Annotated in this window: 48 protein-coding genes (1 of these 48 running past the window's edge); 25 read left to right on the forward strand and 23 right to left on the reverse strand. The window is 43.2% G+C overall.

What is annotated here, in order from left to right; genetic code table 11:
* The coding region (locus tag R7O13_RS18290; protein WP_318304405.1) for a tandem-95 repeat protein at window positions 1-2,456 on the reverse strand (2,456 nt) is incomplete at its 3' end.
* 400 nt (window positions 2,457-2,856) lie between these two features.
* Here R7O13_RS18290 and R7O13_RS18295 point away from each other — a divergent pair.
* The 6 genes from R7O13_RS18295 (at window position 2,857) to R7O13_RS18320 (ending at window position 9,056) form a co-directional block, all read left to right on the forward strand.
* On the forward strand, window positions 2,857-4,167 hold the full coding sequence (locus R7O13_RS18295) for a TolC family outer membrane protein (RefSeq protein WP_017635971.1): 1,311 nt from the start codon (window positions 2,857-2,859) through the stop codon (window positions 4,165-4,167).
* A 2-nt stretch (window positions 4,168-4,169) separates the two neighbouring features.
* Window positions 4,170-4,784 carry an OmpA family protein gene (locus R7O13_RS18300; RefSeq protein WP_005377354.1) on the forward strand — a complete coding sequence of 205 codons (615 nt, stop codon included), beginning with the start codon at window positions 4,170-4,172 and terminating at the stop codon, window positions 4,782-4,784.
* 175 nt (window positions 4,785-4,959) lie between these two features.
* Entirely contained in the window at window positions 4,960-5,313 is a 354-nt protein-coding gene (locus R7O13_RS18305; RefSeq protein ID WP_005377352.1) for a DUF2750 domain-containing protein, read from the forward strand.
* 187 nt (window positions 5,314-5,500) lie between these two features.
* A complete protein-coding gene (locus R7O13_RS18310) occupies window positions 5,501-7,471 on the forward strand; it encodes a tetratricopeptide repeat-containing diguanylate cyclase (RefSeq protein ID WP_318304407.1) in 1,971 nt (656 codons plus the stop codon).
* An 87-nt stretch (window positions 7,472-7,558) separates the two neighbouring features.
* On the forward strand, window positions 7,559-8,257 hold the full coding sequence (locus R7O13_RS18315; protein WP_318304408.1) for an IclR family transcriptional regulator: 699 nt from the start codon (window positions 7,559-7,561) through the stop codon (window positions 8,255-8,257).
* 106 nt (window positions 8,258-8,363) lie between these two features.
* Complete coding sequence (locus R7O13_RS18320; protein ID WP_158173910.1) at window positions 8,364-9,056, forward strand: SDR family oxidoreductase; 693 nt, start codon at window positions 8,364-8,366, stop codon at window positions 9,054-9,056.
* Between the two features lie 198 nt (window positions 9,057-9,254).
* Here the strand turns inward: R7O13_RS18320 and dkgB are convergent, their stop codons facing one another.
* Entirely contained in the window at window positions 9,255-10,055 is an 801-nt protein-coding gene (dkgB, locus tag R7O13_RS18325; protein ID WP_318304410.1) for a 2,5-didehydrogluconate reductase DkgB, read from the reverse strand.
* 112 nt (window positions 10,056-10,167) lie between these two features.
* Between dkgB and R7O13_RS18330 the strand changes: the two genes are divergently transcribed.
* Both R7O13_RS18330 and R7O13_RS18335 read left to right on the forward strand, forming a co-directional pair.
* Window positions 10,168-11,073, forward strand: coding sequence for a LysR family transcriptional regulator (locus R7O13_RS18330; protein WP_318304412.1), 906 nt, complete (start codon window positions 10,168-10,170; stop codon window positions 11,071-11,073).
* A gap of 132 nt (window positions 11,074-11,205) precedes the next feature.
* Window positions 11,206-12,111: a TIGR03571 family LLM class oxidoreductase gene (locus R7O13_RS18335; RefSeq protein ID WP_033906134.1), complete on the forward strand. Its 906-nt coding sequence runs from the start codon at window positions 11,206-11,208 to the stop codon at window positions 12,109-12,111.
* 115 nt (window positions 12,112-12,226) lie between these two features.
* Here the strand turns inward: R7O13_RS18335 and R7O13_RS18340 are convergent, their stop codons facing one another.
* Window positions 12,227-13,111: a LysR family transcriptional regulator gene (locus tag R7O13_RS18340; protein WP_017635964.1), complete on the reverse strand. Its 885-nt coding sequence runs from the start codon at window positions 13,109-13,111 to the stop codon at window positions 12,227-12,229.
* A gap of 159 nt (window positions 13,112-13,270) precedes the next feature.
* On the opposite strand from R7O13_RS18340, the gene R7O13_RS18345 reads away from it, so the two are divergent.
* The 3 genes from R7O13_RS18345 to R7O13_RS18355 all read left to right on the forward strand — a co-directional run bounded on the left by R7O13_RS18345 (window position 13,271) and on the right by R7O13_RS18355 (window position 16,163).
* Window positions 13,271-14,452 (forward strand): MFS transporter, encoded by a 1,182-nt coding sequence (locus tag R7O13_RS18345; RefSeq protein ID WP_176310984.1) that lies wholly within the window; start codon window positions 13,271-13,273, stop codon window positions 14,450-14,452.
* Between the two features lie 143 nt (window positions 14,453-14,595).
* Entirely contained in the window at window positions 14,596-15,117 is a 522-nt protein-coding gene (locus tag R7O13_RS18350; RefSeq protein WP_170897349.1) for a TetR/AcrR family transcriptional regulator, read from the forward strand.
* On the forward strand, window positions 15,114-16,163 hold the full coding sequence (locus tag R7O13_RS18355) for an alcohol dehydrogenase family protein (RefSeq protein WP_318304414.1): 1,050 nt from the start codon (window positions 15,114-15,116) through the stop codon (window positions 16,161-16,163). The genes R7O13_RS18350 and R7O13_RS18355 overlap by 4 nt, the downstream gene beginning before the upstream one ends.
* A 204-nt stretch (window positions 16,164-16,367) precedes the next feature.
* On the opposite strand, the gene R7O13_RS18360 is transcribed toward R7O13_RS18355, so the two are convergent.
* Complete coding sequence (locus R7O13_RS18360) at window positions 16,368-17,279, reverse strand: GlxA family transcriptional regulator (protein ID WP_170890258.1); 912 nt, start codon at window positions 17,277-17,279, stop codon at window positions 16,368-16,370.
* Between the two features lie 120 nt (window positions 17,280-17,399).
* Between R7O13_RS18360 and R7O13_RS18365 the strand changes: the two genes are divergently transcribed.
* Both R7O13_RS18365 and R7O13_RS18370 read left to right on the forward strand, forming a co-directional pair.
* Window positions 17,400-17,918 carry a cysteine hydrolase family protein gene (locus R7O13_RS18365; RefSeq protein ID WP_005377333.1) on the forward strand — a complete coding sequence of 173 codons (519 nt, stop codon included), beginning with the start codon at window positions 17,400-17,402 and terminating at the stop codon, window positions 17,916-17,918.
* 120 nt (window positions 17,919-18,038) lie between these two features.
* Window positions 18,039-18,800, forward strand: a complete 762-nt coding sequence (locus tag R7O13_RS18370; protein ID WP_005388903.1) for a transporter substrate-binding domain-containing protein — start codon at window positions 18,039-18,041, stop codon at window positions 18,798-18,800.
* A gap of 98 nt (window positions 18,801-18,898) precedes the next feature.
* Here the strand turns inward: R7O13_RS18370 and R7O13_RS18375 are convergent, their stop codons facing one another.
* On the reverse strand, window positions 18,899-19,972 hold the full coding sequence (locus tag R7O13_RS18375) for a permease (protein ID WP_412125720.1): 1,074 nt from the start codon (window positions 19,970-19,972) through the stop codon (window positions 18,899-18,901).
* A 346-nt stretch (window positions 19,973-20,318) separates the two neighbouring features.
* Here R7O13_RS18375 and R7O13_RS18380 point away from each other — a divergent pair, with 346 nt between their 5' ends.
* On the forward strand, window positions 20,319-21,311 hold the full coding sequence (locus R7O13_RS18380; protein WP_170890260.1) for a zinc-binding dehydrogenase: 993 nt from the start codon (window positions 20,319-20,321) through the stop codon (window positions 21,309-21,311).
* Window positions 21,312-21,462: 151 nt separating this feature from the next.
* Here R7O13_RS18380 and R7O13_RS18385 read toward each other — a convergent pair whose 3' ends face one another.
* From R7O13_RS18385 to R7O13_RS18400, 4 genes are all read right to left on the reverse strand, one after another.
* Complete coding sequence (locus R7O13_RS18385) at window positions 21,463-22,365, reverse strand: homocysteine S-methyltransferase family protein (RefSeq protein WP_017635219.1); 903 nt, start codon at window positions 22,363-22,365, stop codon at window positions 21,463-21,465.
* A 275-nt stretch (window positions 22,366-22,640) separates the two neighbouring features.
* Entirely contained in the window at window positions 22,641-23,375 is a 735-nt protein-coding gene (locus tag R7O13_RS18390) for an amino acid ABC transporter ATP-binding protein (RefSeq protein ID WP_412125719.1), read from the reverse strand.
* A 14-nt stretch (window positions 23,376-23,389) separates the two neighbouring features.
* Window positions 23,390-24,337, reverse strand: a complete 948-nt coding sequence (locus tag R7O13_RS18395; protein WP_005377325.1) for an amino acid ABC transporter permease — start codon at window positions 24,335-24,337, stop codon at window positions 23,390-23,392.
* Window positions 24,338-24,472: 135 nt separating this feature from the next.
* On the reverse strand, window positions 24,473-25,261 hold the full coding sequence (locus tag R7O13_RS18400; RefSeq protein WP_005377324.1) for a transporter substrate-binding domain-containing protein: 789 nt from the start codon (window positions 25,259-25,261) through the stop codon (window positions 24,473-24,475).
* Window positions 25,262-25,722: 461 nt separating this feature from the next.
* Between R7O13_RS18400 and R7O13_RS18405 the strand changes: the two genes are divergently transcribed.
* The gene (locus R7O13_RS18405; RefSeq protein ID WP_005377323.1) at window positions 25,723-26,067 is read left to right on the forward strand and encodes a DUF3316 domain-containing protein; all 345 of its coding nucleotides are present in this window, start codon (window positions 25,723-25,725) and stop codon (window positions 26,065-26,067) included.
* Between the two features lie 610 nt (window positions 26,068-26,677).
* Here R7O13_RS18405 and R7O13_RS18410 read toward each other — a convergent pair.
* Both R7O13_RS18410 and R7O13_RS18415 read right to left on the reverse strand, forming a co-directional pair.
* Window positions 26,678-27,652: a porin gene (locus R7O13_RS18410; RefSeq protein WP_318304417.1), complete on the reverse strand. Its 975-nt coding sequence runs from the start codon at window positions 27,650-27,652 to the stop codon at window positions 26,678-26,680.
* A gap of 140 nt (window positions 27,653-27,792) precedes the next feature.
* A complete protein-coding gene (locus tag R7O13_RS18415) occupies window positions 27,793-28,716 on the reverse strand; it encodes a LysR family transcriptional regulator (RefSeq protein ID WP_005377321.1) in 924 nt (307 codons plus the stop codon).
* Between the two features lie 378 nt (window positions 28,717-29,094).
* Here R7O13_RS18415 and R7O13_RS18420 point away from each other — a divergent pair, with 378 nt between their 5' ends.
* From R7O13_RS18420 to R7O13_RS18430, 3 genes are all read left to right on the forward strand, one after another.
* Window positions 29,095-30,264 carry an efflux RND transporter periplasmic adaptor subunit gene (locus tag R7O13_RS18420; RefSeq protein WP_318304419.1) on the forward strand — a complete coding sequence of 390 codons (1,170 nt, stop codon included), beginning with the start codon at window positions 29,095-29,097 and terminating at the stop codon, window positions 30,262-30,264.
* A gap of 12 nt (window positions 30,265-30,276) precedes the next feature.
* The gene (locus R7O13_RS18425) at window positions 30,277-33,417 is read left to right on the forward strand and encodes a multidrug efflux RND transporter permease subunit (RefSeq protein ID WP_318304421.1); all 3,141 of its coding nucleotides are present in this window, start codon (window positions 30,277-30,279) and stop codon (window positions 33,415-33,417) included.
* A gap of 145 nt (window positions 33,418-33,562) precedes the next feature.
* Window positions 33,563-34,492 carry a LysR family transcriptional regulator gene (locus R7O13_RS18430; protein WP_064353962.1) on the forward strand — a complete coding sequence of 310 codons (930 nt, stop codon included), beginning with the start codon at window positions 33,563-33,565 and terminating at the stop codon, window positions 34,490-34,492.
* A 1,235-nt stretch (window positions 34,493-35,727) separates the two neighbouring features.
* Here R7O13_RS18430 and R7O13_RS18435 read toward each other — a convergent pair.
* Window positions 35,728-36,627: a LysR family transcriptional regulator gene (locus R7O13_RS18435; RefSeq protein ID WP_005377302.1), complete on the reverse strand. Its 900-nt coding sequence runs from the start codon at window positions 36,625-36,627 to the stop codon at window positions 35,728-35,730.
* A 112-nt stretch (window positions 36,628-36,739) separates the two neighbouring features.
* On the opposite strand from R7O13_RS18435, the gene eamB reads away from it, so the two are divergent.
* From eamB to queC, 3 genes are all read left to right on the forward strand, one after another.
* Complete coding sequence (gene eamB, locus R7O13_RS18440) at window positions 36,740-37,324, forward strand: cysteine/O-acetylserine transporter (protein ID WP_005388201.1); 585 nt, start codon at window positions 36,740-36,742, stop codon at window positions 37,322-37,324.
* Between the two features lie 308 nt (window positions 37,325-37,632).
* Complete coding sequence (locus tag R7O13_RS18445; RefSeq protein WP_025768136.1) at window positions 37,633-37,974, forward strand: helix-turn-helix domain-containing protein; 342 nt, start codon at window positions 37,633-37,635, stop codon at window positions 37,972-37,974.
* Window positions 37,975-38,041: 67 nt separating this feature from the next.
* On the forward strand, window positions 38,042-38,698 hold the full coding sequence (gene queC / locus R7O13_RS18450) for a 7-cyano-7-deazaguanine synthase QueC (RefSeq protein ID WP_005377298.1): 657 nt from the start codon (window positions 38,042-38,044) through the stop codon (window positions 38,696-38,698).
* A 310-nt stretch (window positions 38,699-39,008) separates the two neighbouring features.
* On the opposite strand, the gene queE is transcribed toward queC, so the two are convergent.
* On the reverse strand, window positions 39,009-39,659 hold the full coding sequence (gene queE / locus R7O13_RS18455; protein ID WP_005377296.1) for a 7-carboxy-7-deazaguanine synthase QueE: 651 nt from the start codon (window positions 39,657-39,659) through the stop codon (window positions 39,009-39,011).
* A gap of 216 nt (window positions 39,660-39,875) precedes the next feature.
* On the opposite strand from queE, the gene R7O13_RS18460 reads away from it, so the two are divergent.
* Window positions 39,876-40,685 (forward strand): Cof-type HAD-IIB family hydrolase, encoded by an 810-nt coding sequence (locus R7O13_RS18460; protein ID WP_017821691.1) that lies wholly within the window; start codon window positions 39,876-39,878, stop codon window positions 40,683-40,685.
* 160 nt (window positions 40,686-40,845) lie between these two features.
* Here R7O13_RS18460 and R7O13_RS18465 read toward each other — a convergent pair whose 3' ends face one another.
* From R7O13_RS18465 to R7O13_RS18510, 10 genes are all read right to left on the reverse strand, one after another.
* The gene (locus tag R7O13_RS18465; RefSeq protein ID WP_318304423.1) at window positions 40,846-42,291 is read right to left on the reverse strand and encodes a bifunctional NUDIX hydrolase/phosphatase PAP2 family protein; all 1,446 of its coding nucleotides are present in this window, start codon (window positions 42,289-42,291) and stop codon (window positions 40,846-40,848) included.
* 385 nt (window positions 42,292-42,676) lie between these two features.
* On the reverse strand, window positions 42,677-44,008 hold the full coding sequence (locus tag R7O13_RS18470) for a trypsin-like serine protease (protein WP_182039218.1): 1,332 nt from the start codon (window positions 44,006-44,008) through the stop codon (window positions 42,677-42,679).
* A gap of 191 nt (window positions 44,009-44,199) precedes the next feature.
* Window positions 44,200-44,679 (reverse strand): GNAT family N-acetyltransferase, encoded by a 480-nt coding sequence (locus R7O13_RS18475; protein WP_005377290.1) that lies wholly within the window; start codon window positions 44,677-44,679, stop codon window positions 44,200-44,202.
* A gap of 189 nt (window positions 44,680-44,868) precedes the next feature.
* Window positions 44,869-46,746, reverse strand: coding sequence for a propionyl-CoA synthetase (locus tag R7O13_RS18480; RefSeq protein ID WP_318304425.1), 1,878 nt, complete (start codon window positions 46,744-46,746; stop codon window positions 44,869-44,871).
* 77 nt (window positions 46,747-46,823) lie between these two features.
* On the reverse strand, window positions 46,824-48,020 hold the full coding sequence (gene prpF / locus R7O13_RS18485; protein ID WP_054575019.1) for a 2-methylaconitate cis-trans isomerase PrpF: 1,197 nt from the start codon (window positions 48,018-48,020) through the stop codon (window positions 46,824-46,826).
* Between the two features lie 9 nt (window positions 48,021-48,029).
* Entirely contained in the window at window positions 48,030-50,621 is a 2,592-nt protein-coding gene (gene acnD, locus R7O13_RS18490; RefSeq protein WP_213908114.1) for a Fe/S-dependent 2-methylisocitrate dehydratase AcnD, read from the reverse strand.
* Between the two features lie 156 nt (window positions 50,622-50,777).
* Window positions 50,778-51,920 carry a 2-methylcitrate synthase gene (gene prpC / locus R7O13_RS18495; protein WP_005377283.1) on the reverse strand — a complete coding sequence of 381 codons (1,143 nt, stop codon included), beginning with the start codon at window positions 51,918-51,920 and terminating at the stop codon, window positions 50,778-50,780.
* Between the two features lie 132 nt (window positions 51,921-52,052).
* Window positions 52,053-52,949 (reverse strand): methylisocitrate lyase, encoded by an 897-nt coding sequence (prpB, locus tag R7O13_RS18500; RefSeq protein ID WP_005388185.1) that lies wholly within the window; start codon window positions 52,947-52,949, stop codon window positions 52,053-52,055.
* Window positions 52,950-52,961: 12 nt separating this feature from the next.
* The gene (locus R7O13_RS18505; RefSeq protein WP_005377279.1) at window positions 52,962-53,675 is read right to left on the reverse strand and encodes a GntR family transcriptional regulator; all 714 of its coding nucleotides are present in this window, start codon (window positions 53,673-53,675) and stop codon (window positions 52,962-52,964) included.
* 264 nt (window positions 53,676-53,939) lie between these two features.
* Window positions 53,940-54,338: a GFA family protein gene (locus R7O13_RS18510; RefSeq protein WP_017633774.1), complete on the reverse strand. Its 399-nt coding sequence runs from the start codon at window positions 54,336-54,338 to the stop codon at window positions 53,940-53,942.
* Window positions 54,339-54,604: 266 nt separating this feature from the next.
* Here R7O13_RS18510 and R7O13_RS18515 point away from each other — a divergent pair, with 266 nt between their 5' ends.
* The 3 genes from R7O13_RS18515 to R7O13_RS18525 all read left to right on the forward strand — a co-directional run.
* Entirely contained in the window at window positions 54,605-55,576 is a 972-nt protein-coding gene (locus tag R7O13_RS18515; RefSeq protein ID WP_005388181.1) for a tripartite tricarboxylate transporter substrate binding protein, read from the forward strand.
* 238 nt (window positions 55,577-55,814) lie between these two features.
* Window positions 55,815-56,309, forward strand: coding sequence for a tripartite tricarboxylate transporter TctB family protein (locus R7O13_RS18520; RefSeq protein ID WP_065274568.1), 495 nt, complete (start codon window positions 55,815-55,817; stop codon window positions 56,307-56,309).
* 19 nt (window positions 56,310-56,328) lie between these two features.
* Window positions 56,329-57,671 carry the 5' portion of a tripartite tricarboxylate transporter permease gene (locus tag R7O13_RS18525; protein WP_005388177.1) on the forward strand. 184 nt of this gene lie beyond the right edge of the window, so only the first 1,343 of its 1,527 coding nucleotides appear in the window; the start codon lies at window positions 56,329-56,331; its stop codon lies beyond the right edge, outside the window.

Raw genomic sequence — 57,671 nt, forward strand, 5'->3', positions numbered from 1 at the left:
TCTTCCACAACCGTCGCGTTGTCTGCCACGATGTCCGCCACAGGCGCTACCGTGAAGTTCACCGTTTGGCTAACGCTTTCACCGCTTGGATCGGTGGCGGTAAAGGTTAGGGTTTCTGAGCCATTCCAGTCTGCGGTTGGAGTGAACGTAGCAATGCCATTGACGATCGCCACTTGAATGTTGCTGTTGCCGGAGACGCTGAAGGTCAGATCGCCATCCACGTTATCTACATCGCTGAAAGCCGTATTTAGATCGATGCTGTATGGCGTAAAGTCTTCTGCCAAGGTTTGGTCTGCAATGCTGCTTTCAACCACAGGCGTGTCGTTCACCGCATTCACGGTGACGTTAACCGTCGCTTGGTCAGTCAGTGCACCATCGGTCACGGTGTAAGTGATTTCAGCGTCACCATGGAAGTTCTCAGCCGGTGTGAAGACCAGTTTGCCATCAACGATCTCAACTGTACCTTGTGTTTCAGGTACGGAAGCCGATTCAATCGACAGCTTATCGCCATCGATGTCAGTGTCGTTTGGCAGGACATCAATCGTCACTGACGTGTCTTCGTCAGTAATCGCCGTGTCATTGGTCGCCACTGGCGCATCGTTGACTGGCGTGACATCGACGTTCACTGTGGTGGACTCTGATACCCCACCGGACGTAACGATGTAGGTAAAGCTGTCTGTACCGTGGTAGTTGTCATTCGGCGTGTAAGTGACGCTGCCGTCCGAGTTGACCGAGACCGTGCCGTTAGCTGGGCCGTTATTGGTATCCAGCGACACCACTTTGTCGTTGCCTTCGAACGTGTCGTTACCTAAGACCTTGATGATGGTCGGCGTGTCTTCCACAACCGTCGCTTTATCTGCCACGATGTCCGCCACAGGCGCTACTGTGAAGTTCACCGTTTGGCTGACGCTTTCACCGCTTGGATCGGTGGCAGTAAAGGTTAACGCTTCTGAGCCGTTCCAGTCTGCGGTTGGAGTGAACGTAGCAATACCGTTGACGATCGCCACTTGAATGTTGCTATTACCAGAGACGCTAAACGTTAACTCGCCATCCACATTATCCACATCACTGAAAGCGGTGTTTAGATCGATGCTGTATGGCGTAAAGTCTTCTGCCAAGGTTTGGTCTGCGAGGTTGCTTTCAACCACAGGTGTGCCGTTCACCGCATTCACCGTGACGTTAACCGTCGCTTGGTCGGTCAGTGCACCATCGGTCACGGTGTAAGTAATTTCAGCATCGCCATGGAAGTTCTCAGCCGGTGTGAAGACCAGTTTGCCATCAACAATCTCGACTGTGCCTTGCGCTTCAGGTACGGACGCCGATTCAATCGACAGCGTATCGCCATCAATATCGGTGTCGTTTGGCAGGACATCAATCGTTACTGAGCTATCTTCCTCTGTAATTGTTGTATCATTAGAGGCAATAGGCGCATCGTTAACTGAGTTTACTGTTACCGAAACTTGAGCTTCATCCTCTAACTCACCATCTGAGATGGTGTAGCTAATCGTTGCATTACCATTGAAATTTTCAGCCGGAGTGAAAACAAGCTTACCATCGATAATCTCAACGATACCTTGCTCTTCTGGTACAGAAGCAGAGGTAATGATTAAATCATCACCTTCAATATCACTGTCGTTAGCGAGCACATCAATTACAACCTGGGAATCCTCGTCAGTTTGAATCGCATCATTAGTTGCTATTGGCGCGTCATTAACAGGCGTAATATCTAAGTTAGCAGTGCCATTAATAACACCGCCATCGTTATCAATAATGTCATAGGAGAATGACACTTCAGTGTCATCGTCAGCCTCTGGAATGTAAGTCCAAGATCCATCGCTGTTATCAATTAAGGTGCCATTCCCACTCTCAATAGTGACGTTTGTAATGACAAGAGTATCGGCATCATCAATATTGACGTTCGATAGTAATTCTTCAGTAGTTATCGTGATTGGATCGCTATCTTCCTCAACAGCGCTTAATGTCACTGGAGAATTAGTAAGTGGCTTACTTGAGCCATCCCCACTTGTCTCGATACCTGTTGTGAAGAAATCATTTAAGGTCAACGCTTGAGTTTCAGATAAGCCGAGGGATTCTAAGCCAATAGTTTCAAAGTTTGTTGAGGCTAGCACTTCAGTACCATCTCGTACAATCGTGGCACTATTTTGCAAACTGGAGCCACTATTTTCACCCGCTGCAGGTGCGAGTTCTTCATCAATAGCAGAAGGGTCTTGACCTTGCTCAATAGCACTAATAATCTGTGCTACATCGTCTGAAATATCTTTTAAACCTTGCTCTTGAGCAAGCTGAATTTTCAGGTCTTGAGGCGCAGCATCTGTCATTGCCACTATCACTTCACCTGGTAGAGGCTGCTGTCCTTCTGCAAGGACTCTCAGCTGCCCATCCAAACCTATTACGACGACTTGATTACCGAGTGGCACTAATGCTGTACGATCCATATAAACCTTAACCCTAAATAACTGTCAAGTTTTTGACTAACAATACTAATTTGCTATATATTGCCCGAATATATAGTGCAATAACAGCAATTTGATGCTCAATAAAGTAATTATGTGTCATACATCAATAAGAATCCAGATGCATAAGTGTTTTATTTTATTAAAATCTGGACACACGTTCCTAGCTATTACCTTCATCTTTAATTTGAGATCTTAATTCAAGTTTCAGGCAGATTTAGTAGGTTGATTTATCAAAATTGAAACAAATGAACAGCGAATCAACAGGTTACTTCATCGCATATTAATGTTATTGTGCGCTAAATTATTGACGCCCTTATAAGTATTCCACTTATAAGCCCTATCACCTCGAGAATTTTTACCATTATCTAGGAGAATCACAGTGAAGTGGACTCGTGCCAACGCCTTTTGTATTGGTATGTTCACCGCTAGTCATGCTTTTGGGCAAACGCTAGAGCAAGCGGTTGAAAACACATTAAAAACCAATCCTGACATCAAAAGTGCGTTCAATGAATTCGTTAGCAAGCAGTATGTGAATGAAGCATCTGGTGGTGCTTACCTCCCATCCGTAGACTTAGATGCCGGTATCGGTTACGAAGGAATCAAACCCGCAGAGTCAGGGCGAGATTCAACCGATCTGACAAGAAAAGAAGCCACCGTGACACTAACCCAGCTAATATGGGATGGCTCAGCGACACTTAATGATATGGATCGAACAGCAGCTGATGCTGAATCGGTCCGTTATCAACTTCTAGCTGATGCCCAAGACACCGCTCTAGAGGTCGCGAAAGTTTATTTAGACTCAGTAAAAGCTTATGAAATTCTTACACTTTCCGAGAATAACTTGAAAGTGCATAAGAAGATCTATGAAGACATTAAAAAGCGAGTTAACTCAGGTATCGGTTCTACAGCAGACCTAACCCAGGTAGAGGCTCGTTTAGCAAAGGCTCACGGTAACTTGGTGGCAGCTCAGAACAACTTATATGACAGCCACACCACCTTTACACGCCTTGTCGGACAGTCACCACAAGGATTGATTTTCCCAAGAGCGGACCAAAACTTTATTCCCTACACCATCGATGAAGCGATTGACTTGGCATTCGAGTCACATCCAGTAATCAAAATTTCGGTAGCTGATGTGGACTCTGCAAAGTTCCAATACAAGCAATCTAAGGGAACTTACTACCCAACGATATCGGTAGAAGCGGCTCAAACATGGCGTGATGATGCAAGCGGTATCGAAGGAAGCAGCGAAGAGACAACAGCAATGTTACGTATGCGTTACAACCTCTTTAACGGTGGTAGTGACGTAGCCAACGCTGAAAGTTTTGCCTACCAACTAAATAAAGCAAAAGACCTAAGAGAACGTGCATACCGCCAAGTAGAAGAAGGTCTTCGTCTATCTTGGAGTGCGTTAGATTTAACACTTCAACAAAAAGAGTTCCTAGCGGATCACGTAGATTCGGCCTCTGAAACTGTCATCGCCTACGAAAAGCAGTATCGCATTGGAAAACGCACTCTGCTGGACTTGTTAAATACTGAAAACGAACTTTTCGAAGCGAGAAAGAACTACTTGGATGCTCGATACTCAGAGCAGTACGCCAAGTACCGCGTTATGAACGCGACTGGCCAATTGTTAAATGCCTTGCGTGTCGATGTACCTACAGAATGGAATGAAAAGGTGGAGTACTGATCATGAAACCAGTGAAGATTCTATTTGCATTGGGTATGCTCGCCATCACTCAACACGTTGTTGCTGAAGACGAATATGAGTATCGTCCTGTACCAAATGCAGAACAAATAGCAGATTTGCAAGATGACGACAACGATGGTGTCATCAATGCTCGAGATATGTGTCCAGGTACACCTGAAGGCTCAGAGGTCGACAACGACGGTTGTGGAGAATACATTAAAGCATCAGATAACATGCAAGTGCGGATACTTTTTGCTAACGACTCTGATGAGATCAATCCAGTCTTCAGAAGACAAGTTCGAGAGCTTTCCGACTTTTTAAAAGAGTACCCTACTACTTCGATAGAGCTGCACGGCTATGCTAGTAAAGTTGGTGGTTCAAAGCATAACCAAGATCTTTCTGAAAGACGAGCACGCAATGTCCGTGAAGCCCTACTAAGCTACGACATCGAACCGAGTAGAGTCCGCATTGTTGGTTTTGGTGACACTCACTTAGCACAGCAAGGGACCGATGAAGTCAGTCATGCTTTAAATCGTCGAGTAACCGCATCAGTCGTTGGTTACAAAGGCGAGATAAAAAGAGAGTGGACAATATTCACAACTCTTCCAGAAAGGTAAAGTACCTGTTTTTGTTTGCTCTGTGAGCATAAAGCAAACAAAAACAAGTGAATACTTAACCTCAGAAAAGGAGCTTCGGCTCCTTTATTTTTACTCATTTCGACAACCGTATTATGCTTTAGGAATCGGCACTTTAGTGTTACTCTAGCCACGTCATAACAACGAGAGTTTTGAAATGAGCAAACTTACATCAGATATCCAAGCGAACCTTGACCTTTTTGTTGCAGAAACGAAAGAAAACCAATTGGTTTGGGGTTTACGCAATGAAGAAGGTTGGCTATCTTGCGATTCAACTGAATTCGAAAACAGCGAAGTCATGCCTTTCTGGTCTTCTAAAGAAGATGCAGAAGCACATAATGTTGAAGAATGGGCAGATTTTACTGTACTAGAAATCCCATTAGATATCTTTGTTGAAGATTGGCTTTTGACTCTTGCTGAAGATGGTGTTCTTGTTGGAACTAACTGGAACGATCAGTTAGAAGGCAAAGAAATGGAGCCTCAAGATCTAGCAAAGCTTTACATTGATTAAAGATTTCTGACCTCAACTTTATGTTGAGGTCTTTCTTTTTTATGCCTCTTCTTTCAATATCTCGACCAAGTGCATAGTTTTACTACTCTTTTTCTTAGTACACCCAACTTAATCACAACGCTGATGCGTTAAAAGCGCTATGATAACTCAACTTTAAAGGCACCTTAAATTAAAGGCTCGTTTAAACATGCGCGTGCTCTATCCCTTGCTTGCGTCACTTTTGCTCACTCCAGTATATGCAAGCGACACTCAAGATATTGAACCAAACCAAAATATCACACAGTGGCACTCTGTCTACCAAACCACACTACGAAGCAACCCTGAGTCGGCATTGAGCATGCTTCAAGATCGCTACCATACAGCGAAATCGGACAGCGAAAAGCTCTACGTAAGTGGATTGATTTATGAATATATGTCAAACATAAATCAGCCTTACTATGGCAGCAGTCAAGTCTTAGACAACCCTTTTTCTCAATTAGAATCAGAATATATTCTTGCGTTAAATGAACGTAAGCATGGTAGTTACGAGGCCTCAGTAGATAGCTTTTCTTCTTTGCGACAGACAATGAAGAAAATATCTGATTCCGAAGGCAAGGCTCTGATGAACTATCAACTTTGTTATACGCTGAATCAACAAGGTCGTTATCACAAAGCAAACTTTTATTGCTCATCCTTAGAGAGCCACTTAAATCATAAGCATCAAGAAAACTTCCCTGTTGATCTTGCTTTGCGCGTGGTAGCAAATAACTACAATTACCGCGGTGACTATGAAAAAGCCTTAAGTTTGTATCGACAGTTGATGGCCAACATGTCGACGCAAAGCGATCCTTCAGGGATTTACAATGACGTCGGCAATTTACTTGCAGAGCTGGGGCAATTTGAACAATCAGAGCAATATCTCATTCAAGCCTTACTGGTTCGCCAAGATGAAGGGACACCTCTTGAAGTTGCGCAAGTCGAACATAGTCTAGGAGCGATGTACAGAAAATCCAAAGAACTCGATAAGTCCATCAGCCACTACAAAAATGCATTAACGATTCTCGAACAACTTCATTATCCATACGGGCAAGGGTTGACCTATTTAGGGTTATCTGCTGCTTTGGCCGATTCTGGGCAATTGGATACCTCGGTAGATTACATTGGAAGAGCATTAAACATTGCCCAAACTTATGAGAATACGCACCTTGAAACAGAGGGTCATTTGGCTGCTGGATTGGCATATTTAAAGAACCATACACCCGAAAAATCGATTGAACACGGTACAATTGCGTTAAGATTAGCGGTAAAAAACGCTAGGCCCTTATTGCAAGCGCAAGCCCAATTACTCCTCTCAAAAGCATACCAAGCTCAAAATGATTACAAAAAGGCACTGGAGCATCACAAGGCCTACTCGACGATTGAACTAACGAACCGAGACGCGAGTAATATCAAGGCGTTAGAGGCACTAGATCTCACTAAAAAAGAGTATGAATATGATCTACAAGTCGCGCAGTTGAACAACGAAACTCTTCTAAGTCAGTACCAGTTTGAAAAACTCACAGACCAACAACGCACTTATAATTTTGTTGTTTTCTGTTTATTGATTCTCCTCGCTCTGGCATTGATGGTTCAGCGACAAACACGCTTAAAAGCCAAAATAGACAGCTTAACGTGTGCATTAAACAGAGCGGCAATTATAGAGACGATTAAAAGCCAAACCTCCAAAGCGGAAGGAGACTTCCGCTACGTTCTAGCATTAATCGATCTAGATGACTTTAAGGCGATTAATGATCAGTATGGTCATCCAACTGGCGACTTAGTACTACAACAGGTGTGCAAAGCGCTTAAAGCTAAACTTAATAAGGGAGAGTACTTGGGTCGTTTAGGTGGAGAAGAGTTTATCTTGCTATTGAAAAACGTCGATGAGATTGACGTTCCCTTTAGAATACAAAGTCTGCATAAAACAATTTCAGAAAAGAGTGTACATTCGCTTAATAACCATCAATTGAATATATCTGCGAGTCTGGCCTATCTATCAACCTCAATGCCACTCACCAACTTTGATGAGCTCTATTCGATATTAGACCAAGCGTTATACAATGCTAAGAAGCAAGGAAAAAACTCCCTTGTGGACGCATACAACGAGCCGATCAGTTTAAGTGCTGAGTATATTCTCTAATAAAGCCAAACCACCAGCGTAGTGGTTTGTTATAGGTGGAAGCATCAGTAAGCCATTCAGATGCAACACCATCATCAAGGAGTCTTTGTGCCCAAGGCAAGAAAAAACATTCAGTCTCTAGAGCGAGGTTTTCTAATCCTCGAGTTGCTCTCGATGAGTGAGTCTCCCCTATCATTACAGACGATCAGTAATGCGATCCAGTTAAATAAGACGACTGTTCACGGGTTACTTGCGACTCTACACTCTCTTGGATATGTATCCAAACACAACCATAGCTACAGCCTAGGGTTTAGATGCTATGAACTGTCTAAGCCGATTGAACAAAAAAACGAAGCTATCCGACAACATTTTGTTCCATTGCTGAAAAAAATGGCCCAAATGACTAACAACACTGCTTACCTCGCTGTACAAAGTGGCGCTAAAGAGTACTTGTATATCGATGCTATAGAGCAGGATAACCCTCTTACTATCCGTAGCCCGAGAGGGAAACGAGAAGGACTCACAACATCTGCGATCGGCAAGGTTTTTCTTAGTTTTGATGATGAGCTTCGCCGAACATTGCGCCTTGAAAGCCAATTATCCCCGACGTTAGAAACTGAACTTAATCAGGTTGTATTATCAGGTTACGCACTCGATTTAGAAGAGGCAGAGCCAAACCTCAATTGCTTAGCGATCCCCCTTTACTTGGATGGTAAGGTCGTTGCTGTTGCAGGTGTCAGCGGTGCTGCCTCCGAACTGACGGTCACTAGGCTAAAACACTTTGCCAGCATCTTTCTCAAACTTTAAGATTTGACAATGTCGAATCCTAGGCCATTTTTATACTGTTTTGATTACATGCTTATACGTCGCCTCTAATATGGTCGTTGTTCAACTCAACAACGTAGGAGAAGCGATGTCTACTGTATTAATCACTGGCGCTAACCGTGGCTTAGGCTTGCAATTTGTCCGCCACTACCTTGGAAAAGGTTGGCAAGTTATCGCAACTTGTCGTTCACCAGAAAATGCTAAGCAGCTCAATGAACTAGTAACCCAATCTAATCAACTTCAACTGATGGCTCTAGACGTCACTAACCAACAAGATATCGATCAGTTAGCCACTCGATTAGCGGATCGCCCGCTCGATCATTTAATTCTGAATGCAGGTGTATTAGGCGAACAGTGTGCAACGCTTGGCGAAATGACCCAGAAAAAATGGCTAGAAGTACTAAACATAAATACCGTCGCACCTGCCCTGCTAATTCAAGCACTACAAGACAACGTTGCGAAAAGTCAGCACAAAACCATCGTGGGAATCTCAACCCGAGTTGCGAGTTTAAGCGATAACAGTTCAGGTAACATGTACAGTTATCGAGCATCTAAAGCAGCGCTTAATCAGGTTCTAGTATCAGCAGCACGCAATCTCGAATCGCGAGGAGTAAAAACTGTCGCAGTTCATCCCGGCTGGGTAAAAACCGATATGGGCGGTGAGGACGCAACCTTTTCTGCCGAGGAAAGTGTTGCAGGCATTGTTTCGGTCGCAGAACAGCTAACACTTGAGCAATCCGGAAGCTTCCGCGTATTTGATGGCTCTACAATCGAATGGTAATTGATCTCTAAATGACGTCTCCCGGCCAAATTGAAGGCCGGGAGAATACAGTAAACTAATAGGCCAAAAAGATAAAAGCTCGCACTATCGTCAGACAAGCGAGCCGTTATCGTCTATGGTGTTGTACTACCGTCAAACGCTGAGGAAGTCAGCGATTGCAGAGGTGCCATTTAGACAATGATTTCCCGTGAAACTCACTCAATCATCCCACTCAGGCGCTAGCCCTTCAGGGTTTACTTCGCGGCCATTTCTTTCCAACGCATCTATCTTTGCAATCGCCTCTTCACTGAGATTAAGTTCAAGTGCTTTCAGGTTACTTGCTAAATTCTCTCGTTTAGTTGAAGACGGGATCACCGCGTAACCTTTTGACAAAGCCCAAGCAAGCGCGACTTGAGCTGGCGTGGCCTGATAGTCCTCAGCAATACCTGCAATAGTTGGGTCCCTAAGTACTTTCCCATATGCCAAGGTCATGTAAGACGTTACCTGAATATCGTTTTCCTGCATGAAGCTGACCAACTTACGATTTTGCAAATAAGGGCTAAGCTCGATTTGGTTAGTAACAATATTCTCTTTACCGACCACTTCTATCGCTTGTTGCAACAAGTCAATATTAAAGTTGGAGACGCCAATATTACGGGTTAACCCTTGCGATTTAGCTTCAAGTAATGAAGCCATGTATTCGTTCAAGTTATTGTTATTGCCAGGCCAATGGATCAAGGTCAAATCCACATAATCTGTATTTAGCTTTCCTAAGCTCTCTTTTAGACTTGGAATGAGTTGTTCCGTGTTCATGTTATCAACCCAGCTCTTGGTCGTAATGAATAGCTCATCACGTGCAATACCGGACTGTGTCAATACTTCACCGATTTCTGCCTCATTACCGTAAATCTGTGCAGTATCAATTACGCGGTAACCCACTTCTAACGCATTACGGACTGAATCCTTAACTACTTCACCCTCTAAACGAAACGTGCCGACGCCAAATGATGGTACTTTCATCTAAATCTCCTGAATTATCGATTTTATAGTTGATTCGAAGCAAAACTTTACGCCGCAAGAAACTTTCCGTAAAGTTAACAATACTCAAATCTAATTTGAAATATATTCAACAATGAAACCTACTCTAGATGAAATGCGCACCTTTATGGCCGTGGTCGATACGGGTTCAATCAGCTCTGCGGCTGAACTGTTATCGATGACCGTCTCTGCGGTGAGTCGATCGGTATCTCGGCTAGAAGCCAAACTCGAAACGACCTTGTTAAATCGCACAACCCGTAAGTTAGATGTTACTAATGAAGGAACGATATACCTCGATAAAGTCAGACATATTGTAGAAGCAGTAGAGAATGCCGAAGCACAACTGAAAAGCCAGAAATATAAGCCTTCTGGCCTCCTACGAATAAACGCAGCTACCCCCTTCTTACTGCACGTACTAACGCCGCACATTGCTAAATATCAGAGCTTGTATCCAGAAGTCGAAATCGATCTCAATTCCAATGAGGAAAATATTAGCCTTTTGGGAACAAAAACCGATATTGCTTTTCGTATCGGTGAGCTACAAAACTCAACCATGCGCGCGATATTTCTTGGTAAAAGTCGGATTCGAATCGTCGCGAGTCCAGAGTATTTAAGACAACATGGTACTCCAACCTCAATAGATCAGTTACTCAATCACAAGCTACTTGGATTCAACAAGCCGGAGTATCTTAAGGAATGGCCGATCATGGATGATAAGAACAAACTTCTGCGTATTATGAGTAGCCTAAGATCTGATAATGGCGAGACGCTAAGATGTTTAGCCTTACATGGTGCGGGGATAGCTTGCCTGTCTGACTTTATGACCTACTCTGACCGACAAGCTGGTCGCTTAGTGGGCGTGCTTAGTGAACACACGCATAATGTCGAACAGCCCGTTCATGCGGTGTATTACAAAAATGCCAGTACCTCACGCCGGATCAGCTCTTTTATTGACTTCATCAAGCAAGAAATCAAGGTAGAGAACCACCAGTTCCTTTAAAGACCACCGCTGTTTGTGGCAAAACACTTTTGTCTTTTTGCCGCTTTTTCTCACAACAAAAATCTCATAGTGTCCTGAATATCAGGGAGGCACCTTGCCTCCTAGTACTCACAGTAATAGTCAGGCTTCATAATGCATAAAGATTTAAGTAACAGATTCACCATCGGGGTTGAGCTCCCCCTAGATAATGACTGGACCCAAGAAGGCCAGAAAAAACGCCTGCTCCAACGAAAACCGTTCGGCGTACCAGACATGAGTGCACATAAACAGCGTATTATGTTAGCCGATAAGTTAGGCTTTAACGTAGCGTGGGTGAGAGATGTCCCGTTGTACGACCCTAACTTTGGAGACGCGGCACAAATTTATGAACCGTTCAGTTATCTTGGCTATCTCTCTGCGTGCACCGACAACATTCTACTAGGGACAGCAGCGATAGTATTACCGTTAAGACAACCTTGGCTAGTGAAAAAAGCCGCTGCGACCATCAACGAGTTAAGTGGTGACCGCCTGATACTCGGTGTGGCTAGTGGAGACCGCCCTAGTGAATATCCCGTTTTTAATGCCAACTTTGACAGCCGTGGCTCAGCTTTTCGAGAAAGTGTAGAGATTTTGAAAGATACGCAAAATGATAAACTGGGTAACGATCTACAGTTATTACCCGAGTTTGCTGATATTCCTATCTATGTCGCAGGGTTAGCGCAGCAAAGTCCACAATGGATAGGAGAAAACCTAGACGGCTGGCTCGCCTACCCAGGCACACCTGATGATCATGAACACCGCGTTGCACTTTGGCGCTCCGTAGCGGGAAACAAACCCTACGCCAGCTTTATTCATCTTGATTTAGTCGATAACCCAAATGCACCAGTCGTTCGGCATCATTTTGGTATCCGGGCCGGAGTCAATGGCTTGAGCGATGAGCTAGAAAAAATGCAAGAAGCAGGAGTCAATCACATCGGGTTGCATTTCCGTCGTAATAGCCAACCAATTGATAAATCAATGGAACAGATCGCTCAGTACGTGTTGCCACGCTTTAACTAAGATCAAATAAAAATATGTGCCACCTTACTAAGGGGTGGCACGCTAGGCTTGGCAGTTGGAAAAACAAAAGCTGCAATAACGACAAAATTCTTTTGTTAAAACAACAATAATAGTGTTATTTTAAAGTAAGTCTTGGTTGAATAAAGTCGATGAACGCGGAAATACGCTTAGAGACTGAAGAAGATTTGTAGAACACAGCATTGACCTGTTCTCGTCCAGTATTTGTGATTTTTTCCGATTCAAACAATGCCACTAACCGTCCAGAATCAAGATCATCTTTCACCATAAAGCCAGATAAACATGCAATGCCGTTCCCTGCCAGCACTAACTGTCTAACCGTTTCACCACTGCTGGATAGGATATCAGGCTCTATCATCTCAAACCCTCGTAATGGCCACTGATTTAACACTTTAGCGCCAGAAAAACCGATCAAGTTATGACTGCGCAAATCGCCCACCGCTTCAGGGAAACCTCGTTTAGATAAATAACCAGGCGTGGCAACGATAAATAGTGGGCTTGTTCCTAAAGGTTTAGCATGCAGTGTTGAATCCGATAATCGTCCAATACGTATCGCCACATCGGTTCTTTTTTCCAATAGATCCACAAAACCCTCATTAGAGGTAAGATCGAGTTGAATATCAGGATAAGCCTCTTTAAATGGCTTAATTAACGGCACGAGTTGATGTAAAACAAATGGGCTAGCGGCATCAACTCTTAAGCGCCCCTTGGGTAATTCACCTCGTGTGATGATCTCTTCTTCAGCTTGCTGTATTTGTAGTAAACCTAAGCGAACCGCTTCAACAAACTGATGCCCTTCCTCAGTAACTTCCACTCTGCGTGTCGTGCGATTCAGCAAGGTTACCCCCAACTGTGATTCAACTTTACTAACCGCACGAGATACCCTAGCGACTTGAATACCTAGTGCATCAGCAGCGGAAGAAAATCCACCACTATCCACAACTGCCATAAGAATCTCTAATTCATCTGATCGGGTTAACATTTCATCCCCTTTCTTAACTGCGCACTTTCATCATTTATAACAAAAGTATTTTGTAATAAACACCATTTTTCGCAACGAATAACTCTTTAATAATACACGACATGGAAACGGGCTATTCGTTTATCCATTCATATTCAATGATTATAAGAGAGAGTTGTTATGCCTTTAGCTTTACTTGCATTGACGCTTAGCGCCTTTGCTATTGGAACCACGGAGTTTGTAATTGTCGGTCTGATACCGACTATGGCCTCCGACCTCAACGTATCATTACCTTCAGCGGGTCTTTTAGTTAGCCTGTACGCACTTGGTGTTGCGGTTGGTGCTCCCGTTTTAACAGCGCTGACTGGTAACTGGAAAAGAAAGTACGTTCTGCTTTCTGTTATGGCACTGTTTGTTCTTGGCAATCTGTTAGCCTGGCAAGCACCTGGATACAACACACTAGTTACAGCAAGGATACTGACCGGGCTTGCACACGGTGTGTTCTTTTCGATCGGCTCGACTATCGCCACTGGCCTAGTGTCAAAAGAAAAAGCCGCTAGCGCAATTGCTATTATGTTTACCGGTCTGACCGTAGCTCTAGTGACGGGCGTGCCACTTGGCACCTGGATTGGCCAGACATTTGGTTGGCAGGCAACCTTCCTAATCGTCGCGATCCTTGGAATCATCGCACTGATAGGAAGCGCTCTGCTAGTGCCGAGTAATCTGAAACAACCACCAGCAACCAAGCTGTCATCGCAAGTAAAAGTCTTGACTCAACCTCGTCTACTTTTGGTGTACGCAATCACCGCGCTCGGTTACGGTGGTACGTTCACAGCCTTCACTTACTTGGCTCCTATTTTGGAAGAAGTTTCGGGGTTTGGCTCTAGCGCTATCAGCCTAATTATGTTGGTTTATGGTGTATCAGTCGCATTCGGCAACATCTGGGGCGGAAAGATGGCCGACTCTATGGGGCCAATCAAAGCTCTGACAGCGATTTTCTCGGGCCTAATTGTGGTATTGCTCGTGTTTAGTGTCACAGCATTTAATCCAATTTCTGCAGTAGTGACCATTCTTGTCTGGGGTGCCTTTGCCTTTGGTAACGTTCCAGGACTTCAAGTTTATGTTGTCAAACTAGCAGAGAAATATTCACCTGATGCAGTCGACGTCGCTTCTGGTCTCAACATTGCTGCATTTAACGTAGGTATTGCACTGGGTTCTTGGGGCGGTGGCCTTATCGTGGCCAATGCTGGGCTGATGCACACACCTTGGATTGGCGCGATCGTAGTATTAGGTGCTCTACTACTAACCCGTTTCAGCGGAATGCTAGACAAGCGTGGAGAGCAGCCCGCAACGGCACACTGATTCACGTTCCAAATCGATAAAAATCACTTAAGTTAGCCCGGCATTACGTCGGGCTTTCAATACAGAGTTTAAATACACCATTGACTGAGGTAGAAAGTTTATTCTACCCTTAGGTAAAACAAACGTTCTACCTGGTGTATCAAATAGTGAAAGAAAAAATCGCAGCAAGCCTAGAAAAAGCATTCAGTCAGTATGGCTTCGCCGAGCCGAGCGTACCCCAACTCAAAAACGCCTGCGAAGTCAGCCTGAGAACCCTGTACAAATACTACCCCTCCAAGGAAGCGATGATTGTTGCAGCTCTCGAGCATCGCCATCAAAGGTATTTGAGTTTTTTGCTCGAAGACGCCCCTGCCAATGGAACACCGGCTGTATTACACCTATTCACTCGCCTCGAGGATTGGATGAAGGAGTTTGCACCGAATGGCTGTATGTCCATCAATGCATTAGCAGCCTATCCAGAAAATCTATCTATTAATCAAGCAGTAAAACAACACAAATTGGCGGTTCGTCAGCTTATGGTCCAACTAAGTCAGCGAGAAGACCTCGCAACCACACTCTTCTTGTTACATGAAGGTCTATCCAACGCATGGCCGGTTCTCGGTCACGCTGCCTTTGTATCCGCTGAACACACTCTGCTAGAACTAATGAAGGAGAACAATCAATGACCACAATCCCGAAAGTCATGAAAGGCGTCCAACTTATCGGTCATGGTGGGCCAGATATGCTTCGTTACCGCGATGATCTACCTGTGCCAGTCCCCTCACCTGATGATGTATTGATCCAAGTTGCCGCCGCCGGAGTCAATAACACCGACATCAATACCCGAACAGCATGGTATTCTAAAAACGACGCCAATAGCATGGATGCAAGTTGGTCAGGAGACGCGCTATCTCTCCCTCGAATCCAAGGTGCCGATGTATGCGGTACCATCGTCGCTGTTGGTGAGAATATCTGCCCATCACGAGTCGGCCAGCGTGTGCTTATCGAACCATGTATTACGCGCTTCCACAGTCAAGCACTTAGCTCGCCTTGGTACTTCGGTTCAGAATGTGATGGTGGCTTTGCTCAGTTCACTGTTGTTGACAGTAAACATGCATATGCTGTGAATAGTAGTTTATCGGATATCGATTTGGCCTCCTTCCCTTGTTCTTATTCAACTGCCGAGAACATGCTTGTCCGCTCTAATGTCACAGCGAGCGATACCGTACTGATTTCAGGGGCATCCGGCGGTGTTGGCTCTGCCGCAATCCAACTGGCGAAGGCGCGTGGAGCATACGTCATTGCTATCGCCAGCCCAGAAAAGAAAGAACAGATCACGGCATTAGGAGCAAACCAAGTTATCCCTCGCGATGCAAATTTGCCGGCGACTCTCGGAGAAAACAGCGTTGACGTAGTGATTGATCTGGTCGCAGGAGAGCAGTGGCCACAATTTCTTCAGGTACTAAAACCAGGATCAAGATACGCTGTTTCCGGCGCCATAGGCGGCCCAATTGTCGAGCTGGATGTAAGAACTCTTTACCTTAAAGACCTAGCGTTATTTGGTTGTACCGTTTTGGCACCAGAAGTATTCGGTAACTTGGTTCGCTATATCGAACAGAACGCAATTCGTCCCTTAGTCGCGGAGTCATTTCCCTTAAACCAGATAGGTCAAGCGCAAGAAGTATTTTCACGCAAACAACATACTGGGAAACTGGTTTTGGAAATCACATAGCTTTTCGATTAACAGCGGCCTATATAAGTCGTTGTAATTTTAGAATACTTTAAGCGCTCGACAAAATGTTAAGTAATTAGGAGAACGCTACGGTTGGCTTAGCTTGTGACCCCTTTTCATCACGCTAAGCCAGCTTGTAAAAATATGTGGTGTTTGCTTCTGAGTTATAAATGTTTAATACCAACAGTATCTTACTTCTGGCGTTCATGAACAGAACCGAGATCTGAACGACTTCGGTGTTAAACCGACGATCCTATTAAATATTTTCCTGAACGCGCTCACATCTTGGTAACCCACTCTAAATGATATTGCGTCAAATGTTAGGGTTGTCGACTCAAGTAAATCACAAGCTTTTTGTACTCTTAAGCTTTGTATATATTGGTTAACATTGAAACCTGTCACCTTTTTAAAGCGTCGCTGCAATGTCCTTTCTGTTAAACAACTCAACTCTGCAAGCTCTTTATTGCTCAGTTTTCCTTGATAATGATCGTTTATATAGTGCTGTAGTTGAACAATTACCTCATCACCATGTTGGAAGTTTGGGGTAAACTGTTGATAAAAGCGTTGCTCTCTCGGACCAGTATCAATAACCAACATTTTTCCTAACAGGCGCATTACTGCCGGTGACGCAAATAAGGAAACCAACTCCAAACCTAAATCCACCCATGACATCATACCCCCAGCCGTAATGATCGTTCCTTCGTTAATAAGGATGGCTTCTTGTCTTACGTGGATATCGGGAAACTGACTCGCTAATGAAGGAGCCAAGCCCCAGTGTGTCGTACAAGACTTATTGGTCAACAACTGGGTTTGAGCAAGAATAAAAGTACCAGCGCAGGCGGAGGCTAAAATCGCACCTTTACTATATTGGACTTTTAACCAGTCGAGTAGCTCTGGCTCTGGTTCTAAGTAATATTGACCAGTGCCGCTAGGCGGAATCATTACCGCTGTTTTCACATCGAAGTGCGTGTTTGACCAGTGATCCAATATCTCTACTTCAAAGTGTACATCAACGCCCAATTTAGCCGCCGCACGGTTTGCCATCTCGAAGAGTTCGCTTAAACCATATACGGAGGCTTGCGAGCTATCTGGGTAATTAACGAGTGCTATTTTCATTTTCAATTATCTTCAAGTGTCGCTTTTTGACTCTTTTGTGTCATTTTAGACTCTAAAGAAGGTAGCTAAAAGTCTTTATATTATTCTTACCGCAATGATCCTCAATAAAAGGAAAAGAAAATGACTCAAAAAGCCCTACTTGTAATTGATTTGCAAAACGACTATTTCCCAGAAGGAAAGTTTCCTTTATGGAATACAGAATCGACTTTAGACAATGTTAAGAGAGCAATAACTAAAGCCAATGAGCAAAACATTCCTGTGATTCATATTCAGCATATTGCCGACCCTGCCATGGGTATTGCCCCATTCTTCAATGAAGGCAGCGACGGTGCCAATATTCACCCAGAAGTTCTTGCTTTAGCGCCGAATTCCGAAATCGTGGTAAAGCACTTCGCAGATAGCTTTGAAGGAACACGTTTAGAAGAAGTATTGGCAAGCAAAAATGTAACGGAGTTACTTGTATGCGGAATGATGACACAAAACTGCGTGACACATACTGCTATCTCAAAATCTGCGGACAAGTATGATGTTTCGATCTTAATGGATAGCTGTACCACGGTCGATGAAATGATTCACAACATTGCACTTCACGCTGTCTCAACGAGAGTTCCCCTCGTAACTATTGAAGATAAGCTGTAATACACGTAAAACCTTTCGCTCACACAATGCGGGCGAAAGGTCACACATATATGCACTTTCATTGATATTTGCTTACTTTGTGTTAAACATTGGTTTCCAAATAGTTACAAGGAAACGTTTATGAAATGGATAGTCGTATTGTTTATTAGCTTATTTTCAGTTTTCAGCCATGCGAAAGAGTGGAAACAAATTCGCTTCACTGTTGAAGGGGCTTACCCCCCATTTAGCTGGACGACAAAAGAGGGAAAGCTAGAAGGGTTTGAAGTCGACCTCGCTAACGCGTTATGCAAAGAGTTAGAAGTAAAGTGCGTTATCTCAAAAATGGATTGGGATGGCATCATCCCTTCTCTCCTTAGTCGCAAGAACGATGCGATTATTGCTGCAATGACAATCACAGAAGAACGAGAAAAGAAAGTCGATTTCACCGTCCCTTATGCAAAAGTACCGACTCGTTTTGTAATGAAAAATGATAGAGAAATCAACATGGATGACGGCAGCCTAAATCGTTTATCTATTGGAGTTCAAAGAGCCACAATTGGTGATAAGTACCTTTCTGCCTTGTATCCAGATATTGATATTCGTCGTTATGGTACGTTCGATGAGGCATTTACCGATCTACTCAATGGACGGTTAGATGCTGTATTTGGCGGCTCAATCGGTTTAAGTGCTGGTTTTCTTGAAACTGCACAAGGTGAAGGCTATCACTTTACTGGACCAGCGTTTACAGAGGAAAAGTGGTTCGGCCGTGGCATTGGCGTAGCAGTGAGAAAACAAGACAAAGAATTAAAAGCATTACTCGATAGCGGAATACAAAAATTGATCCAGAGCGGTAAGCATAAAACCATCGCCAGCAAATATTTCTCCTATAGTATTTACGAGTAACCTCGCTATTTTTTTATAGCCTGCGCGGTATAGGAAACTTCCCTTTCCCTATATGGCGACAAAAACAGAGCCCTCGAGCAGTCGCCCGAGGGTTATTTTTATAAAAAAACCCACGTATATAAGTAACCCGCTCCCATGGCCATCGTTAAGATAACGATTAGGAAGGCAGCGATCATTTGGTTCTTAAAAATTGATTTCAACAAAATCACTTCTGTAAGACTTGCGCCAGCACTACCAATAATAAGCGCCATAACAGATCCAAGAGCCATACCTTTTTGTACTAGTGCCGCGCTAAGTGGAATGACCGCCTCTGCACGGATGTACAATGGAATACCAATGATTGCTGCGACCGGAATCGCGTACCACTTCGCTTCACCAGCGAACTCCGCAATGAACTCCGTCGGGATGAAGCCATAGATAAATGAACCAATCGCAATGCCCATCATGAGATAAGGGAACACTTGCTTAAAGTCTTTCCAAGTTGATTGCCAAATACGTACCCAGCGGCTAGGCTCTTTCTCTTCCACGACTGTCGCTGTTGCACTACCGTCTGATGAACAGCAGGACACTTCCACTTTAGGTTCAGGTTTTGGTGCATCACCACAGCAAGATGTTTTCGCCGCAACTGGCGTAGGTTCATTGCAGGCGCTGGTACCACAGATTGATGCTGGTCTCACTTCTTCTTTTTTCTTGCTTGAATCGCCACAAGAAGTACCGCACGAAGAAGAACCTACCGCTTGATATGCTTCTGGTTTGACGTAACGTTCAAACCCTAGTTTTTCAAGTACATAGCCTGCTACCACTGATACTGACATCGCGATAGCAAAGTAAAATACCGCAACTTTCCAACCAAAAGTCACCACAAACAAGCCAATAATCACTGGGTTAAGCAACGGGCTTGCAAATAGGAACACCATCATAGGTCCAAAACCTGCTCTTGCACGCAACAAGCCTTTTAAGAAAGGAATGGTCGAACACGAACAGAAAGGCGTAATCGAACCTAGCAACGCAGCAATGAAGTAACCTTTACCCTTTTTCGAGCTGAGAATAGATTGAATTTTTTCTGGCGTTAGAAAATCTTGCAACACACCGACAATGTAGCTAATTGCCAGAAATAAGATGATAAGTTCGGTTGCTAGAAACGCAAACATATCCAGCGCTTCTTTAGCCATAATTATAATTTCTGTATTCACATTTACTCTCCTCGTCATTTTTCGCTAACAAGCTTACCTGATAGATAAGCCTTTATTTTGATATTTCTGGAATTATAGAATCACAAAACAAAAGATCAACAAGATATTTCCATAAAAATGGAATAATAAAACTAGTCATTACTTATCATAAAGTTACATGTCATTAGCTATGCAGACTGGTTGTCGATGATAATTTCAGAGCATCTCGAATCCTTTTTATCAAACATAACCTAAAATTATCAAAATAAGAAAAAACGATAATTATTACAGTACTACCCTCTGAGTTAGTATGACTTTCGACCATTCTTAATAATGAGGAAAACCTATGAGAGCGATAACTTACCAACGAGATAACGATACTTTCTCTTTATCCGAATTACCTACACCAAAACTAGAAACCCAATTTGATGTATTGGTTAAAGTTAACGCTGTTGGTTTGAACCCTGTCGATGCAAAAATTCATTATTGGTCAGACATGGTCACTAACATGGGTAACAATTTTGTTGGCGGGTTAGACGTATCAGGAGAAATAGTCTCTGTAGGCGATGCGGTCGTTGATTGGAAGGTTGGCGATAAAGTGTTGTATCACGGAAACATGAGACGCCATCACGGTGGATTCGCTGAATTTGCTATCCATGATTCAAGAACGCTCATAAAGCACCCTCAGGTTCCGGTTGAAGTGGCAGCATCTACACCTTGCGCAGCCTGGACCGCATATCGCGCTTTGGTAGACAAGCTCGATATTTCAAATCGAAGCAGCATTTTTATCGCCGGAGGTGCTGGCGGCGTTGGAAGCTTTGCTATTCAGTTAGCAAAGACATTTGGTGTTGAACAGATCATTGCTACTAGTTCAGAAGCTAATCACGCATATTTGTCCTCGTTAGGAGCAACCCATATGATTGATTATCATCATGAAGATGTAGTTCAGCGAGTAATGGACATTACCGGAAATCATGGCGTTGAGGTTGCACTCGATTGTGTAGGCGGTGATAACGACCGAATTGCAGCCTCGGTGTTAACCTTTGAGGGAGAAATGGTGGAGCTCGTCAAGACTGTCGATCCTTCTCAATATCCAGATGCCTTCTTAAAAGGCTTGGGCTTCCACCAAATAAGTTTGGGCTCTGGTCATGTCTTTGGCGAGAGAGGGTTTGCAAGTATCGTTAATGCCGGAAAGGAAGTGTCTGAGCTATTAGAAAATGGAGAATTGGAAGTACCGAAACTGAAGATCATCGGCTTAGAAGATGTAGGTAACGCACTCTTGGACATGCGAAATCAGAGAACAGTTGGAAAGATTGTCGTTAATCTGAACCAAAAATAATTAATAAAAATCTCGAGGCAAACTGGCAAGGTAATGAATGAGCAAGTTAAAGCATCTTGTTACTTTGCCAGATATGAAAGGCCTTTATTTTATCTATAACGATGAATAAAAAACAAAATCTCTTGTCATGCTTCCCTGCGCTTCACCAAAATTAGGCGTTTTCGAGAGTGTCTCTCCAAGTCGCTAGCAATTTAATATGACGTGGTTCAATCCCACAGCAACCACCAATAATGCTTGCTCCCTGCACATGCCACTTTTTAGCATACTCAAGATATTCAGTCGGAGAGAAATGACGAACTTCCTGAATGGTCTCGTTGGCTTGGTGCGCTTGCTTTATCGGAGCAAAGCTATTTGCGAAAACACCTATCGTCAATTCTCTACCTGACTCACTCAACACTGCTTGTGTATCAATGATCGCTTGCTCGACAACTTCAGGAATAGAGCAATTGAAAAAGATACCTGAAACATTTGTTTTCAACAGCGTATTGACCGCGGCTTTGAGAGATTCCCCTGAGCGAAGGCGAGGCAAAGAGTTAGGCTCATCCATTAAGGTGAAAGCAAGATAATTGGGCTTATCTGTTTTGGCTAAAATTATTGATAGAACTTCAACTTCAGCGAGGCTAGACACGGTCTCAGCTAACCAAATATCAACATATTGATCTTGAGCTTCAAATAACTCAGAAGCCACTTCCAGTGCCCTTTTCGGCTCGAATAATTCAGGCCTGTAAGACCCCATGACAGGAGGAAGAGACCCCGCAACGAGCACTCTATCGTTAGAGCTGGTGACTACATCTCTGGCAATTTTGGCTGCAGATTTTGCTAACTCAATCCCTCGCTTCGCATAGAGTTCCTCTCCTAAGTGAAATGGAACACATGCATAACTGTTAACAGTGATAATCTCAGCGCCAGCGTCTATGAAATTCTCATGGGCCATTTTTACATATTGTGGTGATTCAATTAGCGCTTGTGCACTCCAAAGCGGCTGAGAAAAAGGGGCGCCAATACGTTTTAACTCTCGCCCCATGCCACCATCTAAAATTGTTACTTTCTTCATTTAGACATCCATACCGCCAAACATCCATAAGCTCTATTCAAACACAATTTTTATCAATTCAAAATGAAATTGTTATGTTTAAAGTGAACAAAACTTAATGGCTGATTAAACACTCTAGTATTTACCAGACCTTTCATTCGGACCAAGATAATGTTATCGCCATTAACTTCGAGTAAAAAGCCCATTATCTATGTCTCTCGGCGAGGCGAGCGTTACGAGCCACAATAGTGCATGAAGTGATTGAGGGACTCGCCCTCAATCAAATTTTCTTTTTATTATAAGACTTTAGATAAAAACTTCTGCAATCTAAGGTTGGTGGGGTTATCAAAAAATCGCTCAGGAGAGTCAGAAACCAAAAGCTCACCATCTTCCATAAACAACACCCTATCAGCGACCTCTTTTGCGAAACCCATTTCATGAGTAACCACGACCATCGTCATTCCGTCCTTGGCCAAATCTTTCATCACATCAAGAACTTCTCCAACCATTTCAGGATCTAGTGCTGATGTGGGTTCATCAAACAACATAATGTTGGGCTTCATTGCTAACGCACGAGCGATTGCGACGCGCTGCTGCTGCCCACCTGATAAATGATTAGGATAATTATCCATTCTCTCCGACAGACCGACTTTATAAAGCAAATCTTTTGCTTCTTTCTTCACCGATTCAGGGTCACGTTTAGAAACCTTTAAAGGTGCCAACATGACATTCTCTATCGCCGTTTTATGTGGAAAAAGGTTGAAGCCTTGAAATACCATGCCCACATCAGCGCGTAGTTTATTGATATCCGTAGATTTGTGGTACATATCGATACCATCTACGATTATAGACCCACTATTTATTGTCTCTAATTGATTAATCGTCCGTAAGAATGTTGACTTACCAGAACCTGACGGTCCTACGATGACAATCACTTCCCCTTTTTCTACATTTACCGATACGTCCTTGAGCGCATGGCAGCCATTAGGGTAAATTTTATTAATTGTTTTTGCTGAAATAATGTATTCCATTAATGACTCCACCATTAATCACTTGCTGCCAATTTCTTTTCTAACGTTTGTATTGCCCAAGATAAGGTACTAGTTAGAAGCAAATAAAGGGCCGCAACGGTAAACCAAACTTCAAATGGGGCAAAACTACCACTTACGACTTCCCTGCCCGCTTTTGTCAGATCAGTAATCGAAATCACGGAGACAAGTGAGGAATCTTTTATCAGGTTGATAAACTGCCCGGCTAAGGGAGGTAATGTCTGCTTAAACGCTTGAGGTAAAATGACATAAATCATCGCTTTGGGATAATTCATTCCTAGTGAACGCGCCGCTTCCATTTGTCCTCTTGGGATTGACTGGATTCCTGACCGCACAATTTCTGCGACGTAAGCGGCGGTAAACACGGAGAGCGCTATCACTCCCGCAGTAAAACGCTCAAGGTCAAGCACAGTACCAATAAAGAAGTAAACGATAAAAATCTGTACTAAAAGAGGCGTTCCACGAATGACCTCGACATACACAAGCGCCAGCTTTTTTAATGCCGGATTGCTGGATATACGCATTAGTCCGACAACTAAGCCCAACGCTAGAGCAATGATAAGTGACCAGAGTGAGATTTTAATGGTCGTCACAACACCATCTAAAATTGGGCCAGAGCGCCACTCTTTTATAGTTGCTAAGGTATCTCCTTCAAAAATAAGATCACCTTCATAGACGTCGACAGACTTATATTGGCTTAGTTCAAGAACAATATCACCATGAATACTCTCCAGAGCCAGTTGGTTATTCTCGTCGAGAATGATGTTCCCATCGACAGGCGCGGTAATGGATGAAGCAGCGTTAGTGGCAATATAAGGAAGGACACGCTCCCAATTCCAGCTGTAATCGATTCGCTTACCTGACAGATAGACAAGACCGCAAATTGATAGCAAAACAAGAACAAAAACAGCGTTCCACAATAGGGATTTAAAGTTATTTTGCATGTGATTCCGAGAATGACTTTGATTAAAGTTGGTTGGGTATTTGAATAAAGAAAAGCGTTAGCTTCACAGCGCGAACCGTTTGGTTGGCGATGAACCAAGCCAGAAGCTAACCGCTCCTCTACAATAACAATATGATTACTTGACTTGCTTTAACCATTTATCGTCGTTAAACCACTTATCGTAAATGCGATCGTAAGTTCCATCGCCCTTAATTTGACGTAAATAGTTGTTTAAGAAGTTGAGCGTATCTGGATTTCCTTGCGGCACAGCCCAACCCAAAGGCTCGTAAGTAAACGGTTTAGCCAAGTGCATTAACTGCCCTTTGTTTTCCGCCACATAAATAGAGTTGTAAGGAAAGTCATAAACAAACGCATCTACCTTTCCGTTGGCAACCTCAAGTACCGCTTCAGACTGAGTTTCGTATAGATTTATCTTAGCTTTCGGAAGGTATCGTTTTACCGCTTGCTCACCCGTTGTCCCAAGCTTAGTTGCAACAACATATTCTGGACTATTGAGATCACGGTAACTAGACACTTTACCTTCATGTTTGAGATCTACGAGAATAGATTGACCAATAACCACATAGGGATCAGCGAAATTCACCTGAGTATTTCGCATAGGTGTGATAGTCATCCCGCCCATAATCATGTGACACTTACCAGTCAACAGTGTTGGGATAATGCCATCCCATGAAGTGTTTACCGGCACAAACTTAACATCCATGGCACGCGCCATTTGTTTACCCAAATCGATATCAAACCCAATGTACTGCCCATTTTTTGCTGTCATTTCAAAAGGCATATACCCAGAATCAAAGCAGACTTTTAGCTCCCCTGTACTTTTGATGTCGTCTAAAATTGGGTCTGCATTAACCGTCGTCGAAACAGCTAACCCCAGTGCAGCAAAACACAATAACTTTTTCATGAATATTCCTTTATCATTCGTTGTAAAGTTTTTTTATACACGACAATAGAATAAAAAACCACAAACAATGACTTTTTAATCACTAGAATTTTTAGGATCGTTACTAAGCTGGAAGATCTGAATGAAAATCTATACCAAGCCATTGCAATTGAATTGCATGCATTAAGTGATTAAGTTGTAGGCAGGTCACTATAACGACAAGAAACATACGCTTTGACTGAATAGTCAGCGTTTCCGAAAGTGGTTTAATTATTAACGAAACCATACAGATATTCGCTTTTTCACATTGACCGTAATGTCAAAAGTGCTTGAGTTTTATTGTTGACAATTCTTCCATAGTCAATGGTCACAAATGTGATGTACAGCACATTTCCATAATGGCACTATCACCTTTGTCGAGAGATATTAACAAGGATTCGTTGGACATCTTGACTTTGTAATACAAATAAAAAGGTGACTATATGAAAAAACTAATGACGCTCTCATCACTATTATTATTCAGTTTATCTGCTACTGCTGGTATTCATGTCGAACACTCTACAAACAAAGTTGTTCTCAATGACTTTACGACAAAAGATGCCGCTTATAGCTCTGCGTTTGATCTTGTCGATGAATACCAAACGCTATCAAAACATGAACTTAGAAATCGTCTAAACATCATTGGAAGCGGTTTCCCTCGTGATATTGCAATCGATGATAGTAAGGTGAGAGTTGAAGAATACGCACTTAACCGTGATGAAGTTAAATATCGTGCAATCATAAACTTCGATTATCACTTCAGAACAAGTGACGGCGGTAAAAACTAAAAAATCATCTGCACCTTTACTTTCTTAGAGCCCTTCCTATTTTAAGAAAGTAAAGGTGTCTAATCACATTGAAACGACGGCTTTTCATAAATCGCTCTCTCCTTACATAAACAGTATCAATCCCTACCTCTATCGTTTACATAAAAATAATTTTTCCAATCTTCATTGAGATACATTTCGTCGTTTGGCGCTTTATCATTCACTTGGTTCGCCATATGGATTCCACATCACTTAAATGAAAAAGACCCTTGAAATTGAGTTCACTTTTTTATGAAGATTAACTCAACCTAAGATTGACAATTGTCGTTATATTTTTCTCGTTTATAGCAATATATAAAAAACTCTTTTTGTTTTAATTAACCATAAGACGTAAAAATAAAAAAAGGCAACAAGATACTTCTTGTTGCCAAAGAAAAAAATCATCATCAAAAAAATATGAAAATGAAAACTAGCAGTGGACTAGCTAACAAAACAATTATATCCAAAACACTTTAACAAGTAACGATCAATATAATCCATTATATATGGATGAAAATCAGCACTTATAAAATTACACCGATAAATAAAAAAGCCTGAAAATAGTTTCAGGCTTTTTATATTTATTAATTTTTTAGAATGAATATCTCGCAGCTATTGCAAGAATATCGTCTTCATTGTCTACATCTGTAATTCTGTATTCTGCTAGTGCTTTAAAATTAGAAGTCAAATCGTACTCTGCACCTAGTGAGTAGTAATCGACGACGTCTTCATCATCACGCTCTAGATTGTTATAGCCAACAAGTGCCCAAAGCTTATCTGTTATTTCATAAGTGGCAACTGCTTCAATACCGGTGTAATCAATATTACTTTCAGAACCATCTTTAGCCCAGTTTTCACCATCACTGTATAAAACAGAGGCATAAAACTTGTCGTATTCAAATGCAATAGCACCCGTTAGCAGCTCTGCATCTTCTGCACCCGATTGCCCTTCACCTTCGTTGTAACCAAACGCAACTTTGAAGCCATATGGCAACTTGTAGTCCGCCGCCGCACCATAAGAGGCTGCATCTGTTGACACTTCATCGTTTTCAGCCTGATAGCTAACATGAATATTCAAACCTTCATAGCTTGTCGTTAGCTTAAATACTGAATCGGAGCGACCGGTACCATATAGATCCGCACTTACGCCAGCAGCTTCATTACCAAACTCCGGGAAAATATCCGTGTAGTCAGATACTAAAGTGACCGCACCGTATTGACGTCCATAACTTACTGTTCCGTAATCTGCACCAACTCCTACATAGCCTTTTCGGATATCAAATTCATCATCTTCAACCCCATCAGCATCTCTGCGATTAGACTTAAATTCCAACTCATATAAGCCGAAGGCATAAAGATCTTCATTTATTTTAGACTCACCTGAAAGTCCTACACGAATGTAGCTATTATCTCCGTCAGCATTTTTATCATCAGAGAAATAATACATCCCTTGCGCTCGGCCATGAATATTTAGCATTGATTCTTGATCTTCATAAACTACGGCTGAATTTGCAGCACTTGCAGAGAAAAGTGCTGCGATTGCGATCGACGTTCTTGTCATTTTCATTTAATTACCACTACTTGTGTTGTTTGAATCGAGTGAAATTATGAACAGTGGCAATTATTTTTAAAGTGCAAATTCAACCATATTCTATGGATAAATATAAACAAGCCCTCGATCTAAAGCATTATGTCCTAGTACTCATATTAGTTGAGATAATCCATCCAAACAGGAGGCGTCCCTATTATTTTTTGAACAGTATCAATGAACAGTTTGGCTAATGGTTGTTGATTTCGGTGAGTATACATTGCATATATTTCCCCTATTGCGGGAAGATTATAATCAGGAAGCAACTGGACAAGATCTTGTTTACTCAAACTCTCCTGAAGAAAGAACTGCCCTATTAAAGCATACCCTAGATCAGATTTTACGGCATCGAGCATTAACTCAGTTTCATTCACGAAGTACTGCCCGTTGATATTATACGTTCTAACGTCGCTTGATGACTGGCTTGGCGCTATACGTAGCTTATCCGCCTTAAAGTTAGCATTAGAGTATATTACTGCTGGCATTTTTATAAGCTCTTCTGGAGAGCTCGGGGTTCCATACTTGTCAATAAAACTCTTTGATGCAACCAGTGCCATATTATTGCTTGCCAACTTACGTACTATCATGTTGGACTCTCGGATTGGTCCGATACGAAACACAACGTCAAAACCTTCGTGGATAACATCGACTCGATTATCATCGAGCAGCAGCTCTACAGTAATGTTTGGGTACTGTTTTATAAACTCTTTAACTGCCTGATTTAAGTAAGCTCTGCCAAAGAAAGTGGAGCTTGATATTTTCAGGTTACCCTTCGGTTCATCCTGAAATGTAGCAGCAATACTACGAGTTTCAGTTAGAACCTCTCTTACTTTCTTAGCTTGCGCCACCATCTCAACACCAGCATTGGTCAGGGATAGCGAACGCGTGGAACGGTTTAACAGCCGTAAGCCCAATTCATCCTCTAGCTTTTTGATCTGTTTTGACAAAGCTGAACGATCTATATGATTTCTGTCAGCAGCCTTAGCAAAAGTTCCGTATTCAGAGACATCCAGTAGTAATTCAAGTTGGCTTGCGAGATCCACTGCACAATTCCTTATTTAGTTTTTATTCTTTATGTGATGGGAAATGGATTTTACAAAATTAATTTCAATTTTTTATGGTTCAAATTGCATCAGTGAATTGCAAATAATGCACGAATTAAAAAAGCTTTAATTTTCGTCGCTATCTTTAGCTTCTGTTTAGTTATTCCTATCTATTATGGCTTATTACATTTAACAATACTCCACGTCTTTAAAACCCTAAACTGACCTTTTTCAAACCAAAAAGCGAGCATTTTGACCAATATTTAATCGTGCATTTTTATCACTACTCTATGTTCGCTGAGGGCCTATTTACCCATAGGTACAATGAATACAATGCCGTTCCTTTTAGTATGAACAGAATCATTTAGGGCGCGACAAATGTTAAAGAAAGTTTTCGGCATTGGCCTTTTATCCGTTTTAGCTGCTTGTGCAGACGAAGAGATAACCAAACAACCTAATACTCCCTTACCTACGATAGACGTCTCCAAAGTCATCTATGAGCCCGTTCAATCGTGGTTCACCTTTACAACAAGGCTTCAAGCCCCAGAGAAAGTTTCTTTAATGCCACGCGTTTCCGGAGTTATTGAAACGGTAGAGTTCAAAGACGGACAGAGTGTCAACAAAGGCGACTTACTCGTCACTCTTGATGATCGAACCTTCAAAGCTCAGGTCTCACGACTTGAAGCGCAAGTTAAGAGTGCTCGAGCTGCGCTAGAGCAAGCAGCAAACGAACAAAAGAGAGCCGCTCAACTTGTTAAGCAAAAGGCCATCTCAGCGGAACAAGCAGAGGCCCGAGATACCGCAGTAAAACAACGCTCTGCAGAACTAATGGCCTTGCGTGCTCAGTTAGAATCCGCAAAGTTAGATCTTGAGTTTACGAAGATATATGCCCCTATTAGCGGCACTATTTCAAGAGCATTCATTACTAAAGGAAACAATGTAAACGCAAATCAAAGCGTTATATCAAACATTGTCTCTAACGATCAGGTATATGCATACTTTGATGTCGATGAGCGAACTTGGAACCGTTACTTCTCGACAATCAATGCCGACTCTAACTTACCTACTCGTCTTGAACTATCTGGACAAAATGGGCAGGTGTTTTTTGGACGCGTTGACTTTGTCGACAACTCCATCAACGAAAACACCGGTACTTTGCAGGTTCGAGCGGTATTCGATGCAACAAAATCAAACTTAAAAGTGGGATCGTTTGGCCGAGTTCAGATATCAACAACCAAACCAGTTGAACGAGTTCTCGTTCCAGAGCGTTCTATTGGCACAGATCTAGAAAACCGCTTTGTATTAACACTCAATGAAGAGAATACGTTGCAATACAGCATCGTAACCTTAGGCGAACGTTACGGAACATTTCGTGCTATCGAGAATGGCTTGAACGCCGACTCAATTATTGCGGTAAATGGCCCAGCAAAAGTTGGCCCAAATAGCAAAGTCAAACCAAAAAATGTCACGCTAGATATTAGCAATACTTCATTGATTATGGCTTCAAACTCAACATCGTTGCCAAACAAACGTTTAGCTCAAGAATAAAAAGACAACCGAATGAAATTTGCACACTTTTTTATTCAAAGACCCATATTTGCCTCTATGTTATCGCTATTGATATTAATAGTAGGCGCAATTTCACTTTTGCAGTTGCCTGTGAGTGAATATCCAGAGGTTGTCCCTCCTACAGTAGTAGTTACAGCAAACTATCCTGGTGCGAACCCAAAAGTAATCGCAGAAACAGTTGCTACGCCTCTGGAGCAAGAAATTAATGGTACAGAAAACATGTTATATATGTTTTCACAGGCAACCAGTGACGGCAGAATGACATTGACCGTAACCTTTGCTTTAGGTACGGACTTGGACAAAGCTCAGGTTCAAATTCAAAATCGCGTCACTACAGCTTTGCCCCGGTTACCAGAAGCCGTCCAACGGTTAGGAGTTGTTGCCGAAAAAGCCTCTCCTGATCTCACTATGGTTGTGCATATATATTCTCCAGATTCTAGCCGTGAAGTCAGTTATTTAGCTAACTACGCTAATTTAAACTTGAAAGATGAGATAGCTCGGCTCGGAGGCGTTGGTGATGTGCGCCTTTTCGGTGGTGACGAGTACTCAATGCGCTTGTGGTTAAATCCAGATGAGCTCGCTTCTAGAAATCTAACCGTAATGGACATTGTCTCCGCCGTCCGATCTCAAAACCAACAGGTGGCAGCAGGCTCATTAGGTGCGCAACCAGCCGCTAATGAAAACCAATTCCAAGTTTTGTTGAACGTAAAAGGCCGCTTGGAGAATATTGATGAATTCAACGACATTGTAGTAAAAGTTGACGAAACAGGGGCTTTGACACGTCTTAAAGACGTTGCACGCGTAGAGCTAGGTCAAAACTCTTATGCACTGCGCGCCTTGTTAAATGGTAAACCAGCGGTGGCGATGCCCGTATTCCAGCGCCCTGGTGCTAATGCTATTGAGCTATCTAATCAGGTTCGTTCAACCATGGACCGTTTACAAACAGCCTTTCCAGCTGGAGTTTCATATGAAATAGCCTACGACCCGACCGTCTTTGTTCGTGGTTCGATAGACGCGGTGGTTCATACTCTGCTAGAGGCAATTGTACTAGTTGTTGTTGTAGTCATTTTGTTTTTGCAAACATGGCGCGCGTCTATCATCCCTATCATTGCGGTGCCTGTTTCATTAATCGGTACGTTCGCCGTAATGCAAATGCTTGGAGTATCGATTAACACGCTTTCGTTGTTTGGGCTTGTTCTCGCCATAGGCATCGTCGTCGATGACGCCATTGTCGTCGTCGAAAACGTGGAACGGAACATCCATAATGGACTTGCACCACTAGAAGCAACGAAACAAGCAATGACCGAAGTTACCGGGCCAATTATTGCAATTGCTTTAGTGTTATGTGCGGTGTTCATCCCGACGACCTTTATTACAGGGTTATCCGGTCAGTTTTATAAGCAGTTCGCACTAACAATTACGATCTCGACGATTATTTCAGCAATTAACTCGTTGACGTTATCGCCTGCTTTATCAGCACTGCTATTACAAGATAAGAACGCAAAACCCGATCGGCTAACCAAGCTCTTGGATGCGGTTTTTGGTAAGTATGTTTTTGCGCCATTCAATAGAATTTTTGAGTATAGCTCGAACCAATATCAAGCTCTGGTCAAGAAGCTGATTCGCTTTAGCCTTGTTGTTGTGGTGGTATACATTGCGTTACTCGGGGGAACGGTTTCTCTATTCAAAGCTGTTCCTGGAGGATTCATTCCTCAACAAGATAAGCAGTATTTAGTTGCGATCGCCCAACTTCCAGATGCAGCAAGTTTAGATCGAACAGAGTCCGTTATTAAAGAAATGGAAAACCTCGCGCTGGCAACACCTGGCGTAGCACAAACCATTTCTTTCCCAGGCTTATCGGTCAATGGTTTTACTAACAGTCCGAATAGTGGCATCGTTTTTGTTACGCTTGAGGACTTCGATAAACGAAATGATCCAACTCTCGGAGCAAATGCGATTGTTGCATCTTTGAATAAGAGCTTTTCAATCATTGATGAAGCCTTCGTTGCGATTTTTCCACCACCACCAATCCAAGGACTTGGCTCTACTGGCGGCTTTAAACTTCAAATCGAAGACCGTGCGAACAAAGGGTTTGATGAGCTCTTCAAGCAATTGAACTTGGTAATAAGTGAGGCATCAACAAGACCCGAGCTGATGGGATTATATTCCACATTTCGTATACAAGTGCCGCAGATGGACATCCAAATAGATCGTGAACAAGCGATGCTGCAAGGTGTTCCTCTAGAGCAGGTTTTTGATGCGCTTCAAGTTTATTTAGGATCATTATACGTCAATGACTTCAATATGTTTGGTAGAACATACAAAGTGAATGCCCAGGCAGACATGAACTATCGTCTCGAACCTGACCAAATACTTAACTACAAAGTAAGAAATGCTGCCGGACAAATGGTTCCTCTCGGCGCTGTACTGGAGATCATACCCACGATTGGGCCTGACCGCGTGATGCACTATAACGGCTACCCTAGTGCAGAACTAAACGGCAGTCCTGCTTTTGGTTACAGTTCTGACCAAGCCCAAACGGCTATTGAGGAAGTACTGGATCAAAACCTAGCAGAGGGAATGGTTTATGAATGGACTGATGTAACCTACCAGCAGATTTTGGCTGGTAACACGATGGTGTATATATTCCCACTTGTTGTTTTGTTAGTTTTCATGGTGCTAGCTTCGCAGTACGAGAGTTTAAAACTACCATTCGCTATCATTTTGATCGTTCCTATGACCATTTTTTCTGCACTAGCAGGTGTTTGGTTCATTGGTGGTGACAACAATATATTCACACAAATTGCTTTGATTGTCCTTGTGGCTCTAGCGTGTAAAAATGCCATCTTGATGGTGGAGTTCGCTAAAGAACTTAAAGACAATGGCCAAGATACCTTATCAGCGATTTTGGAAGCATGTCGTTTACGTCTTCGACCGATTCTAATGACATCAATTGCATTTACCGCTGGTGTTATTCCATTAATGATTGGTACAGGGGCCGGAGCGGAAATGCGACAAGCAATGGGTATTGCCGTATTCTCGGGTATGGTAGGCGTAACGGTATTTGGATTACTACTCACACCTGTTTTTTACATGTTAGTGAGTCGAAACAAAAAACGTCAAACACTATAACCATAATATAAATACTCATTTATATTCATACTAAAGGGAGCTATTGCTCCCTTTTCTTTTGGTTATTAAGTATATTAATAATTTCTAGACAGAGCAGCAGTTATACATGAAACTAATACGCTAATATCTAACCTGGATAAACATTGTGGATTTAGCAAATAAACTACACCTGCTTTTAGAAGTCTCTAAAGCTGGATCTTTTGCAAAAGCAGCAGATGGGATGAATATCGACCGCTCTGTTTTATCTAAACACATCAAGCAGTTAGAAGAGCACTTAGGCGTTAGGCTATTAAACAGAACAACTCGCTCTCTTTCATTAACACAAGTCGGCAAGCAAATAGTTGAAAAAGCAGACCAAATATCTCAACTCCTTGATGATACTCAACAAATAGCGGAGAACTTTCAGACTGAGCCTTCAGGGAAAGTACGAATTTCAAGCTCAACATTATTTGGAAAACTCTATCTACAACCTTCGATAGAGAAGTTTTTACATAAGTACCCAAAAGCAAGTGTTGAACTAATGCTAGATGATCTTCATGTAGACGTGATTAGAAGTAATTTTGATATTGCTTTTCGAATCGGACCTATGAGGGATTCATCAATGGTAGCAAGAAAATTAGCAAAAAATACGACTGCAATCATTGCTTCTCGAAATTTAATTGAAAAACATGGTAACCCAGAAACGCCTGATGAGTTAGTTAAGCTACCTTTTATTATTTATTCAAATGGTAATTTTATTGTCGATAAACTTAAATTCTACGACAAAGCAAACTCAGATGGTTTAGATACATACCCAATATCAGGGTCATACATGGTAAATGAAGCTGAGCTAATAATTGAAAGCGTAAAGTCAGGTCTGGGCGCAGCACTTATAGGTCAATTTATGCTCCCTAACAACCTAGAGTCTTCTAATTTAGTTCAACTTTTACCAGAATATGAAACTCAAGATTTTGGTGATATTTATGCCATGTACTCACACCGTCAGCAATCACCATTGGTTAGGGCATTCATTGATATCGTTCAAGAAGAAATTGGCATACCTCCAATATGGGAAAAGCATTTCAATAAAAGCTAGGTGATTCTATTTAACCAAAATTAACAGCAAATAAAACATCAAATAAAATCAATAAGTTAAAACAGAAAAATTTAAGATTCATAGAAGTTTAATGTTAGGTGAATTAAGTTCCATTCTAAATGGCGCTTAATTCACTAAATATAAAACATTCTTGATTTATAATACTAAAAAATCCATCACCTATACAAGTTACGATGTATATTAAAGAAAAACACACCTCGGTCACTAGTTTGTTAGTATATAAAATATCTTATCTTATTTTTTTGGTTATTTACACGTTAGCAACGATTTATTTTAGCGTACAAATGGACAAAAGCACATCGGAGAACTCTCTTATAGAAATGAATCAAATAGCATTTGTGCTTTTTTCATCGTTAATGTGTTTGTATAAATCTAAGGAATATCTTGAACTCAAACACATATTAGTAATAATGTCTTCATTTTTTATGGTTATATTCGTTAGAGAAATGGACTACCACATAGAGCAGTATTTCCCTCACGGTTCATGGAAGTATCCTGCTTGGATTATAATAGTCTCGGTCTGTTATTTTTGTTTTAATAACATAGTTAACATAAAAAATGAGGTAAAACTTTTCATTTCTCATTCTAGCTTCACGACATTAACGATTGGCTTTTTTATTGTTTTCTTATTCTCACGCTTTGCAGGGTATGGTGATTTTTGGGTCGAGTTCATGGGGAACTCATACAATAGAGACGTGAAAAACTTGGTCGAAGAAAGCTTAGAGTTACTAGGTTACGCGATACTTTTAAACGGTGTTTTACTTATTAAAGTAGAAAACCACTAAGTATAAACAAAAGTTCAGAGCTTGTAGTTCAAGCTTTGAACTTTTTTTTGGTTAAAAAAAAGCAGCAAATATAATTTGCTGCAAATGATGAAAAAAACAATATGCGTAAGTTAACTTCCTAGCAATGGATGCGTTAACGAGTTAATAATAACGAACCGTAACAATTAAGTCTCGTTGAAAATAATCCATAAAGAATGGCATTTATTACACTGTTAATTATGTAACCTTATCTAATCTAGTTATCACACGCCGTCGTTTTTATATCTTATCTCTTTCTGTCAATAAATAGCTCTTCACATCAGATCTTATCTATCATCCAAAATTAGTCGACTGTAAAATAAAACACCAAAAATCAATTAATTAGAATCAACCACTTAAAAAATAAAAAGGAGTAAAAACGAAACTATGTCAGATAGAACATATTAAAGATCACCGACTCTGAGTAGAAAACCGTTCATACTCGTTACGCATACAATCAATAAAGACTTCCATCGCCGGCGTCACACACTTTCCAGCATGATAAGCGCAGAGTGGCTTGATCATCTGTGAAAATTCGGTGAACTCAAGCTCTTGTAAACTGCCCTCTTGCAACTCTTTTTCAACCGTAAAACGAGGTAAGTAAGAGATACCAATATTACTCTCAACGCAATTTTTGATCGTATTAATACTGCTAAGTTCGATCATGTTGTCGATGCTAATATCACGCTCTTGAATAATGCTCTCAAACATCTGTCGAAAAAGGCACTTAGGGCCATTGCTTATAAACCCTAAATCAATATGTTGCTCTCTCTTCTTTAAATCTAGCCCTTTTAAAAGCGGTGAAGCAACCAATACCAGTGGCTCCTGCTCAAACTCGTGGACCTTGAGCGTATCGTCATTACCTACTCGATAAAACACACCTAAATCAGCTTTATCCGCTATCAACTCATCTCGAATCTGATAGCAATTTTGTGATTGCAGAGAGAGTCTGACATTGGGCGCTCTGATCCTGAACTCTTTTAAAACATTAGCCATCTTATAAGCAAGTTGAGTCTCAGCAACCAGCACTTTCAATTCACCGGTCGGCTCCGAGTTTTCTTGCTGTGCTGTTCCCTCAATATTTTCCATCACTCGCGACAGTTCATAGACGTAAGGCAGTATCTTTTCTCCTGCTTGAGTCAAAACCATCTTACGCCCTATTTTTTCGAACAGCTGCAGAGACAGATCTTGTTCCAACTGCTTGATTTGAAAGGTGACGGTTGATTGCGTGCAATAAAGCTTCTGTGACGCTTTTAGAAACGATCCTTCTTCAACAATAGCTTTAAAAGTAAGAAAGCGTTTTAGATTCATGACTAGACTCCACAACCAACAGTTCAATAAATTAAAAGTCTAAGTTTTAATTTATTCAATTTTTTAATCAATTGTAGCGAAGTATAGTGCAGTAAAAACAGGAGAGATAGAGATGACCGCCATCTACACCGCATTTTTTACTTACGTAATCATTACTTCAATTACACCAGGGCCAAACAACATTTTATCGCTCAGCATCGCGACGCAATATGGACTAAAACGCTCAACAAAAGTGATTTCGGGGATGTTTTGTGGCTATGTTGTTTTGATGCTACTTTGTGGCGCTTTCACGTATAACATGATCAGCCTCTTGCCCGTGATTACACCTTGGCTAACATGGATTGGAGCAGCTTATATTGTTTGGTTGGCTTGGGGGCTTGCTACGAGTGAGATCAAAACTTCATCGGATAATTCTAAAGGTATCAGTTTCTTAACAGGTTTCGGTTTGCAGTTCGTTAATGTGAAAATCATTCTTTATGGAATTACCTCTATTTCTACGTTCGTACTGCCCCACACTCAGAATATCTACTGGATCTTAGCGACTAGCCTCATTCTTGCTTTGATCGCACTTCTTAGCAACGTAGTCTGGGCCGTTGCAGGAAAGCTACTTCAATCGCAATTCCAGAGATATGGCAAAGTCATCAATATGAGCTTAGCAGCAGCTCTGATCTATTGTGCGACACAGTTATTTACTTAAGTATATAGTTGATCATCAAGAACAATATTGCTCTTCAACTTAGACGACTACGTTTATGTGAAGAGCAAATTCTGCTCTACAAATCGCTGCGGTTTCTCGTGCCCTTACTCGCTCCTCCCGCTCCTTCATACGGCAGTTTTTGAAGAAGTAGATTCAACGTCACTTAATCAACCTAAAGAGACGAAATCTTTTTTAGTTATACAGACACGGCCTTGGCGACCTTGGTAAAAACTAAGTATTACTTAGTATACACAAATCAGAAAAACTAAGATAATCTTAGTCATCCAAGTCCTTCGTATGAACTTTAAGTGTTGTTTAATAACCCACTCCCAGCCCGCCTTAAGCATGCGCGTAAACAAGCGAATCTGTCCCAAAAAGCACTGGGCATCCGTATCGGCATGGATGATAGTTCTGCAAGTGCAAGGATGAATCAATACGAAAGGGAGCGCCATACTCCCGACGTAAAAACGCTCAAACTTATCGCAGATGAGCTAAACGTGCCTCTAAACTATTTTTTTTGTGAAGATGAAATCACCGCTGAACTTGCTGTGAATCTCCACAAGCTGTCAAATGATGACAAGCAAAGAGTGCTTGAGAGCACAGCCCAGTTGATTGCGGACGCAATCGCCACGAACAAGTCGAGTACGTAATAGGGATTAAACGCCTAAGAATACGTATCAATACCAAAGAATCAAAGAGCATAACTAAGGGTTCAACATGGCTACAACAAAAGCACTTGTGGTTTTTTCCGGTGGGCAGGACTCTACGACCTGCTTAATCGATGCATTAAATACATATGATGAAGTTCATGCTATAACGTTTGATTATGGCCAGCGTCATTCAGATGAAATAGATATCGCTATCGAATTAGGTAAGCAACTTAACATCAAAAGCCACAAAGTCCTGGATGTAAAATCAATTAATGAGTTAGCGATAAGCTCGCTGACAAGAGACAACATTCCGGTATCTAATGACTTAAGCGACGCTAACGTACCCAATACATTCGTTCCAGGGAGAAACATTCTCTTTCTTACTTACGCATGTATCCATGCTTACCAGCTTGGCATTCAAGACATCATTACGGGAGTTTGCGAAACAGACTTTAGTGGTTACCCTGACTGCCGAGACAACTTTATTCGCTCTCTAAATCTCTCTTGCAATTTAGGTATGGATAAAGCCTTCAACATTAAGACTCCTTTAATGTGGCTTACTAAAGCCGAGACCTGGGCTCTAGCTGATAAGCACAATATGTTGGAGTTTGTCCAAAACAATACTTTAACATGTTACAACGGAATCGTTGGTAAAGGCTGTGGTGAATGCCCAGCGTGCCTACTGCGACAAAGCGGCTTAGAAGAATACTTAGCGAGCAAATAGTCTTTGTTAGCGGTAATAGCGCTGGGATAAAACCTTTTGCGTTAGCTTCTAAACGTTTTATCTCAGCGTGAAACTCCAGCCAACAGAGCTTTATTTTGATGCCGCCAGATTGGTGGCATCAATTAAATGCGAAACGATTGTCGAACCAAAGATAGCACTACACCACAACAGCCAACACTGCTTAGCTTTTACAACGCTATAAATTGCTTAGATATATCGACAATGTTTCGATAGCAAAGCTACCAACGGCATTACTCGCGAAACCGGGATTAGATAGAAAAGCTACCTCGAATGATGACGAGTCTCTCGTCTAAGCAATACTCAAATATTTATGAGTTTGAACAGACAAACGCCAATTGCGGGCAATGCACGTATCAATACACAATTGCGTAGCACGAGGCTTCTGGCTAATTGGTTGTAGTGCAATGATAGTCTCAGCCGCTACGTTCGCATTTGCTAAAAGGTCATCAAGGTGGTCGATGTCTTTCTGGGTGCCGACTGGATGCTTAATCTCATTTGCCCGCTCTAACGCGCTATTAAGCACTGGTAATTTACCTTTCATTGCTACTTTTGGTGACACTGTCACCCACGTATTTTCTGAAGTAATCACTTCTGATGTGCCACTGGTTTCAATTTGGCATTGGCACCCCATATCTTCAAACGCCTTTGTTAAAGGGCGCAGATCATAAATACAAGGCTCTCCACCAGTAATCACGATATGCTTAGCATTAAAGCCTTGCTGTTGATATTGCTCTACGATGTTCTCGGCAGATGCAACACACCACGTCGGAGAGTCTTCCGTTTTCACCAGAATATCGCCTATTTGACGTTGATCATTCTCATCTGCATACCACGTTTGTTTGGTATCGCACCATGAGCAACCAACCGGACACTCTTGAAGCCGAACAAAAACAGCAGGGACTCCAGTGAAAACCCCTTCCCCTTGGATGGTTTCAAACATCTCATTTAGCTTATACAACGCAGAACTCACTCAACTCATAACATTTCGAGGCGAAGACCATAATGGACACGCGTGTCTAGGTCAATTTAAACCAAAAATTAATTGTTAAAATAGACCATTTTGTAGTTTCATAGCGTAATGAATATAGGTTTCTGGTTAACGTTAAACCAAGCCTTATTCACTGACAGCTCCCAAAAAACTTTAAGGTAAGAAATGATGTATAAACTGATCGCACTAGATATGGATGGCACGCTACTCAATAGTGATAAAGCCATTTCTGAAGAAAACAAACAAGCGATCGCAAAAGCTCGAGAAGCAGGCGTTACTGTCGTTCTCGCTTCTGGTCGCCCATTAGAAGGAATGCAAGACAAGCTCGACGAACTGAATATCCATTCCGATCGAGATTTTGTTCTTTACTACAACGGTTCGATGGTCAAGAACGTAGGCACAAACGACATCATCCACCAGCAAATCATAGATGGTAAAGCTGCAAAATTGGTGGCGCGAAAAGCCGAAGAGCTAGGTGCGTACGTCCATGCTTTTAGTCAAGTTCATGGTTTAATCACCAACGAACACAACCCTTACACCGATATTGAAGCAAAGATAAATGGCTTAAATGTCACCGAGATGAACTTCGAATCACTAGAAGACGATCATCCAATCATCAAAGCTATGATGGTTGCAGAGCCAAGCAAACTAACAGAAGTTATAGCAGCACTGCCAGCTGAAATGCGCGAAGCGTTTACGGTTGTTCAAAGCGCTCCGTTTTTCCTTGAGTTTCTTAACCCTGCGAGCAACAAAGGTATTGGTGTTGCCGCAATTGCCGAGTATCTGGGAATTAAACCGGAAGAAGTTATCTGTATGGGTGACGCAGAAAATGACCACCACATGCTGAAATACGCTGGCCTTGGTATCGCGATGGCAAATGCAATGGAAGAAACCAAGCAAATCGCTGACTACATTACGGCAAGTAATGATGAGCACGGTGTCGCTAAAGCTATAGAAAAGTTCGTGCTCAATGCATAGCCCTTTCCGCCATGTCTGTTGCGTTAAGCTTCTTACGTTTAACACCCCTAGCCGTCCAAGATAGGCAAGCGGCGTTGTTCGTGGACTAAACGTGTAAAAGCCTTGCTGTAATGCAAGGCTTTGTTTTTACTCAAATACTAATAGATAACAAATACAGCCATCAATCTAGCAACGTTTTGCTCGGTTGGTTATCACAAGTCAGCTTCCTTGCAAGCAGCATAAATAACAACATTAATAATGGATAATGTAACGTCGACAAGACTAATGACCACAAACCGCTAAACGATACGATATTAGCCGAGTACAAATAGAGTTGATCAACAAGCAACAATGCCAGCGTCACAAAGATCATCTGCCGAGTATCTAAATGTGCTTTCGACTCTTTAAATGTCATGACCAACGCTGATGCAGTGATTAAAATTGCTAGCCAGCGACCAAACACAGGTAATGGCCAGATGACGGAGATGACCGATGTTGCCGCAGTCATAATGAACCAGACGCCTTTTGAGCTTAGAACTTGATCAACGTTCACATCTTGATTTGTCTCCAGTCGAAGAACATGCCAAGCCACCAAGCTGCCTAACAGCGCGCCAAATAACATATCTAAAATAAAGGCACTGCCGAGGAAAAACTTACCTAACACCACAGTAAGAGTGATGAACACGAAGACTGCCGTTGTTCCATTCAAACCAAAATACTGGGTTCTATGAAACAAGAACGTCAGAACACAAAACCACACAGCGATAGGCAAGCTAGGAAAACTAAAGCCAAAGCTGTGCGTTAACTCCATCATTGGTATATAGACATGTGGGCGCGGTAACGAAAAGCCTTGTTGAGCGACAAGCACCATAAGCGACGTTGCACTAATTGCGAAAAAGAGTCGGTACACAAACCGGCTACCAAAGCGCATCATGGCAAAAGGAAATAGAAAGAGTAGTACCGTTGGTTCTGTCAGATCTATAACCAGTTTTGAGATCTGACTAGCTACCTCGTAACTCGTTTCTGACAACGCCCCTACCCAACTCTGTAAATCTATCAGCCACGCCAATTCAACCTGACGAAATGAAGGCGCGGATTCGATCAACTGAGTCACATAAGATACTGATTGCTTGGTAGCTTGATCAAAAAACTGAGTGGCTTGTGGCCATTGCTCAGGATAACGATATAAAGATGATGGTAATTCAGATGGGCTAAGCAACATCGCTGACGCAACTTCTACTCCATAATGAGGGGCAAACCAAATAGGCAGTTCATTTCCACCTAAAGAATTATTCATAGAAAAAGCGATAATGTCAGAGTCTGATATACAGTCGTAAAAAACCGCAGTGTCCGTTCTGCCAAGCTCCTCTCCAACCGTAACCACTATACCGGTTTCTTCCCACGTTTCTCGTTGAGCAGCAACTTGTGGAGACTCACCATCAATAATGGTTCCGCCAGGTAGAGAAATCTTATCCGTTAATACTTCATGAACTAGCACTAACTTGTCATCAGCGCGAACAATACAGAGCGCTCCTTTAACTTCGCTCGCAGTGGCTTTAGCCGTAGAGATCGGTGAAACAGGTAACAAAATAAAACAAAGGATGAGTAATAACAGCTGTCTCAACACAAAATATGACCTTAAATAAACATAATGATAACCAATGAATCATGGCAGTTAATCTTATCTTTTTCGACAAAAATTAAGTAACGAGTTATGCCAAACTGAGTTGATCGCGTAAAACCTGATCTCAACGCTCACTGGAGAATAATTTAATGCAAACCTGACAAAAATCAGACAAAACATAAAATGTTGATCGCAATTCTGCCAGTTATATAAAGATAACGTCAGGAAAAAGTCATACACATTTTGTGGGTTCTCATAGTTGACACAATAAAAAAGGGCTTATTATTCGCAAACAATAAACCCCAGTTATGGTAACTATGTACTGATCGTTGAAACCAAGAATGAATCTTATCTCATGGTCAACGAATCAAATTCACTGGCCCGATCGTTAGTTAGACTTGCAATTCGCATCGCCGACTTTTTGCCAAACACCCCAAGGCCCTGAGTCTGCTGGATTATCACCTTGAGTCCACCACTGCGCTTGCCAAACTTTACCATTCCAAGTAACCGTATCTCCTTTGAGATACACTAAGCTGGCTTGCCATACAGTTTTACAGCTATCTGTGGGAGGCGTTGTCACCGTTTTCGCTTGAGCGGATACTAACGCTTGGTATTGTGTGCTGGTCTTATCAACGTTGAAGTTCAAAACCACTCTTGCTTCTCCGCTCTGAGTAGCACCAAATTCAACATCAATACGACAACTTGCATTCATTGCTAACGTCGCCTGAGAGCACTGATCATTGGCAATAACAGCTGCATCAGTAACACCCGAAGCAAACGCGCGAACATTTTCCACAGTGAAGGTGGTGTTCCCTGAATTCTGGATAACAAAGCTATGTTGCTGTAACTCCCCAACATTAAATGATGCCAGTGTCTGTTCGGTGGTGTATCCAACAGAAACATTCTCTTTTGGTGGTGTTACTGTTCCGATAACACCATCGACAAAATTGCGCATAGCAGCGATATCGCTATAAACCCCATACATACCAGGACGAGCACAACCTATTCCCCAACTGACCACACCAAGTTGAGTAATTACACCACTGCGATTAATGACGATTGGACCACCACTATCTCCCTGACAAGAATCTATCCCACCTTGAGGAATACCAGCACAGAATGACACTTCTCCAACCGTTGTGTAGTTGCCACCGGCTTGACGGCAAGTCATATCCGACACAAGTGGGACGTCAACCTCTTGCAATCGAGACGGAGAGCTTCCTCCTTCAGAAGTTCGCCCTAAGCCAGCAACACTAAGCCAATCTCCGATGCTCGCGTATTGCGTTAGACTACCATTCGCAATCTCAACTGAAGAAACACCTTGAGGCACAGAGTCGAGCTTCAATACCGCGAGGTCATGAGAAAGCGTCGCGCGGCGATATGCCGGGTGCATATGGATCTCACTGACGTTTGCACGAACACCATCACTACCGTTATAAACAACGCCACCGATTTTAACCGCAATCTGACTCGGAGAATCACCCTCAACACAATGTGCAGCAGTCAGGACGTAACCATTCCCGATATAACTGGCCCCACAATACGATCGGTTACCATAACGACTAACAATTTGGGTGTAGAATTTCCAGTCACGTGGGTCGGCAGTTACTCCGCCTACGATCTGGGGTTGGATAGTGTGATTTTGCGTCTGTGACAAATCATCAGCACTTGCGAACATTGGCAAAACGGCTAAAGCAAGTAACGATTTTGTTAGTTTCAAAATATTGTCCTCTTGTTTTTGTAAGCACGATCCTCGTGCTACTAATAAACAAGCAGACAAAAACGCCGATACCAATGTAGGTGCATATCAATTTGTTAACATTGCGAGTAGCTTATAGAGAAAAGTCTATTGACGAACTGAATGATTTCAATTCGATCGAACCTAAATCACAATATTAAAGTTAAATACGATTATTCGTTCAGCGGTTTTCTTAAATAGTGGATATGGTGTGCAAATCCTTGTTTTTCATACAAAGATATTGCGCCCTGGTTAAAATGCCATACTTCAACAAACATCTGTTTTGCACCGTAATCAGAGAACGTTGACTCAATTTTATTAATCAAAGCCTGCGCCGTACCTTGTTTTCGATATTCAGGCAGCACATAGAGCTCATCCACGCTTCCCATCATAACTGGCTGGCTGACGGTAGAAATAAGTTCACAGAAGTGACCAGAAATAAAGCCAATAATTTCATCTCCTTGTTTTGCTACGTAAACAAGGCACTCAGGGTCATCAATATATCGAGCAATGCTTTTTTCTTGTTCTATCTCCTCTGCCGTTTTGAAAAGCTCAGGAGATTGCAGATGATGCTCATCATGAAGCTCGAACATAAGATCGTTGAGCAACTCTAGGTCGCTAAAACACGCAGGTTTAATCGCAAACGTGGTCATACAAAGGGTCACTAAAAATGGAATGGCTGTAGTTTGTGAGGAAAACGTCGTATTGGCAAGTCACAAATGCTTTCACGATACGTTTGTACTGTTTGAGCAACAAAAAAGCCCCTGTACTTAATAAACGTACAGAGGCAGAACCAACCTACAGAGTTCGAGGATCAGGGGTTAGTTAGAATTGAGTTTTTCTCAGCGTCGTAGCACTCGCTCAATTTCGTTCAAGCTACTTGGGTCATCAATCGTTGACGGAACGGTGTATTTTTCACCATCAGCTATTTGACGTATAGTTCGACGCAAAATTTTACCTGAACGTGTTTTCGGTAAACGGTCTACAACCAACGCATGCTTGAAGCAAGCAACTGCACCTATCTCACTACGCACTTTGCCAACAAGCTCACCTTCAAGGTCTAGCTCATCCACTTTAACACCGTCTTTCAGTACAACAAAACCAAGTGGAAGCTGACCTTTTAGATCATCGTGGATACCGACCACCGCACATTCTGCAATCGCTGGGTGGCCTCCTACTATTTCTTCCATTTCACCTGTCGACAATCGGTGTCCCGCGACATTAATCACATCATCAATACGTCCCATAATAAACAGGTAACCGTCTTCATCCAGATAGCCACCATCACCAGACACGTAGTAGCCTGGGAACTGGCTAAGATAACCAGTTTCAAGACGGTCATGATTACGCCAAACCGTTGGCAGACAGCTTGGTGGTAGCGGACGTTTTAATGCGACAAAGCCTTGTTGGTTAGGCCCGACAGCCTCTCCAAGTTCATTCAGAATCTCGACCTGATAACCCGGAATGGGCTTCGTCGAAGAACCAGCTTTAACTGGCATCATTTCGACACCTGTCGGGTTGCCCGCGATGGCCCAGCCCGTCTCGGTTTGCCACCAGTGGTCAATAACGGGCTTGTCCGCTTTGCTCTGAACCCACTCCAGTGTCGGAGGGTCAAGGCGTTCTCCCGCCATAAAGATGGTTTTCAGATTCGACAAGTCGTACTGTTTTAAGTGCTCGCCTTCCGGGTCCTCTTTCTTAATCGCACGAAACGCCGTTGGTGCAGAGAACAACGCATCTACTTTATATTCATCACACACTCGCCAAAATGCGCCAGGATCCGGTGTTCGAACAGGCTTGCCTTCGAATAGGATAGTAGTGCAACCGTGAATCAGTGGAGCGTAAACAATGTAAGAGTGCCCTACTACCCAGCCCACATCAGATGCCGCCCAAAAGACGCCATCTTGAGGAATGTTATAGATTGCGCTCATGGAGTACTTCATCGCGACAGCATGGCCACCGTTATCACGCACAACGCCTTTCGGCTTACCTGTCGTGCCCGATGTATAAAGTATGTAGAGCGGATCGGTTGCTAACACCGGAACACAACCATGTGGCAGCGCTTGTTTGTACTCTCGCTGCCAATCTAAGTCTCTTTCTTGGTTTAGCTCAGCGTCGCACTCTGGACGTTGGAAAACAAACACTTTCTCAGGCTTCCAACGGCTGTCCATAATGGCTTTGTCTACCATTGGTTTGTATGGAATGACTTTGTTGATCTCAATCCCGCACGACGCCGTCATGATCACTTTCGGCTCTGCATCTTCAATTCGTACAGCAAGCTCATTAGGTGCAAAACCACCGAATACTACGGAATGAATCGCCCCCAAACGCGCGCAGGCAAGCATCGCCATTGCGGCTTCTGGGATCATCGGCATATAAATAACGACTCGGTCGCCTTTTTCAACACCTTGAGCAGACAGCATGCCAGCAATTTTTGCTACTTGGTCACGTAGATCGCTATAGGTGTACGTGGCTTTACGACCTGTCACTGGCGAGTCATAAATGAGTGCAGTATTATCACCGCGTCCTTGCTCGCAATGGTAATCTAATGCTAACCAGCACGTATTCATTACACCATCTGGAAACCAACGTTCTATGCCGTTTTCATCAGATTTCAAGATAGTTTTAGGAGATTCAAACCAATCGAGATTCTCCGCTTGAGCGCGCCAAAAACTCTCCGGTTCATTCTTCGCCCATAAGTATTCTTTTTCGTATGAAGACATATTGCTTCCTCCAGTATGTCCTGACATTGCTCTCGTTCTACTCAAAGATCGCTCTTTTAATCCAAAGATCGTCTCTTTTAATCGAAGACATAGAAGGGTACACGCACAAATCCCTCCATCAGTATTCTCGCACTTCGGCTCATAATGGCTTTTTGCACCACCCAGCCCTGCTCAGTTTGCTTCGCTTGTGCCCCAACTTTTAACGTTCCTGACGGGTGACCAAAAGTCACGGACTCTTTTTCACCGCCACCAGCGGCTAAATTCACTAACGTTCCGGGCACACACGCAGCAGAAGCAATAGCAACGGCTGCTGTTCCCATCATTGCATGATGTAGCTTGCCCATCGACAGCGCGCGAACGAGCACATCAATATCCGACTCATTAACGGCTTTACCACTTGAAGACAGGTAACTTTTCGGTTTAGAAACAAACGCTATTTTCGGCGTATGTTGGCGTGTTTGAGCTTCTTCTAAATCAGAAATCAGGCCCATTTTTAACGCGCCATATGCGCGGATGGATTCGAACATCGCTAATGCTGTGTCATCGTTGTTGACATCGTCTTGCAGCTCGGTGCCCTGATATCCTATCGATTCAGCATCAATAAAAATGGTTGGTATGCCCGCGTTAATAAAGGTCGCGTTGAACGTACCCACATCCGGCACCACCAAATCATCAACTAAGTTGCCCGTTGGGAACATACTTCCTTCGCCATCGGAAGGATCAACAAAATCCACTTGAATCTCTGCCGCTGGAAACGTGACACCATCGAGTTCAAACTCTCCGGTTTCTTGGACGAAACCATTGACGATTGGCACGTGAATCAAGATGGTTTTGCTGATGTTCACCTGCCAAACACGCACCGTCACAATTCCATTTTCTGGAATGCGGTCTTGTGGGATCAGACCAGCATGAATGGCGAAAGGACCGACAGCGGCAGACAAGTTGCCGCAGTTACCGCTCCAATCGACGAATGGTTTGTCGATCGACACTTGGCCAAATAAGTAGTCAACATCGTGATCGGCTCTGCTGCTGCGCGAAACAATCACTGTTTTACTGGTGCTTGACGTCGCGCCCCCCATACCATCAATTTGCTTCGCGTACGGATCAGGGCTGCCAATAACACGTAACAACAGTTTGTCACGTGCGGCTCCAGCCACTTGCGCCTCTTGAGGCAAATCCTCTAGGTTGAAAAAGACACCTTTACTCGTGCCGCCACGCATGTACGTCGCGGGCACTTTTATTTGGCTTGTTTGATTCGGAGTATTATTTGACATACGCACTCCTTATTGTGCCAAGAAATCTTGCGCGAAACGCTGCAGAACACCGCCTGCGTTGTACACGTGAACTTCGTCAGCGGTATCTAAGCGACAAGTAACCGGAACATCGACTTTATCGCCGTTGCTGCGTGTGATAACCAGCGCTAAATCAGCGCCCGGCTTGATTTCTCCAACCACGTCGTAAAGTTCCGTACCATCCAGCTCTAGCGTATTGCGGTTAACGCCCGACTTAAATTGCAGTGGTAGTACGCCCATGCCAACCAAGTTAGTACGGTGAATACGCTCAAAGCCTTCAGCAACAATGGCTTCTACGCCCGCCAGTCGAACGCCTTTTGCTGCCCAGTCACGGGATGACCCCTGACCGTAATCCGCGCCAGCCACCACGATCAATGGTTGTTTACGATTCATGTAGGTTTCAATCGCTTCCCACATACGAACCACCTGCCCTTCTGGCTCTACACGCGCCAGAGATCCCTGCACGACTTCGCCGTTTTCCTTCACCATTTCATTGAACAACTTTGGGTTAGCGAAGGTCGCGCGTTGCGCCGTTAAGTGGTCACCACGGTGAGTCGCGTAAGAGTTGAAATCTTCTTCTGGCACACCCATTTTCGCTAAGTATTCACCTGCTGCGCTGCTTGCGAGAATCGCGTTGGATGGTGATAAGTGATCAGTAGTGATGTTGTCGCCCAGAATCGCCAATGGACGCATACCAGACAATGTTCTTTCTCCCGCTAGCGCACCTTCCCAGTATGGTGGTCGGCGGATATAGGTACTCATCGGACGCCAGTCGTACAGCGGGTTGGGATTTTGCTCTTGATCATTCAGCTTAAACATCTGAATGTAAACTTGCTTAAACTGCTCAGGTTTAACATGAGTACCGACAACTGCATCGATCTCTTCATCGCTTGGCCACAAATCATTGAGATAAATTGGTTTGCCGTTTTGGTCCGTGCCAAGCGCATCGCGCTCGATATCAAAACGAATTGTACCTGCTAGCGCATAAGCGACAACCAATGGTGGTGAAGCCAAGAAAGCTTGTTTGGCGTACGGATGGATTCGACCATCAAAGTTACGGTTACCAGAAAGCACCGCTGTCGCATATAAATCACGGTCGATGATCTCTTGTTGGATTTTTGGATCCAACGCACCACTCATACCGTTACAAGTTGTACATGCGTAACCAACAATGCCAAAGCCAAGCTTCTCTAGCTCTGGTAATAAGCCCGCTTCTTCCAGATACAAGCGTGCAACTTTAGAACCCGGAGCAAAAGACGATTTCACCCAAGGTTTACGTACAAGACCAAGTTCGTTGGCTTTCTTCGCGACAAGGCCAGCAGCAACCACGTTTCTTGGGTTACTGGTATTCGTACATGAGGTAATAGCAGCGATGATCACTGCACCATCTGGCAACTCGCCTTCTTTCTCTTCCCACGCTCCGGAAATACCGCGCTGTGCCAACTCAGAAGTTGGTAAACGACGATGAGGGTTTGACGGACCAGCCAAGTTACGGCTAACTGATGATAAATCGAACTCAAGTACGCGCTCGTAAACGGCGCTATCAAGATCGTCTGCCCAAAGACCGGTTTGTTTTGCGTAATTTTCTACTAGAGCAACTTGTTCTTCATCTCGACCAGTTAGTTTCAAGTAATTGATGGTCTGCTCATCAATATAAAACATGCCAGCTGTTGCGCCGTATTCTGGTGTCATGTTTGAAATCGTTGCGCGGTCTCCGATCGTTAGATCACGTGCGCCTTCTCCAAAGAATTCAAGATATGAAGATACCACACGCTCATTACGAAGAAACTCAGTAATCGCGAGGACAATATCCGTTGCGGTAATGCCCGGTTGACGTTTACCCGTCAGTTTGACACCGACAATATCTGGTAGACGCATCATTGATGGTCGGCCAAGCATGACGGTTTCTGCTTCCAGACCACCGACACCTATCGCAATAACACCAAGAGCGTCTACGTGAGGCGTGTGACTGTCCGTACCCACACAGGTGTCAGGGTAGGCAATGCCCTGCTTTGCTTGTACCACAGGAGACATTTTTTCCAAGTTGATTTGGTGCATGATGCCATTCCCAGCTGGAATCACGCTGACGTTTTCAAACGCTGTTTTACACCACTCAATAAAGTGAAATCGGTCTTCATTACGGCGCTCTTCAATCGCGCGGTTTTTGTCGAAGGCATCAGGGTCAAAGCCCGCATGTTCAACCGCTAAAGAGTGGTCAACGATCAATTGTGTCTCAACCACTGGGTTCACTTTTGCAGGATCGCCGCCCTGATCTGAAATGGCATCGCGTAGACCCGCTAAATCGACTAGAGCGGTCTGACCAAGAATGTCATGACAAACAACGCGTGCTGGATACCAAGGAAAATCAAGATCGCGTTTGCGTTCAATTAACTGTTTCAGGCTATCTGTCAATGTGTTCGGGTCACAGCGACGGACCAGTTGCTCAGCTAGCACGCGAGAGGTATAAGGGAGTGTTTCATAGGCTCCAGGAGAAATGGCATTGACGGCTTCGCGTGCATCAAAGTAATCCAGTTGAGTTCCCGGAAGCGGCTTACGATATTGGATATTAATATTTGTATTCATGGTTTGCTTCCATTCAGTCTTTACATCTTGCCTTCATCAAGGTTTTCCATTGCTCCAGAAACACAGTGATGAGAGGTTCTCCTTCCTCTGCTAGAGAGAATGACAAAGGAAGGAGGTGGTCAACCAAAGCATATAATGCCCTCGTTGACCTTCGCGCTAGCGATTCTCGATAGGCACCCATTCTTGATGATCTGGGCCCGTGTAATCAGCACTTGGGCGAATGATGCGGTTATTGGCACGTTGCTCATAAACGTGTGCAGCCCAGCCCGTTAAACGACTCATCACAAAGATTGGGGTAAATAGTTTGGTTGGAATGTCCATGAAGTGGTAAGCCGATGCATGGAAGAAGTCCGCATTACAGAACAGACCTTTCTCTCGCTTCATCACTGATTCAACACGCTCAGAAACCGCATATAGATGTGTATCACCAACTTGCTTCGATAACTCTTTGGACCAGCGTTTTATTAAGGCGTTGCGAGGGTCACTTTCACGATAAATCGCATGACCAAAGCCCATGATCTTGTCTTTATTGGCTAGCATTTTCATGATGTTCGCTTCCGCCTCGTCGGGCGTTTGCCAATCTTCAATCATTTCCATCGCCGCTTCGTTCGCACCGCCGTGAAGTGGCCCACGAAGCGTACCGATTGCCGCCGTGATACAAGAATGAATGTCTGACAACGTTGATGCACAAACACGTGCTGCGAATGTAGAAGCATTAAACTCATGTTCAGCATAAAGAATAAGCGAGCAATGCATCACTTGTTTGTGCAGCGCAGATGGCGCTTTGTCTGTAAGTAATCGCAAGAAGTAACCACCGATGCAATCTTCAGTCTGATCCTCGGTGTTGATACGCACGCCATCATGACTAAAGCGGTACCAGTAACAGATGATGGCAGGGAACAAGGCTAGCATACGTTCGGTTGCTTTCAGTTGCTCCTCGAAGCTCATTTCCTGCTCTAGGTTACCCAATACAGAACAACCCGTGCGCATTACGTCCATTGGGTGTGCGCTTGCAGGAATTAACTCTAAAGCTTGTTTTAGCTCGGCTGGCAAACCTCTAAGGCTGAGTAGGTGTGTCTTGTACGCATCAAGTTCTTGTTGATTCGGCAAGTGACCGCGTAACAGAAGGTGAGCCACTTCTTCAAACTGTGCGTTGTTCGCAAGATCAGTAATATCGTATCCACGATAAGTTAAACCAGTTCCCGTTTTTCCGACAGTACATAAAGCTGTGCTTCCTGCGCTTTGACCACGAAGGCCCGCGCCACCTAATTCTGCTTTCTTTTCTGCAGTTTGAGACATTGTTTGAACTCCTTTTCTGTCTGACTTTTCCCTCTCTGGGGTGTTTTTAGCCAAACGAATTTCACGTTATTAGATGAGATAAATTCCGATTATCTTTTTCTTGGGCTTCCGTCTATTTTTGCTTTTCCCCCGCTATTTCCCTTCAGAGAATAACTGGTCAAGTTTGTCTTCGTAGTCGTGGTAATTCAGGTGCTGATACAACTCTTTACGTGTTTGCATCGAATCAACCAGTGCTTCCTGATTACCCACTTCTAGCAAATGTTTGTAGACCGTTTCAGCAGCTTTGTTCATGGCACGGAACGCACTTAATGGATAAAGCACCATGTCCACTTTTGCTTTCGCTAGCTCATCGCAGCCATACAGCGGTGTCGCGCCAAATTCTGTAATATTCGCCAGAATAGGAACGTGCTTTCCGGTCGCTTGCTCAAGCGCATTTGAAAACTGAAGGTACTGGTCCAGCTTGTTCATCGCTTCGGGGAAGATCATGTCTGCGCCAGCTTCCACACACGCAATCGCACGCTCGATTGCGCTGTCCATGCCTTCAACAGCTAACGCGTCAGTACGAGCCATAATCACGAAACTTTCATCATTGCGTGCATCAACCGCGGCTTTTACACGATCAACCATCTCTTGCTGGCTGACTATTGCTTTGTTCGGACGATGACCACAACGTTTCTGTGCGACTTGGTCTTCCATGTGCACCGCTGCCGCGCCCGCTTTTTCCATCGCTTTGATCGTGCGAGCAATGTTAAATGCACCGCCAAAACCCGTGTCGATATCAACCAAAAGAGGCAAATCACATGCGTTAGTGATGCGGTCAACGTCAACCAAAACGTCGTTTAATGTTGTGATACCGAGATCCGGCAATCCGTATGACGCATTTGCGATACCGCCACCAGACAAGTAAATCGCTTGGTGACCCAAGTTTTTTGCCATCATGGCGCAATACGGGTTTATAGTGCCGACAATTTGTAGTGGATTATTTTGTTCAATGGCGAGTCTGAATTTCGCTCCCGGTGTTAAGCTCATGACGAATTCCTTCTAGTCTTTGTCTAAACTTTCTGTATGTATAATTTGAGATTGGATGAGCTTTCGACTTCCTGATATGTGTCTTCTCATCAACATTTCTGCAAGCTCTTCATCGCGATTGCGAATGGCTTCCAAAATGAATTTGTGTTCGGTGAGCGCCTCATTCGGGCGAGATTGCGCACGTGGCGACTGGTAACGATACATCCGTAATAAGTGATAGAGTTCATCACACAGCAGAGATATTAACTTACTGTTTCTGCTCGCTTGGATGATGCGATAGTGAAAATCAAAGTCACCATGTTGATGGAAGTAAGACGCGCCTTCCATTTGGTCTATATGCTTGGAATGTGTCGACAATAGCATTTCCAAGCTTAAGAGCTCTTCTTGCGTAATGTGTCGCGCAGCTAACCTTGCTGCCATGCCTTCCAATGCTTCTCGAACGGCATAAAGTTCTATCAGCTTTTCCGGAGAAAAAGTGGTCACTCTGGCCCCAACATGAGGAATTCGCTCGATGAGCCCTAGCCCCTCTAAGCGCATCAATGCTTCACGCAAAGGCCCACGACTGACTTGATATTTCTTTGCTAGCTCAGGCTCTGATATCTTATGGCCAGGCTTCACATCGCCATTAACAATGACTTCAATCAGTGTTTCGGTCAGCGTTTCGGATTTGGTGTGTTCTTTCTCAGAACCCAGCACTTTATAACGAGCTTTCAACTCAGAGTTCATATTCAGATACTCTTGTTACCGACATCGAAATGTCTACAATTTCTTAACCTGAATATAAAGTAGTCGATCAAAGTGTCGACAATCAAGTAAATTGTCGACAATTTAGACTAAGGTCGTAGTTTAAATGGGCCTAAAATGCCCATTAAGTGCCTTTTTTAGCAGAAATAAAGAATGGTGAGTTCATATTGTCGACAACTTATAAACCTTTAAGCTTATGATCTAAAAACTAAAAGCTCAGCTGTCGAACAATAATCGGATAAAAAACTATTCTTTAGGTACAAATTGATCAAAAACTTGTTGCGAAGTCATCTTTTGTGAAGCGGAATTGAGGTCATAATAAGCTGGCTTTTCATCGGTAAAAATCTCTAAAGTGAGTTTGAAATCTGGGTTATCGAACAAACCAGCGGAAAGAATGTACTCACCTGTCGGCAACAAATGGTAGAAAAGGTTTGTGCCACACTCACCGCAAAACCCCCTCACTCCCCAGTCTGACGACTGATAACGTTTAGGTTCGCCACCTTTAAAGGTCACGTTAGGCCCACAATGCACCGCATGAAGTGCACCACTCGACCATTTTCGACACATAGAGCAATGGCACAGGCTAACCTCATTTTTAACCTCAGCGATGACTTCAATTGCGCCGCACAAACACGTCCCTTTCATTCTCTTTTCCTCGTTCATTTTCCGTCATTTTATTATGGCCTACCAAAGCGTAAAGCCGCGTGACCTAACACCAACTTCTCGCCGTGAACTTTATGAACAAAATAACCGAAATGCTCAATATTCTCTTTATATCTCTTTTACAGACAGATATTTAACACTTAATTAACCTTTACACCAAGTTCAGCTTTAACGCTTACAAGGCATGACAACTGAGCAAAAACAATAAGGCTCAACTAAATAGAGTCGCTAACATAAGGAACGTGAACATGTTAAAGGTACTCAAACCAACGCTCGCCGCTTCAATCATCGCAGCTTCATTTTCATTCAACGCTCTTGCTGCAGATATTGAAAAAATGCACTTTCTTATCCCTGGAGGTGCCGGTGGCGGTTGGGACATGACCGCCCGAGGTACTGGTGATGTATTAATAAAATCAGACATCGTCGAAACCGTATCATTTCAAAACCTATCTGGTGGTGGCGGTGGCAAAGCAATCGCACATTTGATTGAAACGGCTGATCGTCAAGAAGATACACTCATGGTGAACTCAACACCGATCGTCGTTCGCTCGCTCAGTGGGATCTTCCCACAATCTTTCCGCGACTTGACTCCTGTTGCCGCAACGGTTGCCGATTATGGCGCCATTGTTACATCAGCCGATTCTCCTTATAGCTCTTGGGAAGATGTCGTTAAAGCTTTTAAAGAAAACCCACGTAAGGTGAAGGTTGCTGGTGGCTCTGCTCGTGGTTCTATGGATCATTTGGTTATAGCAGCAGCTTTCAAAGGTGAAGGTTTTGATGCGCGTAAAGTTCGTTACATTGCCTATGATGCAGGTGGAAAAGCCATGGCAGCCCTACTTTCAGGCGAAACACAACTGCTCTCTACAGGGCTAGGTGAAGTACTCGAAATGTCTAAGTCTGGGCAAGTGAAAGTGTTAGCGATTACAGCACCAAAACGTTTAGAAGCTGCGCCTAATATTCCAACTCTCACCGAATATGGTAATGAAACTGTCTTTGCTAACTGGCGTGGATTCTTTGCAGCACCAGGCACAAGCCAAGAAAAGCTAGATGAATGGAATGCCGCATTTACTAAAATGTATAACACCGACGAATGGCAAGTCGTTCGAGACCGCAATGGTTGGATCGACAACTATAAAGCGGATAAAGCATTCTTCGCGTTTCTTGAAGATCAAGAGCAACAGATGGGTGACTTAATGCGCGAGTTAGGCTTCCTGAAGTAACAATCGAATTGGGGTCCCTCAGATACCAACCACAATGAATAACGTAGGTTGGTATTTCCCCATTGTATTTGCACTCTAAGTTTCACCGCATATGGACATTGTCGACAATCGGCATGCACACTCCTTTGTTTATATACCCAAAGCGGCTCGACTAGCAGCGAAATGCTTAATTGTTAATGGTTTAGTTTATTCATTGACGTCCATATGCGGTCTTTTTTACTTTTGTTAGGAGTTGAATATGCCTCGTTCAACCAACTTTTTCACCAAAGAGTATTTACTCTGTCGTGACCGCGTCGGCGCAATGATCTTTCTACTCTTCTGTCTTTGCTACGGTTATCAAACCTCGCAGATTCCATTGTTTCCAGGTGATGAGTATGAACCATTCACCGCACGTACTCTGCCAACCATCCTGACTTACGTTGGTGTCGGCCTTTCTTTGCTATTGCTGGTGACAGGACAACCAGATAAACAAAGTGGCGCAGTGCTGACCTTCAATTGGAAGTTACTGATTGCCTTTTTAGTTTTAATGGCACTCTACGGCGTGGGCCTGACGTACTTAGGTTTTGTGATAGCTACTGGCTTCTTTTTATTGGCTGGCTTTTATCTGCTCGGGGAAAGACGTAAACCCGTTCTGTTTGGCGCGTCGTTTCCATTCGTGATCGCGTTCTACTTATTACTCACTCAAGGTTTGGACATCTATCTCGAACCGGGTTTGATTTTCACCATCTGGTAGTCAAAGAAAGGACTGAATTATGTTAGATGGAATTCTACAAGGTTTATCCACCGCAGTAATGCCAATGAACATTATGATGGTGATCGTTGGTTGCTTCGTCGGTACATTTATCGGCATGTTACCTGGACTTGGGCCGATCTCAGCCATTGCTTTGATGATCCCAATTACTTATGGACTAGAGCCCTCCTCTGGCCTTATTTTAATGGCGGGTGTTTATTACGGTGCGGTATTCGGTGGTTCTACATCGTCGATTTTAATTAACGCGCCGGGTTGTTCTTCAACCGTGGTCACAGCATTCGACGGCTACCCAATGGCTCAAAAAGGCCAGGCAGGTAAAGCATTAGCTTTGGCAGCTTATTCGTCTTTCACTGGCGGTACGCTATCTGCCATTATGTTGCTTGTTGCCGCACCAGCATTGGCTAGCGTCTCCCTTAGCTTCCAATCGTCGGACTATTTTGCGTTGATGCTACTTGGGTTATCAGCAGTCGCGGCTTTTGCGGGGAAAGGTCAGGTAATCAAAGCGTGGATGATGACCATTCTTGGTTTGATGCTATCTACAGTTGGAATCGATAAAGGCGTAGGCGTTGAACGCTTTACCTTCGGTTTAACGGATTTAATGGATGGCTTTAGCTTCTTGTTGCTTGCAATGGCGACATTCGCACTGGGTGAGACACTGATGGGCATCCTTAAACCATCAAAAGACACCAGCGATGAAGAACAAGAAAAGCTGAGCAACATTGGCTCAATGAAAGTGACCAAGGAAGAAATCAAAGATGTTGCGCCTGTTTCAATTCGCTCTTCAATATTAGGTTTCTTCACTGGCGTTCTTCCTGGCGCAGGGGCAACCATTGCTGCTTTTTTAAGCTATGGTATGGAGCGCAACCTCGCACCTAAAGAGAAAAAGGATGAGTTCGGTAAAGGCAGTATACGTGGTTTGGTTGCGCCAGAGTCTGCGAACAATGCAGCATCTAGTGGTTCATTTGTACCGCTATTAACGCTTGGTATTCCGGGCTCTGGTACAACAGCAATAATGCTCGGTGCGCTGATCGCTTATGGTATTCAACCTGGCCCTCGCCTATTTGTTGAACACCCAGATGTGTTCTGGTCAGTGATCATTTCCATGTACTTCGGCAACATCGTACTTGTGATCCTGAACTTACCGTTGATTCCGTACATTTCAAAGCTTTTGGCGGTTCCAAGAACGGTGCTTCTACCGATGATTTTATTCTTCTCAATCACCGGCGTTTATTTGGTCTCTTTTAATACTATGGATGTGTTCGTGATGCTGATTGTGGCTATGGCTGCCATTGCACTTCGGCTCGCTAACTTCCCGCTCGCACCTTTATTGCTGGGCTTCATCCT

It is taken from the genome of Vibrio sp. Y176 (genome assembly GCF_033438945.1).

Coding starts and splice junctions, on each gene's coding strand:
- R7O13_RS18400 (WP_005377324.1), bottom strand. CDS start 25,261: ATGAAAAAGTTATTGTGTTTTGCTGCACTGGGGTTAGCTGTTTCGACG.
- prpB (WP_005388185.1), bottom strand. CDS start 52,949: ATGAGCTTAACACCGGGAGCGAAATTCAGACTCGCCATTGAACAAAAT.
- R7O13_RS18360 (WP_170890258.1), bottom strand. CDS start 17,279: ATGAAAATAGCACTCGTTAATTACCCAGATAGCTCGCAAGCCTCCGTA.
- R7O13_RS18425 (WP_318304421.1), top strand. CDS start 30,277: ATGAAATTTGCACACTTTTTTATTCAAAGACCCATATTTGCCTCTATG.
- R7O13_RS18375 (WP_412125720.1), bottom strand. CDS start 19,972: ATGGCTAAAGAAGCGCTGGATATGTTTGCGTTTCTAGCAACCGAACTT.
- R7O13_RS18475 (WP_005377290.1), bottom strand. CDS start 44,679: ATGACCACGTTTGCGATTAAACCTGCGTGTTTTAGCGACCTAGAGTTG.
- acnD (WP_213908114.1), bottom strand. CDS start 50,621: ATGAATACAAATATTAATATCCAATATCGTAAGCCGCTTCCGGGAACT.
- R7O13_RS18320 (WP_158173910.1), top strand. CDS start 8,364: ATGTCTACTGTATTAATCACTGGCGCTAACCGTGGCTTAGGCTTGCAA.
- R7O13_RS18395 (WP_005377325.1), bottom strand. CDS start 24,337: ATGCAAAATAACTTTAAATCCCTATTGTGGAACGCTGTTTTTGTTCTT.
- R7O13_RS18340 (WP_017635964.1), bottom strand. CDS start 13,111: ATGTTAACCCGATCAGATGAATTAGAGATTCTTATGGCAGTTGTGGAT.
- R7O13_RS18385 (WP_017635219.1), bottom strand. CDS start 22,365: ATGAAGAAAGTAACAATTTTAGATGGTGGCATGGGGCGAGAGTTAAAA.
- R7O13_RS18305 (WP_005377352.1), top strand. CDS start 4,960: ATGAGCAAACTTACATCAGATATCCAAGCGAACCTTGACCTTTTTGTT.
- R7O13_RS18480 (WP_318304425.1), bottom strand. CDS start 46,746: ATGTCTTCATACGAAAAAGAATACTTATGGGCGAAGAATGAACCGGAG.
- dkgB (WP_318304410.1), bottom strand. CDS start 10,055: ATGAAAGTACCATCATTTGGCGTCGGCACGTTTCGTTTAGAGGGTGAA.
- R7O13_RS18355 (WP_318304414.1), top strand. CDS start 15,114: ATGACCACAATCCCGAAAGTCATGAAAGGCGTCCAACTTATCGGTCAT.
- R7O13_RS18365 (WP_005377333.1), top strand. CDS start 17,400: ATGACTCAAAAAGCCCTACTTGTAATTGATTTGCAAAACGACTATTTC.
- R7O13_RS18310 (WP_318304407.1), top strand. CDS start 5,501: ATGCGCGTGCTCTATCCCTTGCTTGCGTCACTTTTGCTCACTCCAGTA.
- R7O13_RS18300 (WP_005377354.1), top strand. CDS start 4,170: ATGAAACCAGTGAAGATTCTATTTGCATTGGGTATGCTCGCCATCACT.
- R7O13_RS18345 (WP_176310984.1), top strand. CDS start 13,271: ATGCCTTTAGCTTTACTTGCATTGACGCTTAGCGCCTTTGCTATTGGA.
- eamB (WP_005388201.1), top strand. CDS start 36,740: ATGACCGCCATCTACACCGCATTTTTTACTTACGTAATCATTACTTCA.
- R7O13_RS18390 (WP_412125719.1), bottom strand. CDS start 23,375: ATGGAATACATTATTTCAGCAAAAACAATTAATAAAATTTACCCTAAT.
- R7O13_RS18330 (WP_318304412.1), top strand. CDS start 10,168: ATGAAACCTACTCTAGATGAAATGCGCACCTTTATGGCCGTGGTCGAT.
- R7O13_RS18420 (WP_318304419.1), top strand. CDS start 29,095: ATGTTAAAGAAAGTTTTCGGCATTGGCCTTTTATCCGTTTTAGCTGCT.
- queC (WP_005377298.1), top strand. CDS start 38,042: ATGGCTACAACAAAAGCACTTGTGGTTTTTTCCGGTGGGCAGGACTCT.
- R7O13_RS18380 (WP_170890260.1), top strand. CDS start 20,319: ATGAGAGCGATAACTTACCAACGAGATAACGATACTTTCTCTTTATCC.
- R7O13_RS18370 (WP_005388903.1), top strand. CDS start 18,039: ATGAAATGGATAGTCGTATTGTTTATTAGCTTATTTTCAGTTTTCAGC.
- R7O13_RS18460 (WP_017821691.1), top strand. CDS start 39,876: ATGTATAAACTGATCGCACTAGATATGGATGGCACGCTACTCAATAGT.
- R7O13_RS18515 (WP_005388181.1), top strand. CDS start 54,605: ATGTTAAAGGTACTCAAACCAACGCTCGCCGCTTCAATCATCGCAGCT.
- prpC (WP_005377283.1), bottom strand. CDS start 51,920: ATGTCTCAAACTGCAGAAAAGAAAGCAGAATTAGGTGGCGCGGGCCTT.
- R7O13_RS18335 (WP_033906134.1), top strand. CDS start 11,206: ATGCATAAAGATTTAAGTAACAGATTCACCATCGGGGTTGAGCTCCCC.
- R7O13_RS18435 (WP_005377302.1), bottom strand. CDS start 36,627: ATGAATCTAAAACGCTTTCTTACTTTTAAAGCTATTGTTGAAGAAGGA.
- R7O13_RS18520 (WP_065274568.1), top strand. CDS start 55,815: ATGCCTCGTTCAACCAACTTTTTCACCAAAGAGTATTTACTCTGTCGT.
- R7O13_RS18410 (WP_318304417.1), bottom strand. CDS start 27,652: ATGAAAATGACAAGAACGTCGATCGCAATCGCAGCACTTTTCTCTGCA.
- prpF (WP_054575019.1), bottom strand. CDS start 48,020: ATGTCAAATAATACTCCGAATCAAACAAGCCAAATAAAAGTGCCCGCG.
- R7O13_RS18510 (WP_017633774.1), bottom strand. CDS start 54,338: ATGAAAGGGACGTGTTTGTGCGGCGCAATTGAAGTCATCGCTGAGGTT.
- R7O13_RS18505 (WP_005377279.1), bottom strand. CDS start 53,675: ATGAACTCTGAGTTGAAAGCTCGTTATAAAGTGCTGGGTTCTGAGAAA.
- R7O13_RS18405 (WP_005377323.1), top strand. CDS start 25,723: ATGAAAAAACTAATGACGCTCTCATCACTATTATTATTCAGTTTATCT.
- queE (WP_005377296.1), bottom strand. CDS start 39,659: ATGTTTGAAACCATCCAAGGGGAAGGGGTTTTCACTGGAGTCCCTGCT.